This window comes from Hydrogenophaga sp., assembly GCF_018780385.1.
GTDB lineage: Bacteria > Pseudomonadota > Gammaproteobacteria > Burkholderiales > Burkholderiaceae_C > Hydrogenophaga.
Genome location: NZ_JADMJO010000085.1, coordinates 1 through 43,285 on the forward strand (window position 1 = coordinate 1; position 43,285 = coordinate 43,285).

The 43,285-nt window shown below is 66.2% G+C and carries 37 protein-coding genes and 1 pseudogene; 10 read left to right on the top strand and 28 right to left on the bottom strand.

Annotated features, from left to right (window positions below):
- The 20 genes and pseudogenes from IV113_RS20665 to IV113_RS20760 form a co-directional block, all read right to left on the bottom strand.
- A pseudogene (locus IV113_RS20665) lies at nt 1-260 on the bottom strand (cysteine methyltransferase); the annotation flags it as partial.
- A 13-nt stretch (nt 261-273) separates the two neighbouring features.
- Nucleotides 274-1,179 (bottom strand): SDR family oxidoreductase, encoded by a 906-nt coding sequence (locus IV113_RS20670; RefSeq protein ID WP_291088884.1) that lies wholly within the window; start codon nt 1,177-1,179, stop codon nt 274-276.
- Nucleotides 1,180-1,210: 31 nt separating this feature from the next.
- Nucleotides 1,211-1,672 (bottom strand): GNAT family N-acetyltransferase, encoded by a 462-nt coding sequence (locus IV113_RS20675; RefSeq protein ID WP_291088887.1) that lies wholly within the window; start codon nt 1,670-1,672, stop codon nt 1,211-1,213.
- Nucleotides 1,669-2,604, bottom strand: coding sequence for a glutathione S-transferase family protein (locus IV113_RS20680; protein ID WP_291088890.1), 936 nt, complete (start codon nt 2,602-2,604; stop codon nt 1,669-1,671). The genes IV113_RS20675 and IV113_RS20680 overlap by 4 nt, the downstream gene beginning before the upstream one ends.
- 20 nt (nt 2,605-2,624) lie before the next feature.
- On the bottom strand, nt 2,625-4,355 hold the full coding sequence (locus tag IV113_RS20685) for an acyl-CoA dehydrogenase family protein (RefSeq protein WP_291088893.1): 1,731 nt from the start codon (nt 4,353-4,355) through the stop codon (nt 2,625-2,627).
- A gap of 16 nt (nt 4,356-4,371) precedes the next feature.
- Entirely contained in the window at nt 4,372-5,388 is a 1,017-nt protein-coding gene (locus tag IV113_RS20690) for an NADP-dependent oxidoreductase (RefSeq protein WP_291088896.1), read from the bottom strand.
- 19 nt (nt 5,389-5,407) lie between these two features.
- Nucleotides 5,408-5,836 carry a PaaI family thioesterase gene (locus IV113_RS20695; protein ID WP_291088899.1) on the bottom strand — a complete coding sequence of 143 codons (429 nt, stop codon included), beginning with the start codon at nt 5,834-5,836 and terminating at the stop codon, nt 5,408-5,410.
- Nucleotides 5,837-5,935: 99 nt separating this feature from the next.
- Entirely contained in the window at nt 5,936-6,727 is a 792-nt protein-coding gene (locus tag IV113_RS20700; protein ID WP_056266133.1) for an SDR family oxidoreductase, read from the bottom strand.
- A gap of 25 nt (nt 6,728-6,752) precedes the next feature.
- Nucleotides 6,753-7,055, bottom strand: coding sequence for a Dabb family protein (locus IV113_RS20705; protein ID WP_291088904.1), 303 nt, complete (start codon nt 7,053-7,055; stop codon nt 6,753-6,755).
- On the bottom strand, nt 7,055-8,878 hold the full coding sequence (locus tag IV113_RS20710) for an acyl-CoA dehydrogenase (RefSeq protein ID WP_291088907.1): 1,824 nt from the start codon (nt 8,876-8,878) through the stop codon (nt 7,055-7,057). Before IV113_RS20710 ends, IV113_RS20705 begins: the two co-directional genes overlap by 1 nt.
- Nucleotides 8,879-8,895: 17 nt before the next feature.
- Nucleotides 8,896-9,333 carry a PaaI family thioesterase gene (locus IV113_RS20715; protein ID WP_291088910.1) on the bottom strand — a complete coding sequence of 146 codons (438 nt, stop codon included), beginning with the start codon at nt 9,331-9,333 and terminating at the stop codon, nt 8,896-8,898.
- Between the two features lie 11 nt (nt 9,334-9,344).
- Entirely contained in the window at nt 9,345-10,520 is a 1,176-nt protein-coding gene (locus tag IV113_RS20720; RefSeq protein ID WP_291088913.1) for an acetyl-CoA C-acyltransferase, read from the bottom strand.
- Nucleotides 10,521-10,550: 30 nt separating this feature from the next.
- Nucleotides 10,551-12,665: a 3-hydroxyacyl-CoA dehydrogenase NAD-binding domain-containing protein gene (locus tag IV113_RS20725; RefSeq protein ID WP_291088916.1), complete on the bottom strand. Its 2,115-nt coding sequence runs from the start codon at nt 12,663-12,665 to the stop codon at nt 10,551-10,553.
- Between the two features lie 138 nt (nt 12,666-12,803).
- Entirely contained in the window at nt 12,804-13,499 is a 696-nt protein-coding gene (locus IV113_RS20730) for an ABC transporter ATP-binding protein (protein WP_291088919.1), read from the bottom strand.
- Nucleotides 13,500-13,508: 9 nt separating this feature from the next.
- Nucleotides 13,509-14,282 carry an ABC transporter ATP-binding protein gene (locus IV113_RS20735; protein WP_291088922.1) on the bottom strand — a complete coding sequence of 258 codons (774 nt, stop codon included), beginning with the start codon at nt 14,280-14,282 and terminating at the stop codon, nt 13,509-13,511.
- Nucleotides 14,279-15,574 carry a branched-chain amino acid ABC transporter permease gene (locus IV113_RS20740; RefSeq protein ID WP_291088925.1) on the bottom strand — a complete coding sequence of 432 codons (1,296 nt, stop codon included), beginning with the start codon at nt 15,572-15,574 and terminating at the stop codon, nt 14,279-14,281. Before IV113_RS20740 ends, IV113_RS20735 begins: the two co-directional genes overlap by 4 nt.
- A gap of 15 nt (nt 15,575-15,589) precedes the next feature.
- On the bottom strand, nt 15,590-16,612 hold the full coding sequence (locus tag IV113_RS20745; protein WP_291088928.1) for a branched-chain amino acid ABC transporter permease: 1,023 nt from the start codon (nt 16,610-16,612) through the stop codon (nt 15,590-15,592).
- A 133-nt stretch (nt 16,613-16,745) separates the two neighbouring features.
- Entirely contained in the window at nt 16,746-17,978 is a 1,233-nt protein-coding gene (locus tag IV113_RS20750) for a branched-chain amino acid ABC transporter substrate-binding protein (RefSeq protein ID WP_291088931.1), read from the bottom strand.
- Between the two features lie 151 nt (nt 17,979-18,129).
- Complete coding sequence (locus IV113_RS20755) at nt 18,130-19,773, bottom strand: 3-(methylthio)propionyl-CoA ligase (protein WP_291088934.1); 1,644 nt, start codon at nt 19,771-19,773, stop codon at nt 18,130-18,132.
- A 170-nt stretch (nt 19,774-19,943) separates the two neighbouring features.
- The gene (locus IV113_RS20760) at nt 19,944-21,677 is read right to left on the bottom strand and encodes a carboxylesterase family protein (protein WP_291088937.1); all 1,734 of its coding nucleotides are present in this window, start codon (nt 21,675-21,677) and stop codon (nt 19,944-19,946) included.
- 170 nt (nt 21,678-21,847) lie between these two features.
- Here IV113_RS20760 and IV113_RS20765 point away from each other — a divergent pair, with 170 nt between their 5' ends.
- From IV113_RS20765 to IV113_RS20785, 5 genes are read left to right on the top strand one after another with little or no spacing between them, the layout of a single operon-like run.
- The gene (locus IV113_RS20765) at nt 21,848-22,879 is read left to right on the top strand and encodes an AraC family transcriptional regulator (protein ID WP_291088939.1); all 1,032 of its coding nucleotides are present in this window, start codon (nt 21,848-21,850) and stop codon (nt 22,877-22,879) included.
- Nucleotides 22,880-22,923: 44 nt separating this feature from the next.
- The gene (locus IV113_RS20770) at nt 22,924-24,411 is read left to right on the top strand and encodes a protein adenylyltransferase SelO (RefSeq protein ID WP_291088941.1); all 1,488 of its coding nucleotides are present in this window, start codon (nt 22,924-22,926) and stop codon (nt 24,409-24,411) included.
- Nucleotides 24,412-24,427: 16 nt separating this feature from the next.
- Complete coding sequence (gene msrB / locus IV113_RS20775) at nt 24,428-24,847, top strand: peptide-methionine (R)-S-oxide reductase MsrB (RefSeq protein ID WP_291088943.1); 420 nt, start codon at nt 24,428-24,430, stop codon at nt 24,845-24,847.
- Nucleotides 24,844-25,764, top strand: coding sequence for a cysteine synthase A (cysK, locus tag IV113_RS20780; protein ID WP_291088945.1), 921 nt, complete (start codon nt 24,844-24,846; stop codon nt 25,762-25,764). The genes msrB and cysK overlap by 4 nt, the downstream gene beginning before the upstream one ends.
- Nucleotides 25,765-25,778: 14 nt before the next feature.
- Nucleotides 25,779-26,810: an LLM class flavin-dependent oxidoreductase gene (locus tag IV113_RS20785; protein ID WP_291088948.1), complete on the top strand. Its 1,032-nt coding sequence runs from the start codon at nt 25,779-25,781 to the stop codon at nt 26,808-26,810.
- Here IV113_RS20785 and IV113_RS20790 read toward each other — a convergent pair.
- On the bottom strand, nt 26,785-27,750 hold the full coding sequence (locus IV113_RS20790) for a DUF533 domain-containing protein (RefSeq protein WP_291088951.1): 966 nt from the start codon (nt 27,748-27,750) through the stop codon (nt 26,785-26,787). The two genes, IV113_RS20785 and IV113_RS20790, sit on opposite strands and share 26 nt — an antisense overlap.
- A 125-nt stretch (nt 27,751-27,875) precedes the next feature.
- Between IV113_RS20790 and IV113_RS20795 the strand changes: the two genes are divergently transcribed.
- The 3 genes from IV113_RS20795 (at nt 27,876) to IV113_RS20805 (ending at nt 29,565) form a co-directional block, all read left to right on the top strand.
- Nucleotides 27,876-28,418, top strand: coding sequence for a septation protein A (locus IV113_RS20795; RefSeq protein ID WP_291088954.1), 543 nt, complete (start codon nt 27,876-27,878; stop codon nt 28,416-28,418).
- Nucleotides 28,415-28,690, top strand: a complete 276-nt coding sequence (locus IV113_RS20800; RefSeq protein ID WP_291088957.1) for a BolA family protein — start codon at nt 28,415-28,417, stop codon at nt 28,688-28,690. The genes IV113_RS20795 and IV113_RS20800 overlap by 4 nt, the downstream gene beginning before the upstream one ends.
- A 95-nt stretch (nt 28,691-28,785) precedes the next feature.
- Complete coding sequence (locus IV113_RS20805) at nt 28,786-29,565, top strand: peptidylprolyl isomerase (RefSeq protein WP_291088960.1); 780 nt, start codon at nt 28,786-28,788, stop codon at nt 29,563-29,565.
- Between the two features lie 51 nt (nt 29,566-29,616).
- Here IV113_RS20805 and IV113_RS20810 read toward each other — a convergent pair whose 3' ends face one another.
- The 7 genes from IV113_RS20810 to purL form a co-directional block, all read right to left on the bottom strand.
- The gene (locus IV113_RS20810) at nt 29,617-30,366 is read right to left on the bottom strand and encodes a heparan-alpha-glucosaminide N-acetyltransferase (RefSeq protein WP_291088963.1); all 750 of its coding nucleotides are present in this window, start codon (nt 30,364-30,366) and stop codon (nt 29,617-29,619) included.
- Between the two features lie 7 nt (nt 30,367-30,373).
- On the bottom strand, nt 30,374-31,123 hold the full coding sequence (locus IV113_RS20815; RefSeq protein WP_291088966.1) for an alpha/beta hydrolase: 750 nt from the start codon (nt 31,121-31,123) through the stop codon (nt 30,374-30,376).
- Between the two features lie 57 nt (nt 31,124-31,180).
- Complete coding sequence (locus IV113_RS20820) at nt 31,181-31,726, bottom strand: hemerythrin domain-containing protein (RefSeq protein WP_291088969.1); 546 nt, start codon at nt 31,724-31,726, stop codon at nt 31,181-31,183.
- 99 nt (nt 31,727-31,825) lie between these two features.
- On the bottom strand, nt 31,826-33,274 hold the full coding sequence (locus tag IV113_RS20825) for a toll/interleukin-1 receptor domain-containing protein (RefSeq protein ID WP_291088972.1): 1,449 nt from the start codon (nt 33,272-33,274) through the stop codon (nt 31,826-31,828).
- 141 nt (nt 33,275-33,415) lie between these two features.
- Nucleotides 33,416-34,390 (bottom strand): DUF808 domain-containing protein, encoded by a 975-nt coding sequence (locus IV113_RS20830; protein ID WP_291088975.1) that lies wholly within the window; start codon nt 34,388-34,390, stop codon nt 33,416-33,418.
- Nucleotides 34,391-34,417: 27 nt separating this feature from the next.
- Complete coding sequence (locus IV113_RS20835; RefSeq protein ID WP_291088977.1) at nt 34,418-35,236, bottom strand: phytanoyl-CoA dioxygenase family protein; 819 nt, start codon at nt 35,234-35,236, stop codon at nt 34,418-34,420.
- A gap of 157 nt (nt 35,237-35,393) precedes the next feature.
- Nucleotides 35,394-39,509 (bottom strand): phosphoribosylformylglycinamidine synthase, encoded by a 4,116-nt coding sequence (gene purL, locus IV113_RS20840; RefSeq protein WP_291088979.1) that lies wholly within the window; start codon nt 39,507-39,509, stop codon nt 35,394-35,396.
- A 122-nt stretch (nt 39,510-39,631) separates the two neighbouring features.
- On the opposite strand from purL, the gene map reads away from it, so the two are divergent.
- Together map and IV113_RS20850 are read left to right on the top strand one after the other, a co-directional pair.
- Nucleotides 39,632-40,459 (top strand): type I methionyl aminopeptidase, encoded by an 828-nt coding sequence (gene map, locus IV113_RS20845; RefSeq protein ID WP_291088982.1) that lies wholly within the window; start codon nt 39,632-39,634, stop codon nt 40,457-40,459.
- 4 nt (nt 40,460-40,463) lie between these two features.
- Nucleotides 40,464-43,175 (top strand): [protein-PII] uridylyltransferase, encoded by a 2,712-nt coding sequence (locus tag IV113_RS20850; RefSeq protein ID WP_291088985.1) that lies wholly within the window; start codon nt 40,464-40,466, stop codon nt 43,173-43,175.
- Nucleotides 43,176-43,285 lie beyond the last annotated feature (110 nt).

A 43,285-nucleotide genomic window follows, 5' to 3' on the forward strand; every position in this document is an offset into this window, starting at 1 on the left:
ACGCGCGCCATGTCCAGCGCCACCTCGCGCAGGTCGCGCGCTTCGCCGTTCAACAGCGCCTGCACGCCCTCGATGGCGGCCTGCACCGCAGCCGGCGGCTGCGCCACCTCGGGCAGCGGCGGCAGGCCTTTCAGCAGCCGCGCGCGGGTGCGGGCCGCATCGGCCTCGGGCAACTGCACCGCCAACACCCCCGCGGCGCCCCAGGCGATGCCGCAGACACCGATGGCGGTGTCGAACAGCGCGTGGCCGCCCTCGCCCATGGCCGCCCCGGTCTCACACGGCGCGCAGCGCCGCGCGCAAGGCCACACCGATTTCCGGCCGCTCGTGGAACGGGTCGGCCGGGTTGGTGATGTTCACGATGCCTTCCATGCGCGCGCGCACATTGCCCAGCGCGCGCGGGTGGCTGAAGATGTAGAAGCGGTCGGCACTGATCGCGTCGAACACCAGCTGCGCCACCTCGGCCGCCGTCACCTTGCCCGAGCTCACGGCCTTGTCGCTCTGCGCCTGGCCGATCATCTGGCTCTGCGTGGCCTTCTCGTCGGCCAGGCCGGCGGGCTTGTTGCGGTGGCTCTGGCTGATGCCGGTGGGCACGAAGTACGGGCAGAGCACGCTGGCGCTGATCTGGTCGCTCACCAGCTTCAGGTCCTGGTAGAGCGTTTCCGTGAGGCTTACCACGGCGTGTTTGCTCACGTTGTAGATGCCCATGTTGGGTGGTGTGAGCAGGCCGGCCATGCTGGCGGTGTTCACGATGTGGCCGCGCCAGGCCGGGTCCTTCTTTGCGGCGGCCAGCATCATGGGCGTGAACAGGCGCACGCCGTGCACCACGCCCCAGAGGTTCACGCCCAGCACCCACTCCCAGTCCTTCAACGAGTTTTCCCAGATCAGGCCGCCCGAGCCCACGCCCGCGTTGTTGAACACGAAATGCGGCGCACCGAAGGTCTTCTCCACATCGGCGGCCAGCGCTTCCATCTGCGCCTGGTTCGACACGTCGACCTTGCGCGAAAGCACCTTCACACCTGTGGCCTCGATCTCGGCCGTGGCCTTGTCCAGCGCATCCTGCTGCACGTCCACCAGCACGAGGTTCATGCCCAGCTTGGCGCCGATGCGCGCGCACTCGAGGCCGAAGCCCGAACCGGCGCCCGTGAGCACCGCTGTCTTGCCTTTGAAGTCCTGAATCATCCGTGTCTCCTGTTTGTAGATAAGAAAAAGCTCAAGCGGCTCTCACCATCTCGATGTGGTCGATGCCGTCTTCGATGTAGATCGGACCAATGGGCTCGAAGCCGTGCTGGCGGTAAAAGGCTTCCAGACGCGCCTGCGCGCCGATGCGGATGGGCTGCACGCCCCACAGGCCATGCAGGGCCTGCACCGCTTCGCGCATCAGCACGTGGCCCAGGCCACCACCGCGTGCCGCCGGCAGCGTGACCACACGGCCGATGCTGGCCTCGGGGAACTTCAGGCCGGCCGGCACCAGACGGGCACAGGCGACCAGGGCCTGGTCCGCCGTTTCACCCAGCAGGTGAAAGCACTGCGCATCGGCGCCGTCCATGTCCTGGAACACGCAGTTCTGCTCCATCACGAACACCTCGGTGCGCAGTTGCAGCAGGGCATAGAGCGTGCGGGCATGGAGGGCATCAAAAGGCAGGCAGCGCCAGTTCAGCGAGTTTGAATTCAAGCGCGCACTTCCCTCAGCACGAAACCGATGCGCGGGAAATGCACATGCAGCAAGCCGGCGCGTTCGTCGGTGCGCTCCAGCGTGTAGCGGGTGCGCGTGGCCGCGCGCAGGATGCCTTCAGTGGGTTCCTGGCCAAAGATCTCGGCGTGGATCGTCACGCGGTTGCCCAGCGCGATGCCGTGGTCGTCCTGGAAGGTGTCGTCGGTATGCGGCGCGGGTTGGGCGGCGGCGGCGACGGCAATCGCATCAAGGGACGTGAGTTTGGTGGAGCTGCCATGGCCGATCGCGGCCATGCGGTCCATCCATTCGAGGACGTGTGGCGTGGCGTCCAGGATGCGGGCCATGGCGGGGTTGACCACGCGGCTGAACCACAGCGGGTGGTAGGCCGCGAAGTCGGCCACGCAAGGCACGTCACCCAGCAGGAAGGGGTGCATTTCCACCATGGTCGAGAGGCGGCGCAGGTAGCTCTTGTAGGCGGAAGTCGCGTCACCCGAGCGCAGGCTGGTCATGCCACCGCGCATGGCACCGCGGTCTGCCGCAAAGGCCTGGGCCGCTTCCGGCGGCTGGCCGGCAAACATCGCTGCCGCGCCCTTGGGGCTGAGGCTGTAGCCCATGGCGGCCCAGAACAGCGTGCTGTCGGCCCACTGGGACAAGACGCGCGCCATGCCCTTGAGGTGCTCGGGGTAAAGGGTGGGCTCGGGTTGGCGGTGTTCGAGCACGTCGCAGATGAGCGCGGTGTCGCAATAGATGTCGGCGCCGATCTGCAGAAACGGTGTGCGGCGGTAGCCGCCGGTGAGTGCGATCACGTCGGGCTTGGGCATGATGCGCGGGATGTGCACGCTCTGCCACGCCAGCTTCTTGTGGCCCAGGATCAGGCGCACCTTTTCCGAGAACGGGGATGTGGGGTAGTGGTGCAGGATGAGGTCGGACATGGTGTCTCCGGGGTCGTTGTTCAGGTGGGCATCGCGCGCTGAAGTATGGCGTCGAAGTCGACACCGGCGCCCAGCGAGCCGAAGCTGTGGCCCCACTCACCACCGATGCGGGAATCGCAAAATGCGCTGAACACGGCGGCGGGTGCCGTCTGGGCCAGCAGCGCGGCCTGCACCGCCAGTGCCACGTCTTGCGCCAGGCGGCGGGCTTCCATTTCGGTGGCCATCTCTTCCACGCGGATGGGCAGTTGCGCCGCCAGCCGGTCCAGCGCAGGGTGCATGCCTCGGGCGGGTGCGAGCTCGTGCGCCAGTGCGGCGACCGCGTCGACCTGTTTCATCGCCGGGCCGCCCCAAGATGAAACAGCCCCCTCAGGGGGCAGCGACCCGCGCAGCGGTGGAGCGTGGGGGGCTCTTTTCAGTGCGCGCAGCAGGTCGATGGCCATGATGTTGCCCGCGCCTTCCCAGATGGAGTTGAGCGGCATCTCGCGGTAGATGCGTGCCATCACGCCCTCGCCGCCCTCCTCCACGTAGCCGTTGCCGCCCAGGCATTCCATGGCTTCCTGCGCGAAGTGGCTGCCGCGCTTGCAGATCCAGAATTTCGCCACGGGCGTGAGCAGGCGGTTCATCACCTGTTCGTGCGGGTCGCCAGCACGGTCAAAGCTGCGCGCCAGGCGCAGTGCGAGCGCGGTCGCGGCCTCGGACTCAAGCGCCAGGTCGGCCAGCACGTTCTTCATCAGCGGCTGGTCGATCAGCGTTTTGCCGAAGGCCTTGCGTTGTGCCGTGTGGTTGAGCGCAATGCTCAGTGCCTGGCGCATCAGGCCGCTGGTGCCCAGGGCGCAGTCCAGCCGCGTCATGGTGCCCATGGCCAGGATCTGCGGGATGCCACGGCCCTCCTCCCCCACCAGCCAGGCGCTTGCCGCCACGAACTCGACCTCGGAACTCGCGTTGGCCTTGTTGCCCAGCTTGTCTTTCAGGCGCTGGATGAAGACCTGGTTCATCGAACCGTCTGGCAGCACGCGCGGCAGAAAGAGGCAACTCAGGCCGCTGGCCGTTTGCGCGAGGATCAGGAAGGCGTCGCACATGGGGGCGGAGAAGAACCACTTGTGACCGGTGACGCTGAAGCGCTGGCCCCAGGCGTCGCTGCCGGCCGGCTCGGCGCGCGTGGTGTTCGCGCGCACGTCGGAGCCGCCCTGCTTTTCCGTCATGCCCATGCCCATGGTCAGGCCCGGCTTGTCGCGCCACACCTTGAGTGCCGGGTCGTAGGCGCGGCTGGTGAGGCCCGCTTCCCAGTCCTGGTAGATGGCCGGGTTGTCCTTGAGCGCGGGCGCCACCGCGTAGCTCATGGAGATGGGGCACAGGATGGAGGGTTCGAGCTCGGTGAAGAGCATGAAGCCGGCGGCGCGCAACTGGTGGGCATGGCCGGTGGCCTGCTGCTCCGCGGAAAACGCCGTGCCGTGCAGGCCTGCAGCCGTGGCTGCGGTCATCAGCGCGTGGTAACTCGGGTGGAACTCCACCTGATCCACCCGCTGACCCCATCGGTTGTGCGTCTTGAGCTGCGGCGTGTGCACATTGGCCAGCCGCGCATGCGTCTGCATTTCGCCGCTGCCCACCAAAGCGCCGAGCGCATGCAACGGCGCCGTGTCCAGCGCGGGCGCGTTGAACTTCAGCGCGGCCTGCATGGCGCGGTTGGCGCTGAACAGGTTGGTATCGACCAGCGGCGCAGGCTGGTTGAACACTTCGTGGGTGGTCACCATGCCGGCCTCCTGGCGGTCAGATCAGTTTGACCAGTTGTTTGCCGAAGTTCTTGCCTTTGAGCAGGCCCATGAAGGCCTCGGGTGCAGCGGACAGGCCTTGCGCAACAGTCTCGCGCGGGCGCAGTTTGCCGGTGGCCACCAGGGTGCCCAGTTCGGTCAGGGCTTCGGGCCAGACTTCCATGTGTTCGCTGACGATGAAGCCTTCGATCTTCAGGCGGTTCACCAGGATCAACGCGGGGTTGGTCAGCGGCAGGGGCTGGCCATCGTAGCCGGCGATCATCCCGCACACCGCGATGCGGCCGAAGGCGTTCATGCGCAACAGCACCGCGTCGAGCACCATGCCGCCCACGTTTTCAAAGTAGCCGTCGATGCCCTTGGGGCAGACTTCCTTGAGTGCCTTGGCCAGTGACCAGGCGTCCTTGTGCAGCTTGTAGTCGATGCAGGCGTCGAAGCCCAGCTCTTCCACCGCGTACTTGCATTTGTCAGGCCCACCCGCAATGCCCACCGCGCGGCAGCCGCGCGCCTTGGCCAGCGCGCCGAAGGCACTGCCCACCGCGCCCGTGGCCGCGCTCACCACCACGGTGTCGCCGGCCTTGGGGTTGATGAGCTTCACCAGACCGTACCAGGCGGTCACGCCCGGCATGCCGACCGCACCCAGGTAATACGACAGCGGCACGTGGGTTGTGTCCACCTTGCGCAAGGCACCCACCTGGTTGGCGTCGACCACGCTGAACTCCTGCCAGCCGCCCATGCCCACGACCTGGTCACCGGCCTTGAACTTGGGGTGCATGGACTCGACCACCTCGCCCACGGTGCCACCGATCATGACCTCGCCCAGGGCCTGCGAAGCTGCGTAGCTCTTGCTGTCGTTCATGCGCCCGCGCATGTACGGATCCAGGCTCAGGAAGTGGTGGCGCACCAGCACCTGGCCGTCCTTGAGGGCGGCGGTGTCGGTGGTGACAAGCTTGAAGTTGTCGACGGTGGCTTCGCCTTGGGGGCGGTTGTCGAGCACGATCTGGTGGTTGGTGGGCATGGTGTGTCTCCTGTGGAAATCAGTCTGTTGAAATGCGGTTGAAGGGCTTGGCGCTGCCGGGTCCGGTGGCCAGGCGAGGCACCAGCTTGAAGGTGCCGGTGGCGTGTGCACACAGCTGGTCGGCCGCGTTGAAGATGCTGCCTTCGGTGAAGACCATGGTGGCCGTTCGGTGCAGGATGCGGCCCTTGGCGTGCAACGGTCCCTGCGCCGCGCGCATGAAGCTGGTCTTCATCTCGATGGTGACGCAGCCCATGTCGGGCTCGACCGAGCGCGCCGCGTGCGCCATCACCACGTCGAGCAAAGTCATGCTGGCGCCGCCGTGCACCACGTCGAAAGAATTCAAGTGGTCCGGCAGGGGATTGAAAACGATCTCCGCCTCACCGCCTTCGAACTTGTGCAGTTCGAAGCCGAGCAGTTCGACAAAGGGAATGCGGACGGAAAATTTCATGTGATTCCTACAGTATCCGTTCGCCCTGAGCCTGTCGAAGGGCTCGCCAGGGTGTGGGCGAGGGCTTCGACAAGCTCAGCCCGAACGGTATGGGTGTGGTCAGCCACCTGTGATGATGGACACACCTCCATCGACCGCCAACCACTGACCCGTGATGTGCTTGCCGGCGTCGCTCGCGTACAGCAGTGTGAGGCCTTTCAAATCTTCGTCGTCGCCCAGACGGCCCAGGGGTGCGTGCGCGGCCAGGCGCTCTTCACCCATGGCCTTGAGCGTGCCCATGGTCATCTTGCTGGGGAAGAAGCCGGGGCAGATCGCGTTGACGCGGATGCCGTGTGCGCCCCATTCGGCGGCGAGCGCGCGGGTGAAGTTGATCACCGCACCCTTGGAGGTGTTGTAGGCGATGGTCTTCATGTCGCGCGGGTTGCCGCCCAGGCCGGCGATGGAAGCGGTGTTGATGATGCTGCCGGTTCTGCGCGCGATCATGCTGCGCTTGGCCACGATCTGGCTCAGGATGAAGTAGCTGCGCACGTTGAGGTTCATCACCTTGTCCCACGCGTCCACCGGGTGGTCTTCGGCGGGGGCGCCCCAGGCGGCGCCGGCGTTGTTGATCAGGATGTCGATGTCGCCCAGGCGCTGCAGACTCTCGTCGGCCAGGCGCTGGATGTCTTCTTCCTTCGAGCAGTCGGCAGCGATCCAGCGCGCATCGATGTTGGCGGCCTGCAGCTCGGCCGTGGCCGCTTCGAGGTCTTCGGTCTTGCGCGAGCTGATCACCACGCGGGCACCGGCCTCACCCAGCGCGTGGGCCATCTGCAGGCCCAGGCCGCGCGAGCCACCGGTGATGAGGGCGGTCTTGCCCTTGAGGTCGAAGAGTTGGTGGATGGTTCGGGTCATGTTGGTCTCCGTGTTGTGGTGTTGCTTAAATTTCGTAGTCCATGCATTGGCGTTCGAGCACGACCTTTCGCATGAACGGCTTCAACGCCACATGCGAGGGATGCGTCTGGTACGCCGCGAGCGCTGCGCGATCGGTGAAGCTGCTGTTGAGCACCAGATCGTAGGTGCCCTCCAGATCGGGCCGGGCTGTGGCGACCTCGAAGCGTTCGATGCCGGGCACCAGCTGCGCGCAGGCATCGAGCAAGGCCTTGGCCTTCGCGATGTTGGTGGCCTTGTCGCCCTCGGCGCCCAGGTCCTTGATCTTCCACATGACGATGTGCTGCAGCATCAGAACGCCTCCTCGGGCAGGGCCGCGCAGGTCAGGTCGCGGCTGCTCACCACCTGCAGCCAGGCGCCGATTTTCGGCAGCTCGTAGTGGAAGAAGAAACGCATGGCGGCCAGGCGGCCGGTGCGTGCGCTCGATTCGGGCGCCGCGTGCGCGGCCAGCGCCACGTCGAGCCAGACCCACGCCAGCACCGTGTGTCCAAACGCCTGCAGGTAGGGCACGGCGTTGGCCAGCGCATCGGTCGGCTCACCGGTGGACCATGCGGCCTTGGTGGCGGCACCCACCTGCGCGAGCGCCTGGCCCAGTGCATTGGCATGGGCCGCGAATTCGGGGATGTGGATCGCGCGCTGGATGGTGTCGTTGATGCGCCCGGCCAACAGGCTCAGACCCTTGCCGCCCTCCATCAGCACCTTGCGGCCCAGCAGGTCCATGGCCTGGATGCCGTGCGTGCCTTCGTGGATCATGTTCAAGCGGTTGTCGCGCCAGTACTGTTCCACCGGGAAATCGCGTGTGTAGCCGTAGCCACCGTGGATCTGGATTGCCAGGCTGTTCGCTTCCAGGCACCACTCGCTGGGCCAGCTCTTTGCGATGGGTGTGAGCACTTCGAGCAGCAGGCGGGCGTCGTCGGCCGCGGCGGTTTCTGCCGTGTGCTGCTCGTCGACGAGCCGGGCGCAATAGAGTTCGAGCGCGAGCGCGCCTTCGCAATACGATTTTTGCGCCAGAAGCATGCGCTTCACGTCGGCGTGTTCGATGATGCGCACCGGCGCCTGCGCCGGGTCTTTGCCAGCCGGACCCATGGGCCGGCCCTGTGGGCGGTTCTTCGCGTAGTCCAGGCTCGCGAGGTAACCCGCCATGCCCAGCATGGTGGCGGCCATGCCCACGCCGATGCGGGCCTCGTTCATCATGTGGAACATGCAGTGCAGGCCCTTGCCGGCCTGGCCGACGAGGTAGCCCACGGCACCCGCCTCTCCGCCAACGGGATACTTGCCCTCACCGAAATTGAGCAGCGTGTTGGTGGTGCCACGCCAGCCGCACTTGTGGTTCAGGCCGGCCAGCGCGACGTCGTTGCGCTCGCCGGTCAACTCACCCGCGGCGTTCACCATCTTCTTGGGCACGATGAACAGCGAGATGCCGCGCGTGCCGGGCACGAGCTTGCCGTGTTCATCGGGAATCTTGGCCAGCACCAGGTGGATGATGTTGTCGGTCAGTTCGTGCTCGCCCGCCGAGATCCACATCTTGTTGCCCTTGAGGCGGTAGCGCGGGCCGAGCGGGTCGTCGGCGAAATCAGCACCATCGGGCACGGCACGCGTGGACACGTCGCTCAAGCTGGATCCGGCTTGCGGTTCGGACAGGCACATGGTCCCCGAGAAGCGGCCGCTGAATTCATTGAGCGCAAACACCTGTTTCTGCGCCTCCGTGCCATGCACCATGAGCAGGTTGGCGTTGCCGGTGGTGAGCATGCCCGAGCCAATGCTCACCGAAGCCATGGCGAAAAAGGCATTGGCTGCCGCCTCCACCGTGTAGGGCAGCTGCATGCCGCCAACCTCGTAGTCTTGCGCGGCGCTCAGCATGCCCGAGCCGGCGTAGGCCTTCTGCGCATCGTGTGTGGCCTGCGGCAGGATCACGCGCTCGCCGTCGAAGTGCGGCTCCTGCGTGTCCACGAGGCGGTTGAACGGTGCGTACTTCTCGCGCGCGATGCGTTCGCAGGTGTCGAGCACCGCATCAAACGTTTCCCGACCATGGTCGGAGAAGCGTTCACGTTGACTCAACGAGGGCGCATCGAGCCAGTCATACAGCAGGAAATCGACGGTGGGGCGCAGGCTCATGGTGTCTCTTCTTCTCGTCAGTTCTTGGGCGGCAAGGCGGCGATGGTGCCCTGCGCCACCGCGCAGAGCTTTTCCACCCCGTCCTTCAGCACGAACACATCGCAGCGGCAGACCGATTGCGTCTTGCCGGTGTGCACCGCTTCGGCGCGCGCGATCAGGCGCTCACCTATCGCCGGCCGCAGGTAGTTGATCTTGAACTCCGCTGTGACCACGGGCAAGCCCAGCGCGCTGCCGCCGGCGTAGGTGAGCGCGTTGTCGGCCGCGTAGCTCAGCACGCCACCGTGCACGAAGCCGTGCTGCTGCTTGACCGACTCGCCGATGGGCACGTGCAGCTCGCAGCGCCCCCGGGAGAACGCAGCGAGTTCGGCACCGATCAGGCGCGAGAACGGCTGGGCCGCCAGCACCTCGCGCCCCATGGCGAGAAACACCTCGGGGCTGACGCTGGCCTCGGCCATGGCGCTATTCCTCAGAGGACTTCGAACACGCCCGCGGCACCCATGCCGCCGCCAATGCACATGGTCACGCAGACGCGCTTGGCGCCGCGGCGCTTGCCTTCGATCAGCGCATGGCCGGTCAGGCGCTGGCCCGACACGCCGTAGGGGTGGCCCACCGCAATCGCGCCGCCGTTGACGTTGAGCTTGTCGCCCGGGATGCCCAGCTTGTCGCGGCAGTAGATCACCTGCACCGCGAAGGCTTCGTTGAGTTCCCACAGGTCGATGTCGCTCACCTTCAGGCCCAGGCGCGCGAGCACCTTGGGGATGGCGAACACCGGGCCGATGCCCATCTCGTCGGGCTCGCAACCGGCCACCGCGAAGCCGAGGAACCGGCCCAGGGGCGTCAGGCCACGTTTCTCGGCCATGGTTTCATTCATGAGCACGCAGGCGCCACCGCCGTCGCTGAACTGGCTGGCGTTGCCGGCCGAGACCAGGCCACCTGGCAGGGCCGAGCGCAGGCCGTGGATACCTTCAAACGTGGTCCCGGCGCGGATGCCTTCGTCGTTCTCCACCGTCACCTGCTTGGTGGTGAGGCCCATGACCTTGTCGGCCACGCCGGCGGTCACGGTGATGGGAGCGATCTCGGCCTTGAACAGGCCGGCTTCGAGTGCTGCCGTGGCCCGCTGCTGGCTGGCAGCGCCGTACTCGTCCATGGCGTCGCGCCCGATGTTGTAGCGCTTGGCCACCTGTTCGGCGGTCTGCAGCATGTTCCAGTAGATCTCGGGCTTGTTTTTCGCCAGCCATGGGTCGGCCAGCATGTGGGTGTTCATCTCCTGCTGCACGCAGGAGATGCTCTCCACGCCGCCGGCCACATACACGTCGCCCTCGCCGGCAATGATGCGCTGCGCGGCCATGGCGATGGTTTGAAGGCCGGACGAGCAGAAGCGGTTGACCGTCATGCCCGAGGTGGTGATGGGCAGGCCGGCGCGCAGCGCGATCTGGCGCGCGATGTTGGCGCCGGTGGCGCCTTCGGGGTTGGCGCAGCCCATGATGACGTCGTCCACTTCGGCGGCTTCGATGCCGGCGCGCTGCACGGCGTGCTGCACCGCGTGGCCGCCGAGGGTGGCTCCGTGGGTCATGTTGAAGGCGCCCTTCCAGCTCTTGGCCAGGGGGGTGCGGGCGGTGGAAACGATGACGGCGTTGGTCATGAAATGTTCTCCTTGTGTGGGTTCTTGGGCTCAGGCGTTGAAGGTTTTGCCTTCGGCCACCAGGCTCGCCAGCAGCGGGGCCGGCTCCCAGAATTTCGCGTCGTCCAGCGGGTTCTTGGCAAAGCGCTTCATGCTCTGCACCACGTTGAACAGGCCCACGGTGTCGGCGTAGATCATCGGGCCGCCGCGGTGCGCGGGGAAGCCGTAGCCGAAGATGTAGACCACGTCGATGTCGCTGGCCTTGTTGGCGATGCCCTCTTCCAGGATGTGCGCGGCCTCGTTGACCAGCGAATACACCAGGCGCTGCACGATCTCTTCATCGGAAATCTTGCGCGGCGTGATGCCCAGGCTCTTGCGGTGGTCCTCGATCATCTTCACCACTTCGGCGTTCGGGATCGCGTCGCGCTTGCCCGGCACGTAGTCGTACCAGCCGGCACCGGTCTTCTGGCCGTAGCGGCCCTTCTCGCACAGCAGGTCGGCCGTCTTGCTGTACTTCATGTCCGGCTTTTCCTGGTAGCGGCGCTTGCGGATCGCCCAGCCGATGTCGTTGCCGGCCAGGTCGCCCATGCGGAACGGGCCCATGGCCATGCCGAACTTCTCCATCGCCTTGTCGACCTGCTCGGGCGTGCAGCCTTCGTCGAGCAGGAAGCCGCCCTGGCGGCCGTACTGCTCGATCATGCGGTTGCCGATGAAGCCGTCGCACACGCCGGAGACCACCGCGGTCTTCTTGATCTTCTTGGCCACGGTCATCACGGTGGCCATCACGTCCTTGGCGGTCTTCTCGCCGCGCACCACTTCCAGCAGCTTCATCACGTTGGCCGGGCTGAAGAAGTGCAGGCCCACCACGTCCTGCGGGCGCTTGGTGAAGGAGGCGATCTTGTTGACGTCCAGCGTGGAGGTGTTGGAAGCCAGGATCGCGCCGGGCTTCATCACGCGGTCGAGTTCCTTGAACACGGCTTCCTTCACGCCGATTTCTTCAAACACGGCCTCGATCACGAGGTCGGCGGCACTCAGGTCGTCGTAGCTCAGCGTGGTGGTGAGCAGGGCCATGCGCTGGTCGTACTTGTCCTGCTTGAGCTTGCCCTTTTTCATCTGGGCTTCGTAGTTCTTGCGGATCGTCGCCAGACCCCGGTCCAGCGCTTCCTGCTTCATCTCCAGCATCTTCACCGGGATGCCGGCGTTGAGGAAGTTCATGGCGATGCCGCCGCCCATGGTGCCGGCACCGATGACGGCCACCGAGGCGATTTCGCGCTTGGGCGTGTCTTCCGGCACGTCAGGAATCTTGCTCGCTGCGCGCTCTGCGGTGAACAGGTGGCGCAGCGCGCGGCACTCGGGCGTCCACATCAGGTTGATGAAGATCTCGCGCTCGAAGGCCATGCCGTCGTCGAATTTCTTCTTGGTGGCAGCCTCCACCGCGTCCACGCATTTGGCGGGCGCGGGGAAGTTCTTGGACATGCCCTTGACCATGTTGCGGGCAAAAGCGAAGTACGCATCGCCCAGCGGGTGCTTGCACGGCAGGTTGCGCACCTTCGGTAGCGCGCTGCCGTCGGCGTGTTTGGCGGCCATCTCGCGCGCCAGGGCCAGGGCTTCTTCGGCCAGGCTTTCGGGCGAAGCAGCCATCTTGTCGAACAATTTCTGGCCCGGCAGCATGGCGAGCATTTCGCTCTTCACTGGCTCACCGCTCACGATCATGTTGAGCGCCGGCTCCACGCCCAGGGCACGCGGCAGGCGCTGCGTGCCACCGGCGCCAGGGATCAGGCCCAGCTTCACCTCGGGCAGCGCCACGCTGGTGCCGGGCGCGGCAATGCGGTAGTGGCAGCCCAGGGCCAGTTCCAGGCCACCGCCCATGGCGACGCTGTGCATGGCAGCCACGACCGGCTTGGAAGCGTTTTCAACCGCCAGGATCACCGAGAGCAGGTTGGGTTCGGCCAGCGCCTTGGGCGAGCCGAATTCACGGATGTCGGCACCGCCCGAAAACGCCTTGCCAGCGCCGGTGAGCACGATGGACTTGACGGCCGGATCGGCTTCCGCCTTCTCCAGGCCAGCGGCGATGCCCTGGCGGGTGGAGAGACCCAGGCCGTTGACCGGCGGGTTGTTCATGGTGATGACGGCAACATCGCCGTGGACCTGGTACTCAGCGGTCATGGAATCTCCTTCGTTGTTGGCGGAAACGGGTGCCCCGGGGGCATGGACTGTGATGTTCTTCCCAGAAAAGAACGATCGTTCGATTCTAGGAACTTGCTGCGCTGCCGCAAGGGCCTCTTGTCGCCAGTGAGTCAGGCGTCAGACTTCCAGCCATTCCTTGCGTACTTGGGAATCGGCGCGAAGCGTTTCCGGCGTGCCTTGGAACACGATGCTGCCGTGCCCCATGACCAGCACCCGGTCGGAGATGCTCAGGGCGATGGTGAGCTTCTGCTCGATCAGCAGCACCGACACGCCGCGGGCCTTGAGCGTCTGGAGGTACTCGGCCACCAGCTCCACGATCTTGGGTGCGAGGCCCTCGGTGGGCTCGTCGATGATGATCAGGTCGGGGTCGCCCATGAGGGTGCGGCACAGCGTGAGCATCTGCTGCTCGCCGCCCGAGAGCACGCCGGCTTCGGTGTGCTCCCGCTCTTTCAGGCGCGGGAACATGGCGTACATGTCGTCGAAGCTCCATCGGGCTCCGATGCCCTTGCCCTTCTGGCCGAGCAGCAGGTTCTGGTGCACGGTGAGCTTGGGGAAGATGTCGCGGTTCTCCGGCACATGGCCGATGCCCAGGTGCGCAATTTCAAACGGCTTTTTGCCCAGGATGGGCTTGCCTTGCCAGTTGACGCTGCCGGTGCTCTCCACCAGGCCCATGATGGCCTTGGCGGTGGTCGAGCGGCCGGAGCCGTTGCGCCCCAGCAGCGCCACGATCTCGCCCTTGCCGACCGAAAAATGTACCCCGTGCAACACGTGGCTCTTGCCGTAGTAGGCGTGAAGGTCTTGTATCTCAAGCATGGTGTGTCCTCAGTGGCCTGCCGCCTGTTGATCCGCCAGCACCGAGCCCAGGTAGGCCTCCTGCACGCGTGGGTTGGCGCGCACGGCTTCGGGTGTGTCGAAGGCGATCACCTCGCCATACACCACCACGGCGATGCGGTCGGCCAAGCCGAACACCACGCCCATGTCGTGCTCCACTGTCAGCAGCGTCTTGCCCACCGTCACCTCGCGGATCAGCTCGATGAAGCGGCTGGTTTCGCTCTTGCTCATGCCGGCCGTGGGTTCGTCCAGCAGGATCACCTGCGCGCCGCCGGCGATGGTGATGCCGATCTCCAGCGCGCGCTGCTCGGCGTAGGTCAGGTTCATGGCCAGCGTGTCGTGCTTGCGCTCCAGACGAATCATGCGCATGAGCTCTTCGGCGCGGTCGTTGGCGTCCTTGAGGTTGGCGAGGAATTTCAGGAAGGTGTACTTGTAGCCCAGGCTCCAGAGCACGCCGCAGCGCAGGTTCTCGAACACGCTGAGCTTGGGAAAGATGTTGGTGATCTGGAAGCTGCGCGAGAGGCCAAGCCGGTTGATCTCGAACGGCTTCAGGCCGTTGATGCGGTGGCCACCCAGCATCACGTCGCCACTGCTGGGCTCGAAGCGGCCCGAGATCAGGTTGAACAGCGTGGACTTGCCCGCGCCGTTGGGGCCGATGATGGCCACGCGCTCACCCGGATTCACCACCAGGTTGACGCCGCGAATGATGTCGGTCTTGCCGAAGCTCTTGCGCAGATCGCGCAATTCGAGGGCGGGTGTCGTCATATTGCCTCCCGCTGTTGTGTGTGTTGTTCAATCGTCACCTGGATGTCGTGCCACTGGAGCATGAAGCGACGGCGCACCAGCTCGAACAGGCCCAGGCCCACCAGCATCACGACCAACGCGCCCACCCAGCTCGTCACGCCGCGGGCGTCCAGGTTCACGCCCAGGAAGCGCAAGGCCGTGTCCTGCCCCGCATTGAGCTGCAGGTGGTACATCATTTCGATCATGGCGCCGGCACCGGCCAGCATGATCAGGCCCATGATGGCCAGCAACGCATAGCTGCCCAGCACGCGCTTGAGCAGACCGTAAGCCGCCACGCGCACGTTCATCATGATCAGGCTGGCCACGCCACCGGGCGCGTACATCACCATGAACAGGAAGATCAGGCCCAGGTAGAGCAACCAGGCCTTGGTCAGCTCCGACAGCAGCACCGAGGCCAGCACCATGAGGATGCCGCCGATGATCGGCCCGAAGAAGATGGTGGCGCCGCCCAGGAAAGTGAACAGCAGGTAGGCGCCCGAGCGCCCGGCGCCGACCACCTCGGCCGTGACGATTTCGAAGTTGAGAGCGCCCAGGCCGCCCGCGATGCCGGCGAAGAAGCCGGCGATCATGAACGACAGGTAGCGCACCTTCTGCGTGTTGTAGCCGATGAACTCCACGCGCTCCGGGTTGTCACGCACGGCGTTGAGAATGCGGCCCAGCGGCGTGCGCGTGAACGCGAACATGAGCCCGACGCAGATGAAGGTGTAGACCGCGATCAGGTAGTACACCTGCCGCGGCGGGCCGTAGGTGATCCCCATGAAGGCCTCCCCGATCACCCGGTTGCCCGACACGCCCGCTTCGCCCCCGAAGAACTCGGAGAACATCAGCGACATGGCAAACACCAGCTCGGCCATGCCCAGCGTGATCATGGCGAAGGTGGTGCCGGCCTTCTTGGTGGTGACGTAGCCGAACAGGATGGCGAAGAACAGGCCCGCCACGCCACCGACCAGCGGCAGCAGCGTCACGGGAATGGGCAACTGCCCACCCGCCGCCGCGTTGAGCGCGTGCATGGCCACATAGGAGCCCAGCCCGGTGTAGACCGCGTGGCCGAAGCTCAGCATGCCGCCCTGCCCCAGCAGGATGTTGTAGGACAGGCAGGCAATGATGGCGATGCCCATCTGCGAGAGCATGGTCACCGCGAGGTTGCTGCTGAACACGAAAGGTGCCACCAGCAGGACCGCAGCGAAGAGGGACCAGACGGTCCAGCGGCCCTTGTTGAAGCCGATGGCAGGGCGGACGATGGAGTTGTTCATGTTGCTCATGTCGGGTCAGCCCTCTCGCGTGCCGAGCAGGCCCTTGGGGCGGAAGATCAGGATCAGCACCAGGAACAGGTAGGGCAGGATCGGCGCCACCTGCGACAGCGTGAGCTTGACCACCGAGTTCTCCTTGGTGGCGGCCGAGAGTTCGATGCCGAGCTGTTGCGCCAGGCTGATGAAGGAGTAATCGAAGGCGACCGCAAAGGTCTGGATCACGCCGATGAGCAGGGAGGCGAGAAAGGCACCCGAGAGCGATCCCATGCCGCCGACCACCACCACGACGAAGATCACCGAGCCCACCGTGGCGGCCATGGCCGGCTCGGTGACGAAGGTGCTGCCGCCGATGACCCCGGCGAGGCCGGCCAGACCGGTGCCAGCGCCAAACACCAGCATGAACACACGCGGCACGTTGTGCCCCAGACTCTCCACCGTTTCAGGGTGGGTGAGCGCGGCCTGGATCACCAGACCGATGCGGGTGCGCGTGAGCAGCAGCCACAGCGAGAGCAGCATGAGCAGAGCCACGAGCATCATGAAACCGCGTGTGGCCGGAAACGGCGAGCAGATCGCGCCGGCGGCGGAACACATCTCGCTCGTCGCCGCGCCCCAGACCATTTGCAGGGAATCGTCTGCGAGGTGCACCAGCGTGAAGGCCGGGCCGCGCAATGCCTCGGGCGGAGCGAAGTCCAGCGCCGTGCGGCCCCAGACCAGTTGCACCACCTCGAGCAGGATGTAGGAAAAACCGAAGGTCACCAGCAGCTCGGGCACGTGGCCGAACTTGTGCACCTTGCGCAATGTGAGGCGCTCGAACAGCGCACCCATGGCACCCACCAGCAGCGGCGCCACGATCAGGGCGGGCCAGAAGCCGATCCAGTTGGACAGCGTGTAGCCCATGTAGGCGCCGACCATGTAGAAACTGGCGTGCGCGAAATTGAGGACGCCCATCATGCTGAAGATGAGGGTGAGCCCCGAGCTCAACATGAACAGCAACAGGCCGTAGCTGACTCCATTGAGCATGGAGATGATGAAGAACTCCATGAAGTTCGCCTTTCGTGGCTGGTGTGTCAGCCGTCGGAGCACGGTGAAAACAAACCAGCGCCTGAAACGGCGCTGGTTCTACCCAAGAGGACCCATCCGCACGAAACCGGATTCGTGCGCTGGGTCCTGTCGATCAGCCCGGGCGCTTCATCTCGCAGCTGGTGGGCGTGCTGGAGACATAGGACGGGTATTCCTTGACCGGAGCCAGCGTCATGCCGGTGTTTTCCGGGCTGTAAGGGAACTTGCCCCCGGCTTTCTGCCACACCGCGACAAACAGCGGCTGCTGCAACTGGTGGTCCAGCTTGCGCACTTCAACTTCGCCGTTGAAGCCCTTGAATTTCAGGCCTTCCAGAGCGGCTGCCACCTTCACCGGGTCGGTCGACTTGGCCTTGGCCATGGCTTCAGACACGGCGGAGTAGGCCAGCGGAATCGCGCCGGTGTACATGTCGTCTTTGTACTTGGCCTTGAACTCGTCGGCCCACTTGCCCATCTGGCCGCCCATGTTGTAGTGCTGGTAGGCCACCTGGTACACGCGGCCTTCGCCGCCGGTGCCCAGCGCGGTGGGGGTGCCCGTCACGCCGGTGTAGTAGGTGTAGAACTTGCCGGTGTAGCCGCCTTCGTTGGCGGCCTTCACCAGCAGCGCGAGGTCGGAACCCCAGTTGCCGGTGATCACGGTGTCGGCGCCCGAGGCCTTGATCTTGGCCACGTAGGGCGCGAAGTCACGCACCTGCGCCAGCGGGTGCAGGTCTTCGCCCACGATCTTCACGTCGGGGCGCTTGCGCGAGAGGTTTTCCTTGGCAAAACGCGCGACCTGCTGGCCGTGCGAGTAATTCTGGTTGAGCAGGTAGACGTTCTTGACGTCGGGCTGGTCCTTCATGAAGGTGGTCATGGCCTCCATCTTCATGGACGTGTCTGCGTCGAAACGGAAGTGCCAGTAGTTGCACTTGCTGTTGGTGAAATCGGGGTCGACCGCGGCGTAGTTCAGGAAGATCACTTCCTTGCCGGGGTTGCGTTCGTTGTGCTTGCTGACCGCGTCGATCAGCGCGCCGGCCACCGAGGAGCCGTTGCCCTGGGCGATGTAGCGCACACCCTGGTCGAGTGCGGCCTTGAAGTTGTTCAGGCTCTCGGCGGGGCTGAGCTTGTTGTCAAAGCCGACCACCTCGAATTTCACGCCGGCCGGATTGGCGGCGCTGAACTTCTCGGCGAAGAACTGCCAGCTCTTGAGCTGGTTGTTGCCCACGGGGCCCATGAGGCCGGTCTGTGGGTCGATCAGGGCGATCTTGACGGTCTCGCCCTTCTGCGCGTTTGCGGCGAAAGCGCAGGCGAGCAGCGATGCTGCGGTGAGGCTCTTGATGGCGAAATGCATGTTTGTCTCCGGTGGTTTTGGAATCCGCTTTGCAGCTTACAAGCCTGCTGCGGTGCAGCACTCAGGGATAGCCCCTAGGGGCTATCGCGCTGGCGACTGTGGGGGGACGACGGTGGCGGTCCGGGCGACTCCACCTGTCGGAAATGTGTCCTCAGATCCCGGGGAGCACGTAGTCCTTGAGCTGTTGACGCAGCGTCATCTTCTGCATCTTGCCGGTGGCGCCCAGCGGAATCGCGTCGACGAACACCACGTCGTCCGGGATCTGCCATTTGGCGGTCTTGCCCTCGTAGAAGGCCAGCAGTTCCTCGCGCGTGACCTCGGTGCCGGGCTTCTTCACGACCACCACGATGGGCCGTTCGTCCCACTTCGGGTGTCGCATGCCCACGCAGGCCGCCATGGCAATGGCCGGGTGGGCCATCGCAATGTTCTCCACGTCGATCGAGCTGATCCACTCGCCGCCGGACTTGATCACGTCCTTGCTGCGGTCGGTGATCTGCATGAAGCCGTCGGCGTCAATGGTGGCGACGTCGCCGGTCGGGAACCAGCCCTGACCCTGCGCGTCGTACTGCAGCGGGTCGCCGCCCTCGCCCTTGAAGTAGCTCGCAATGATCCAGGGCCCGCGCACCAGCAGGTCGCCGTAGCTCTTGCCGTCCCAAGGCAGCTCTTCGCCGGCATCGTCGACGATCTTCATGTCCACGCCGTACACCGCGCGGCCCTGCTTGAGCAGCACCTTGTGCTGCTCTTCCGCTGGCAGCGCCATCTGCGCGTTTTTCAGCGAGCACACCGTGCCCAGTGGCGACATTTCCGTCATGCCCCAGGCATGGATCACGGCCACGCCGTACTGGTCGTTGAAGGCCTTCATCATCGCGGGCGGGCAGGCAGAACCACCGATCACGGTGCTCTTGAGCGTGCTGAACTTCAGGCCACCGGCCTGCAGGTGGCCCAGCAGCATCTGCCACACCGTGGGCACGCCCGCGGCCATGGTCACCTTCTCGGACTCCAGCAGTTCGTAGATCGACTTGCCGTCCATCGCCGGGCCGGGGAACACCAGTTTGCAGCCAGTGGCCGCCGCTGAATACGGCAGGCCCCAGGCATTGACGTGGAACATGGGCACGACCGGCAACACACTGTCGCGCGCGCTCAGGCTCAGCGCATCGGGCAGTGCAGCGGTGAACGCGTGCAGGATGGTGGAGCGGTGCGAGTAGAGCGCGGCCTTGGGGTTGCCGGTGGTGCCGCTCGTGTAGCACATGCTGGAGGCCGAGTTCTCGTCAAACGTGGGCCAGTGGTAGGTGTCGGGCTGCTTGCCGATCCACGCCTCGTAGCTCTGCAGACCCGGCAGGCCGCTATCAGCGGGCAGCTTGTCGGCGTCGCACAGCGCGATCCAGTGCTTGACCGTGGGGCACTTGGCCGCCACCGCCTTCACCAGCGGCAGAAAGGTCATGTCGAAGCAGATCGCCTTGTCTTCGGCGTGGTTCACGATCCAGGTGAGCTGGTCGGGGTGCAGGCGCGGGTTGAGCGTGTGCAGCACATGGCCGGTGCCGCTGACGCCGAAATACAGCTCCAGGTGGCGGTAGCCGTTCCAGGCCAGAGTGGCCACGCGGTCACCAAAGGCCAGATCGAGGGCGTTCAGTGCGTTGGCCACCTTGCGGGAGCGCACGGCGATCTGGCCCCAGTTGCTGCGGTGGATGTCGCCCTCGACACGGCGGGACACGATCTCGCCGCTGGCGTGGTGCCGCTCGGCGTGCACGATCAGTGTGGAAATCAAAAGGGGTTGGTTCTGCATTTGTCCCAGCATGGGGAGTCTCCTGTCGATGAAGTTTTTTGGAATCGGCTTCATCGTAGCGGTTTGATCTGCACGGTCACCGAGGGCTTCCACGGGAGGAAGGCCCTCGGTGTCCATTCCGGGACATGAACTGTCGGTCGGCCTCCATGCAGCATTGCGGCAAACGAAGGGAATGGAACCATTCAGGGCACCGCGGTGATCTGCGCGTCGGTGAGTGACGCATCGAAGTGCAACTGGCCAGGCCACGGTTGCCAGGTGGCGCCGAGCGTGGCGTGGTTGGGGTTGCCGGTGCGCGCGAAGCTGCCCAGCGTGGCCATCATGCGGGCCGAGAGGGCCAGCCGGCCGGGCTGGTTGGCGGTGCTGTTGGTGGCGTTGGAGAACACCGAGGGTCCGAAGTTGCCGAAGAGAAACGGCAGGTCGAACGCATGGGCGGCCCCATACACCGTGTTCCAGGGCGCGGGCTCCTTCGCCCAGTCAAACTTGTAGTACCAGAGGTCTGCCTGATGCGCCTTGAGGGTGTCGAGCACATTGTCCCGGCTGGGCGCCATGAAGGCGGCGGCCAACTGCGCGGTGCGGGCGGACCAGCCGGTCAGCGGGGTGTTCGAGGGCACGTAGTCGGCCGTGATGATGTCGCCCTCGGTCAACAGCGTGGGCGCGTCGGGGTTGAAGGCGGCCATCAGGTTGAAGCGGTCGGCATCGTTGATCTTGAAGCCCGGCGGGCCACCGAACAGGGTGAGGAAGGGCGCGAACAGCTTGCCCTCCTCGCCCGTGTTGCCGGCGAGCACGGGCACCCTGTTGTAGTGGCCGGCCGCCATGGCGGCGATCGGGTCGGTGGGCAACACGGTGCCGTCGGGGATGGGGCCCGAGCCGGTGAGGCCGTTCGCCAGCACGGTGGTGAGGATGGTTCCGCCGGCCTTGCCGCGCAGGTAGTCCGCGATCTGGGTTGACGTCTGCGAGGCGATCCAGGCCTGTGCAGCGAGGAGGTCGATCGCCAAGCCATCGGCGATCACCAGGCGCGCCAGCAAGTTGTTGCCCTGCGCCAGGTAGGTGCTGGCCGGGTTCAGCGTGGGAATGCTGCCCGGCGGCAGGTTGCTTGCCAGCGAGATGCCACCCGACAGCGGCACGGCTTTGTGAAAGAGGCCTGCGCCCAGCGGCGAGGCCATCAGCGCCCAGACATTGATCGCGCCGGCCGACTGCCCCATCAGTGTCACGTTGCCAGCGTTGCCACCAAAAACCGACGCGTTCTGCTGCACGAACTTCAGCGCCTGCACGATGTCGAGCAACGCGAAGTTGCCCGAGTCCTCGGCGCTGTCCAGGCCGGTTTTGAGCTGCGGCAGGTTCATGAAGCCCAGCACGCCCACGCGGTAGTTCAGAGTCACCACCACCGCGTTCGCCGTGCGGGCCAGGGCGGCGCCGTCGTACACCGGGTCCGCGGTGTAGCCAGAGATGTTGCTGCCCCCGTAGACGAACACGATCACCGGCAGACCGGTGGTGTCGCTGGCGGGGCGCCACACGTTGAGCGTGAGGCAATCTTCGTTGCCCACCGGGGTGTTGAGCGTGGATGCGATGGTGGCGTCGTAGGTGTTGTTCGTGCCCGGGCCGTAGATGCGGCCGTTCTGCAGGCAGGCATGTCCGAATCTTGTGGTCTGGCGTGTGCCGGTCCAGGCGACCGGCGCCACCGGCGCCTTCCAGCGCAACGCCCCCACCGGCGGCTGGGCATACGGGATGCCCTTCCAGGCGTAGGTGCCGGTGGTGCTGGCCTGGTTGCTGCCCTGCACCGTGCCGTAAACAAGCTGGCGAACCTCGGGTTGAGGAACTTCGGGTGGCGGGGCCTCCGAGCCACCGCCACACGCGGCGAGCAACAAGCAGGCGGCGCCCGCACCCCAACCCACCCACGTCGGTGTCTTCTTGATCATGTCTTGTCTCCTGTTTTCGGGGGTAAACAACAGCTTGCGCGGCGCGTCGAAATCCCGTTGAATCCGGTCCTCGGCGGCGGCACAAACCGCTCGGGAAATTCTAGGAACGCATGGCCCGAACGCCGCTATCGCAACATGGCCAATCGACTGACTTCAGGACACCACCCCCCATGAAAAGGACCAGCTCCGTCACCTGGGTCAAGGGCATCGCCGAGATGTTCGCGTCTCAGGGCCTGGACGTGACGCGCCTGTTCGAGTCGGCCGGCCTCGACATTGCGCAACTGAACAAGCCTGACGCCCGCCTGGACGTCGAGGACATCAGCCACCTGTGGGAGCTCGCGGTGGCGTGGTCGGGCAATCCGGCGCTGGGGATGGACAGCGAACTTGCGAGCCGCCACGTCAACTTCGGCATGGTCGGCTACATCATGCTGGCCAGCCCGACGCTCAAGGCCGGCCTGCAGAACTTCGCGCGCTACCTGGCGGTGATCTCCGATGCGGCCACTTTTGAACTGGAACCGCAGGGGGCGCAGCAATGCTGGCTGGTGCTGGGCCACATCGGCAACACGCGCCCGGTGCCGCGCCAGCGCCAGGAATACGGCCTGCTCGCCTTGGCCACGCTGTGCCGCTGGATCACGCGGCGCGACGTGCAGCCGCGGGCCGCCGAATTCATCTTCCCCGAGCCGGTGGACACCGGCCCCTACCTGCGCGCCTTCGGCTGCCCGGTGCGCTTCAACCAGCCCGCCACCCGCTTGCTGCTCGACAACACGGACCTGGACAGGAGCCTGCCCTCCAGCGACCCGGTGCTGTTCGACATGCACCAGCGCGTGATCGAGGCGCGCATGGTGCAACTGGGCAACGCCAGCACCGGCCACCGCGTGACCGAGGAAGTCATTCGCCGCCTGCACCTGGGCGAACCGCGCCGCGAAGACATCGCCATCAGCCTGGCCATGGCCGACCGCACCCTGCAGCGCCGCCTGCACGAAGAGCACACCAGCTTCCAGCAGTTGCTCGACGACGCGCGGCGCGACCTGGCCCAGAAGTACCTGGCCGAAGCGCGCTACACGCTGGGCCAGGTGGCCGACCTGCTGGGCTTTGCCGACCAGAGCAACTTCTTCCGGGCCAACAAGCGTTGGTTCGGCGTGTCGCCGGGCCAGTACCGTGCGCGCCTGCTCGTCACCGAGCCGCTGACCGAGCCGGATTGACCCTGCACCACGCCATGTCGGGCGCTATGGGGACAATGGCGGGCATGAACCGACCCGTCGACATGGCCGCCAGCCTGGATATCGGCCTGGCCTGGCACAACCGATTCGCCAGCCTGGGCGAAGCCTTCCACACCCTGCTCTCCCCCACCCCCCTGCCCGCGCCCCACTGGGTGGGCACCAGCCCGGCGGTGGCCGACCTGCTGGGCCTGGACCGGGCATGGCTCGCGTCCCCGGCCGCACTCGATGCCTTCACCGGCAACCTTGCCATAGCTGGCACGCAGCCCCTGGCCAGCGTGTACAGCGGCCACCAGTTCGGCCACTGGGCCGGCCAGCTGGGCGACGGCCGCGCCATCCTGCTCGGCGAGGTGGACACCGCCTCGGGCCCACAGGAAGTGCAACTGAAGGGCGCGGGCCTCACGCCCTACTCGCGCATGGGCGATGGCCGCGCCGTTTTGCGCAGTTCCATCCGCGAATTCCTCTGCAGCGAGGCCATGCACGCGCTGGGCATTCCCACCAGCCGCGCGCTGTGCGTGACGGGCTCGCCCGCGCCGGTACGCCGCGAAGAGATCGAGACCGCAGCGGTGGTCACGCGCGTGGCGCCCAGCTTCATCCGTTTCGGCCACTTCGAACACTTCTCGCACAGCGGCCAGCACGCCCAGCTGCGCACCCTGGCCGACTTCGTCATCGACCACTTCTATCCGGCTTGCCGCGATGCGCCGGGCAACCCGTACGCCGCCTTGCTGGAAGCCGTGAGCGCGCGCACCGCCGAGATGGTGGCGCAGTGGCAGGCCGTGGGCTTCTGCCACGGCGTGATGAACACCGACAACATGAGCATCCTGGGCCTGACCATCGACTACGGCCCGTTCCAGTTCCTCGACGCCTTCAACCCGGCCCACGTCTGCAACCACTCGGACACCGGCGGGCGCTACGCCTACAACCGCCAGCCCAACATCGCCTACTGGAACCTGTTTGCCCTGGGCCAGGCGCTTCTGCCGCTCATGGACGACCAGCAGCAGGCGCTGGACGCACTGGAGCCCTACAAGGCCCACATGCCGGCTGCGCTGCAGCGCCGCATGAACGCCAAGCTGGGCCTGGACCGCGTGGAAGACGGCGACGCCGAGCTGACCGAGACGCTGATGAAGCTCATGGCCGCCGACGCGGTGGACTTCACCATCTTCTGGCGCCGTTTGAGCCACGCGGTGGTGGGCACCTTGGAGTCGGTGCGCGACCTGTTCCTGCAACGCGAGGCTTTCGACGCCTGGGCCACGCGCTGGCGCGAACGCCTGCAGGCACAGCCAGACTTCGACGCCTCTGCCACGCAAGCGCGGATGCTGCACACCAACCCGCAGGTGGTGCTGCGCAATCACTTGGGCGAGGTCGCCATACAACGCGCGAAGCAAGGCGACTTCAGCGAGCTCGCGCGGTTGCAAAACGCGCTGGAGCGCCCATTTGAAGAAGCCCCCGGCCAAGAAGACCTCGCCGCCTTTCCACCCGATTGGGCCAGCGGGATCGAAATCAGCTGTTCGTCATGAGCAACCAGGAGAACACATGAACTTCCCCATCCAGAAAACCGAAGCCGAATGGCGCGAAGCGCTTGCCGCCAAAGGCGCGGAACCGCGTGCCTTCGACGTGACCCGCCACGCGCACACCGAGCGTCCCTACACCGGCAAGTACGAACAGGTATGGGCCGATGGCAGCTACCACTGCATCTGCTGCGGCAACATGCTCTTTGACGCCAAGACCAAGTTCGACGCCGGTTGTGGCTGGCCCAGCTTCTCGCAAGCCGTGCCCGGTGCCATCACCGAAATCACCGACAGCACCCACGGCATGGTGCGGGTGGAGACCGTGTGCAGCCAGTGTGGCGCCCACCTGGGCCATGTGTTCGACGACGGCCCCACCGACACGGGCTTGCGCTACTGCATGAACTCGGCTTCACTGGAGCACTCGCCCACCAAGGACACGCCATGAAAGCTGACAGCATCCTCCAGACCATCGGCAACACGCCGCACGTGCGCATGCAACGCCTGTTTGGCGAGGCCACGCAGCAGGTGTGGATCAAGTCCGAGCGCAGCAACCCGGGCGGCTCCATCAAGGACCGCATCGCCCTGGCCATGGTGGACGCGGCCGAGAAAAGCGGCGCGCTCCAGCCCGGCGGCACCATCGTCGAGCCCACCTCAGGCAACACCGGCATCGGCTTGGCCATGGTGGCCGCGGTCAAGGGCTACAAGCTCATTCTGGTGATGCCCGACAGCATGTCGGTCGAGCGCCGCCGGCTGATGCTGGCCTACGGCGCGAGCTTCGACCTCACGCCGCGCGAGAAGGGCATGAAAGGCTCGATCGCGCGGGCTGAAGAGATCGTGGCCAGCACGCCCGGCGCGTGGATGCCGCAGCAGTTCAACAACCCGGCCAACGTGGCGGTGCACATGCAAACCACAGCCGAAGAGATCGCGGCCGATTTCCCCGACGGCATCGACGTGCTCATCACGGGCGTGGGCACCGGCGGGCACATCACCGGCTGCGCACGCGTGCTCAAGGCGCGCTGGCCCAAGCTCCAGGTGTTTGCCGTGGAGCCGGCGGCCTCGCCCGTCATCTCCGGCGGCCAGCCGTCGCCCCACCCCATCCAGGGCATCGGCGCGGGCTTCATTCCCGACAACCTCGACACCAGCGTGCTTGACGGCGTGATCCAGGTCGAAGCCGAGCCCGCGCGCGAGATGGCGCGCCGCTGCGCGCGCGAAGAAGGCATGCTGGTCGGCATCTCCTCGGGCGCCACCCTGGCCGCCATCGCGCAAAAACTGCCCGATCTGCCGGCCAACGCCGTGGTGCTGGGCTTCAACTACGACACCGGGGAGCGATACCTCTCCATCGAGGGCTTCCTGCCCGCCTGACTGAACAAGATCACATGAAGAACCTGAAAGACATCCGCCTGTCCATGCTCGACCTGGTCGCCGTGCGCGAAGGTGGCACAGTGGCCGACGCCCTCGCGGTGGCATTGCGCACCGCGCAGCACGCCGAGTCGCTGGGCTTCACCCGCTACTGGCTCGCCGAGCACCACAACATGAGCGGCATCGCCTGCTCGGCCACGGCCGTGCTGGTGGGCCACATCGCCGGCGGCACGAAACACATGCGCGTGGGCTCGGGCGGCGTGATGCTGCCCAACCACGCGCCGCTGGTGGTGGCCGAGGCCTTCGGCACGCTGGCCGAGCTCTACCCCGGCCGCATCGACCTGGGCCTGGGCCGCGCGCCCGGCACCGACCCGCACACCATGCGCGCGCTGCGCCGCGATCGCGTGGAGACCGAGGCCGACTTCCCACGCGACGTGGCCGAACTGCAGCACCTGCTGGGCCCCGCCACGCCCGGCCAGCGCTTGATCGCCAACCCGGGTGCCGGCACCAACGTGCCGATCTGGCTGCTGGGATCGAGCCTGTTTTCGGCGCAACTGGCGGCCGAGCGCGGCCTGCCGTATGCGTTTGCCTCGCACTTCGCACCCCGCATGCTGCTGCAGGCGCTGGACATGTACCGCAGTCACTTCAAGCCCTCCGCCCAACTGGCCAAGCCCTACGTGGTCATCGGGGTGCCGCTGATCGCCACGCCAACCGACGAGGAAGCCGAGTTTCTCGCCAGCAGCACTTACCAGCGCGTGCTGGGCATCCTCACCGGCAAACGCGGCCAGTTGCCGCCACCGGTGCATGGCTTCATGAAAAACCTGCACCCGCAGGAACAGGCCGGTATCGCCGACTTCCTGGCTGCAGCCGTGATTGGCGGCCCCGACACGGTGCGCGAGGGCCTTCAGTCATTGGCCGACGTGACGCAGGCCGACGAGTTCATGATCGTGAGCGACCTGTTCGACCCGGCGCTGCGACTGCGCTCGCTGGACATCGCCGCCGAAGCCATGGTGTCGCAGGAAGTCAGCCTCCCCGCACAAGTTTCATGATCTGCCCGGCGTCCAGCGTCGCGGCCTTCTGCCGGATTTGCGGCAGATACTCCGTCTGCATCTGCTTGGCCGGGCCGAGCAGGCTCTGAAAGGTTTCCTGCAGCAGCGCGGTGCTCATGACCCGCCCACCTGCGTAGTAGCGCTTGGCCACCTGGCCCAGCGCGTAGGTCGTGGCAAATGAAAACGCCACACCGGTGGCCGCGCCGCCCATGCCACCGATGGCGCGACCCGCGACCTTGCCGAGCAAACCGCCCAGCAGCTTGCGCCCGAACTGCTCCAGGTACTGCGAGGTCAGGCCCACGCCCACCGCCGCGATGAACTCGCGGATGTGGCCCTGGTCCAGTTCCACGCCGTGCGCCTTGCCGATGGCATAGACCATCTTCACCTGCAACGGAATGATGGCCATCGACGCCCAGGACTGCGGCAGCAGCTCCAGCGCGCCGTTGAGCATCGCGTAGTTCAAGATGGATTTGTCCAGATCGACCCCGGGCGCCACGGTGGCCGCCACCACCGGGGCCGCCGCAGCGGCTGCGGGCATTGCGACCGGCACGGCCTTTTCCGCCGCATCCACGATGGCGTCGGCCTCGCGCTCGAACGCCGCCGCCTCCACCGGATCAAGCTTCAGGCGTGTCTTCAGATCCGCCAGAAACGTCCGCTCGGCGTCGCTCTGCCGACCATCGGCATCGCAGACACACACCGCCATTTCATAGGCCAGCTGGCGTTGCCCGGCGTCTTCCAGACCCGACACCGCGTCGCCCAGCGACACGCGCTTGAGCAACACATCCTGATACAGCCTCGGCAGGCCGGCGCCGGCGTCTTCCTGCCCCAGCGACTCCGCCATGCGCCGGATCGCCTCGCGCTCTGTGTCAGCTTTGTGACCATCGGCAAAGCCTGCGAGCAAGGCGATGGTGAGGATGGATTGTTGTTCTTGAGGGGACATGTCGGTGGTGCTCCTTGAAACCAAAAGTGGATGCGCGATTCGTATGGAGCCACCGGATGCGCTGTGAGTTCCGGGAGCTTGACCCCGCCGGGCAAAGGCCGTGGAGCAAAGGGGATAATCCTGCGATGCGTTTCCTCATCGACTTCTTTCCCATCGCCCTGTTCGTGGCGGCCTACAAGTTGGCCGACATCTACACCGCCACCGCCGTCCTCATGGTTGCCACGCTGGTGCAGACCGGGATCATCTACACCATCGACCGCAAGCTGCAGACGCTGCAAAAGGTCACGCTGGTGCTCATTCTGGTGTTTGGCGCCCTCACCCTCTTCCTGCAGGACGAGCGCTTCATCAAGTGGAAGCCCACCGTGCTGTACGCGAGCATGGCCATCGTGCTGGCGGCAGCCCTCTGGATCTGGAAGAAAAACTTCCTGAAGCTCCTGCTGGCCAGCCAGCTGAGCCTGCCCGATGGCGTGTGGGCCAGACTCACCGTGGCATGGGTCGGCTACTTCCTGTTCATGGCGGCCATCAACGCCTATGTGGCGGCCTATTACTCCACCGAAGACTGGGTCAACTTCAAGCTGTGGGGCTACATCTTCCCGGTGGTCTTCATCGTCGGTCAGGGTGTGTACATCTCGCGCTTCCTGAAAGACGACCCGGTGGAAAAGTCATGAGCGAGGTTGCAACGCCCACCGCGGCCGCGATCGAAGCGCAATTGCGCGCCGTGCTGGCCCCAACCGACCTGGAAGTGCTGGACGAAAGCGCCGCCCACGCGGGGCATTCGGGATCCAACGGCCTGGGCTTCGGTACCCACTTCCGAGTGCGGATTGCAGCCCCTGGTTTCGCTGGTCTGAGCCGGGTCGCCAAGCACCGCCTTGTGTATGATGCGCTGCAAAAATTCACCGACGCGGGACTGCATGCGTTGGCCATTGAAATCAAGGCCTGAAGCGGCTTGCCAGCCCGTCGCTACGTTCTGATACGAGTCTGCTGAACCCACCCGGTCGTCGCGGCTCCAAACCCTTTTACACCCCGAGGAACACCATGAAATTTTCCCTCTCGGCCCTGACCGCGGCCGTGCTCATCGCCACCGCGTTCAGTGCATCCGCCCAGAACGTCGCCATCGTCAACGGCAAGGCCGTGCCGACCGAGCGTCTCGAGGTGCTGGCCAAGCAGATCGCCGCCACCGGCCGCCCGGTGGACGACACCGTGCGCGCCCAACTCAAGGAAGAAGTGGTCCTGCGCGAGATCTTCATGCAGGAAGCCCAGAAGCGCGGCATCGGCGCCACGGACGAGTTCAAGAACCAGCTCGAACTCGCCCGCCAGACCATCATGATCCGCTCGCTGTTCACCGACTTCCAGGCCAAGAACCCGGTGACGGACGCCGACATCAAAGCCGAGTACGACAAGTTCGTCGCGGCCAACGGTGGCAAGGAATACCGCGCCCGCCACATCCTGGTGGAGAAGGAAGACGAAGCCAAGGCCATCATTGCTTCGCTCAAGGGCAAGGGCAAGTTCGAAGACATCGCCAAGAAGCAGTCCAAGGACCCAGGCTCCGGCGCCAACGGGGGCGACCTCGACTGGGCCGCCGCCGCCAGCTACGTGCCCGAATTCTCCGAAGCCATGGTCAAGCTCGAGAAGGGCCAGACCACCCCGGTGCCGGTGAAAACCCAGTTCGGCTGGCACATCATCCGCGTGGACGACATCCGCCAGGCCGAACTGCCGAAGATGGAAGACATCAAGCCGCAGATCGCCCAGCAGATGCAGCAGCAAAAACTCACCGAGTTCCAGAAATCATTGCGCGAGAAGGCAAAGATCGAATAACACAGCCTTGCGGCTTGAAAAAAAGCGCGGAACCCCCGCGCTTTTTTTGTTTCAGGTGAGCTGCATACCCAGCCAGATCAAGCCCATGAGCAAAGGCTGATGCAGCAGGTAATAGGTCAGGCTCCAACGGCCCATCAGGATCGGGAGGCGGCGCAACCCTGCGGCCGGCTTGCCGGCGCCCAGCCACTGCAGGTGGCTCCGCAACGCCCAGCGCCCCGCCGCCACACCCCACCACATCACCCCCAGCCACGGCAACAAGGGCACATAGTCTTCGGTCACGGGCTTTCGGCTGATGAAGCCCAGCCAGTTCAGCCACGGCGTGTTGAACACCTCCAGCGCGGGCCAGGCCACGATGATCGATGGGGCAGCCCACTTCAGACCGACGGCCAGCGCCCCGAGCAGCCACAGCCAGGCGCCCCACCCGGCCGTCAGGCGAACGACGATGAGCATGACCGCGATGCTGTGCAGCACGCCGAAGTAAATGAAGCTGCCTGGGAACACCAACAGCGAACCGGCGGTGACCAGCAAGGCGGCACCCGCCACCTGCAGCCAGCGCCGCCAGAAGCGCGCCCAGGTCTGCCCCTGGTGCACCGCCACGGCCTGAGAGAGGCCGGCGGTGAACAGGAACAGGCTCACGATGGCGGTGCGCTGCCACGTCCAGAACGGGTCGCGGTAGAAGTCTTCGCGGATCAGGCGGAAGAAGTTCAGGTCGAAGCAGAAGTGGTAGGCCGTCATCCACAGCATGGCGGCGGCGCGCAGCAGGTCGATGTGCTCCAGGCGCTGCGCCGTCGGTTGCGCCATGGCGATCTCAGGCGCTGGCGTGGATGTTCCGCAGGATCTGGCTGAGCGCCGCGGGTTCGCTGACCATGGGATCATGGCCGGTGGCCATCTCCACCACGTTCCAGCCGGGCTCGCTGCGCACCCGCACGCGCGACGGGGCGATGGTGGCCAGCGCAGGCTGGATGCAGTCGATGAAGGTGCGGGGCAGCGCGTCCACCCGCGCGGCATTGAAGGCCAGCGGCTGCAGGTACAGGCGGAAGGGCTGCGGTGTCTGGCGCCGGTTGACCCAATCCCGGTCGGCGCCGCTCAGGCCAAACACGGCGGCATCGGGCGGCGGAAAGCTCAGACCGCCGCTGGGTTTCGACGCCTCGGTGCGCGTTTGCTTCGTCTCGGCTGAGTGGTGGCTGCTCCAGCTGTCGCCCGGGTATGGCAGCGCGGCATCGAGATACACCAGGTGTGCCAGCAGGCCGGGGCGCTCGCGCTGCAGGCGGTCGGCCACACCGGTGATCACCATGCCCGCGTAGCTGTGCCCGACCAGCACCACGCGCTGCAGCTCTTCGGCTTCGATCAACCCGATCACGTCCTGGATGTGGGTGTGCAGATCGATGCCGGGCGACATCAAATGGGCGCGTTCACCCACGCCGGTGAGCGTGACGGCGTGGCTGTCCACACCTGCACTGCGCAGCAGGGGCAGCACCCGGCTCCAGCACCAGGCGCCATGCCAGGCGCCGTGCACGAGCACGATGGAGGTGGTCGCGGGGTCGGTGGCTGAGGTCAAGGGCAATCTCCAGTGGTTGGGAATTCCACCGGATTCTGCCCTGCGCGCGCCGGCGTGTCAGATGTAGGCGGTCGGTTGCCGCACGTGCTTCATGTGCAGCGAGAGGCCGAGCGCTGCCATGTGGTTGCTGTTGCGGCCGAGGATGGTCTCCGACAAAGGCAGGAACTCCGTTTCCTCGTAGCCCGCGTGGGCGGCATAGGCGGCCACGAGCTGGTGCAACTCGTCGACATCCAGGTCGGCATCCTGGCCCTTGCCCACGCGCTTGAGCGCTTTCTCCAGACCCTTCCAGAGCGATTCAATGGCGCGATGCTCACGCGTGAGGCGTTCGGTCATGTGCTGCACATGGTCGCGCTCGGCGCCCGCCTGGGCACTGGCCAGCACGGCTGGAAACAGGTCGCGTTCCTCGTCGAGGTGGTGCTCGAAGATCGCTTCGCGAAAGAACGCCAGCGAGTCCGCGGCGATCTGGCGCGCCTGGGCAGCGGGCTTCAGCAGGGCCGGCAGGCCGTCGAGCGCCTTGAGGCGTTTGAGGATGCCGACATGGCAGTCGGTGAAGGTGCTCAGCGGCGCATTCTCGCCATGCGTGGGGTGGGCTGGGGTGGCCATGGTGTCTCCTTGGCGGAGCACCGGGCGAGTCCCCGGCGCATGGAGCCAGTCTAGGCAGACCACCGCCCGGCGCATTGACGCAGGTCAAGCGGTGGCGGTTCAGCGGTGCGCCACCAGTTCGAACAGATCTTTCTCGATTTCACGGTTGGCCGCGCTGATCACGCGCCGCTGCATCTTCACGTAGCGCTTGACCTGAGGCGCGTACCAGACGAGGTAGTGGATGCGCACCGGCTCGATCGCCGCCTGGGTGGCGCCACCGGTGGCACTGCGGCTGCTCCAAACCTCGACCTTGAAGGCCTCGAAGGTGCCTCCCGGCACGTTCACTGTCTCGCGCCCCAGCACCTTGGCCTGCGAGTGCCACTGGCCCCAGGTGTCCACGTCCGGGGTCGCGAAATCACTCAGGGCGCCCAGGGTGCTCAGGTCACGGAAGGCGCCGAGATAGGGGCTGTACTCCAGACCAAGCTGATCCCACTTGAGAAATCCGGGGCGGCCGCCCATGGCGCGGCGCGAGTCACCGACGACGCGCGCTTCGGCATCGGCACGCAGCGCGTCCGTCACGAGGCCATCGCGCATCGATTGCACCGAAATCACGATGTCGCGGCGGGGGCTGGTGGGCCATTTGCCACTGGTGCGGTAGGTCCAGCTTTCGCCCGGTCGCGGTAACGCAACGTTGACCGGGCTCGCGACGTCCGGGCTGCGTGCAGGGGCTGCGGCCACCAGGGCTGGCGCGGACTCTGAAGGACTCTCTCGCGCCGCTGCCACCTGCGCGGTGGGCCGCGACGCCGCCAACGCAGGTGACCTCACTGGCGCCGCTGCGACCACCACCGGTGCTTCGGGTGGTGGGGTGGTCGCTGCGGTCAGCATGGGTGTAGAGGACAACTGGCGCGCAGGCTGGTCCTCGCCCCGCAGCCCCACCCACACGGACGCCCCCAGCACAACGGCTCCCGCACCCGCCCCCAACAGCCACCCACCGCGCCTGGCTGACGAACTCGCAGACGAAGCCGGCAAAGGCATGCTGGCAAGGGCCAGGGGTTCACGCTGCACCTCGGGCAGGTCGCCCGGCACGGTGATCCCTGTGTCCGCCCGCTGCCCGAGCATGATGTTGAGTGCCCGTATCAGTTCGCGCGTGGACGCATCCCACTGCTTGTGGCTGATCTCGATGGCTTGCCGCCGCGCCAGCGATTTGAGTTCTTCGGGCAGTTCGTCTGCGCGCGGCATGAGTGCGCCGCCCACCAGCACCGGCACCACGCGGATCTCGCGCTCCAGCGCCACGCGGGTTTCCAGGCGCACAAAATCGTGGGGGTCGTCGAGTCGCCGGCGCCCGGTGGGGTCGGTGGTGCTCAACCATTCGTCACCGATGACGACCATGAGAACCTTGCAGGAGCCCACCGCCTTCTCGATGGCAGTGACGAAGTCGGTGCCGAGTTCGATGCCCTCGACATCCATGAACACCCGCTCGGCACCGAAGTGCGCGGACAACCGGTCATAGAGGCGCCCGGCATAGCCAGCCGAATCGTCCCTGCGGTAGCTGATGAAGATCCCGTCCATGTGGCGAAGACCCCAGGTGTCACCGCCAGGCGGTGCGGTGTCCGGTGTCTGGTCCAGCGAGCGCCAAGGCGCCCGGACCGACCGGATCATTCTAGGACGCTACCCCGGCGCTTGCCATCCCCAGCCGGGGGGACATCGGGCTCAAGCCGCCTTGGGCTTGCTGCCGCGCAAACGGCCGATGAGGCCCACCACGAGCAACACCACAGCGCCGGCCACCACGCCGACCAGCGCCCCGGCCAGGTTGGTCACCACGGGCGCGACCCAGCCCAGGCCCGCGGCGAAGTCCTCGATGCCATGGCCCACCGCCGGCACACCGTGCACCAGGATGCCGCCGCCCACCAGAAACATCGCGGCGGTGCCCACCACCGAGAGCGTCTTCATGAGCCAGGGTGCCGCGGCCAGAATGCCGCGCCCGATCGCCTGCTTCCAGCCCTGGATCTGCTGGTTGAGGTACAGACCCAGGTCGTCGAGCTTGACGATGCCGGCCACCAGGCCGTACACGCCCACGGTCATGAGCAGCGAGATGCCCACCAGCACGGCCACGCGCTGGCCCATGCTGGCAGCCGCCACGGTGCCCAGGCTGATCACGATGATCTCGGCCGAGAGGATGAAATCGGTGCGCACCGCGCCCTTGATCTTCTCCTTCTCGAAGGCCACCAGATCCACGTTTTCGTCGGCGACGGCCTCCAGCAGCTTGGCGTGCTCGGCCTCGTCTTCAGCCTTGTGGGCGCCGAAGGCATGCACGAGCTTTTCCACCCCCTCGTAGCACAGGAACAATCCGCCGATCATGAGCAGCGGCGTGATCGCCCAGGGCGCCACCACGCTGATGAGCAGTGCTGCCGGCACCAGGATCGCCTTGTTGATCATCGAACCCTTGGCCACCGCCCAGACCACCGGCAGCTCCCGGTCAGCCTTCACGCCGGTGACCTGCTGCGCGTTGAGCGCGAGGTCGTCGCCGAGCACGCCTGCCGTCTTCTGGGCGGCCAGCTTGGTCATCACGGCGACGTCATCGGCCGCGGCCATGCCCTGGCGGGCCGCGACCTTGGTCATCACCGCCACATCGTCGAGGATGGTGGCGATGTCGTCGATCAACAAAAGCAAGCTGCTTCCGGCCATGGGTCGTTTCCTTGGGAATGGGTGGTGTCAGGGCACAGGCCAGACGGGTGGGAAAAGCGGATCGTCAAGAAAGGCGCCATCGGCCATGCGCTCGGTCAGGCCGGGAAACGGGGGAGAGGTGCGCCAAGGCCGAGGGGCGTGACGCGCATCGTCGCCCAGGTAGCGTGCAGAAAACACCCGCCGCCGCTGCCCCGGCCCGACCCCGCTGGAGGCGTGCAGGCTGAGCATGTGGAAGGCCACGCAGTCGCCGGGCTCCAGCGCCCATGCCAACTGGCGGAAGCGCTCGGGCTCGGCGTCGATCGCGGGCAGCTCGGCCAGCGTGCCTTCGGGGAACCACCGGGCCTGCTGGTCGCGGAAGGTGCGCGGCATGTACCAGGTGCCCGCGTGCGAACCGGCCACGAAACGCAGCGTGCTCGCCAATGGCACCGGGTCCACGGGAATCCAGAAGCTCACGTTCTGGCGGCCGCTCACGTTGTAGTAGGGCTGGTCCTGGTGCCAGGGCGTGGGCTGGCGCGTGCCCGGTTCTTTCACCAGCAGGTGGTCGTGGTAGAGCCGCGCGCTGCGGCTTTGCATCAGTTGTGTCGCGATGTGCGGCAGGGCCGAACCGCTGAGGATCTGCTGGTAGGCCGGGTTGTCCTGCCAGGTGCAGAAGTCCTCGACGAAACGGCCCGGGTCGTCGGGCTCGCTGGCCACCAGGGCAAGCGGGCTCAGGTGCGCGAGGTTGTGCTCTATGCCGCGTTCGAGCAGGGCCAGCTCAGGGGCGTTGAAGACGCCGCGCAGCACCACGGCGCCGTCGCGGGCGTAGTCGTGGACCGCGTCGCCATCCAGTTCGAGCGTGCGTGGCATGGGTTGCTCCTGTCAGCCAGCGAGACCCGCCACGAGCGAAGCAACGCCGCACCCAGGGACACCGAGGGTCCGGCTTCGCCGGCCCCAGGTGTCGCCCCCCTCCCGCCGAAGGCGAGAGAGGGGGGAGGCGCCGAAGGCGGCGCGGGGGGTGTTCATCTCACCCCACCCACTTGCGCGCGTTGCGCCAGAGACGCATCCAGGCGCTGTGGGCTGCCGGGTCCTGGTCGGTCCAGCTCATCTGGATGTTGCGGAACACGCGCTCGGGGTGCGGCATCATGGCCGTGAATCGACCGTCGGCCGTGGTCACGGCCGTGAGGCCGCCCGGGCTGCCGTTGGGGTTGAACGGGTAGGCCTCGGTGGCCGCGCCGGTGTTGTCGGTGAAGCGCATCGCGGCAATCGCTTTGGCTGCGTCGCCGCGGTGGTGGAAATTGGCATAGCCCTCGCCGTGGGCCACCGCGATCGGCAGGCGGCTGCCGGCCATGCCGGCCAGGAACAGGCTGGGCGAGTTGAGCACTTCCACCATCGACAGGCGCGCTTCGAAGCGCTCGCTCTGGTTGGTGGTGAAGCGCGGCCAGGCCTCAGCGCCGGGAATGATGTCGGCCAGCTCGGCAAACATCTGGCAGCCGTTGCACACACCCAGACCAAACGTATCGGTGCGGGCGAAGAAGGCCTTGAACTGGTCGGACAGCGCCGGGTTGAAGGTGATGCTGCGCGCCCAGCCAATGCCCGCGCCCAGCGTGTCGCCGTAGCTGAAGCCGCCGCAGGCCACCACACCTTTGAAATCGGCGAGCTTCGCGCGACCGGTCTGCAGGTCGGTCATGTGCACGTCGTAGGCCTCGAAGCCGGCCTGCGTGAAGGCGTAGGCCATCTCGACGTGCGAGTTCACGCCCTGTTCGCGCAGGATCGCGACCCGCGGCCGCGTGAGGTTGAGGAACGGCGCGGCCACGTTGTCGGTGAGGTCGAAGCTCAGTGTCGTGTGCAGCCCCGGGTCTTCGGGCCGGCCTGCCGCCCCGTGCTCTGCATCAGCGCAGACTGGGTTGTCGCGCTGCTGGTTGATCTTCCAGCTCACGCTGTCCCAGACCTGGTACAGGTCGAACAGGTCGGCAGAGAACACGGCCTTGGTGTCGCGCCAGATTTGCAGTTGACCTTTGCCCGCGTCCATGGCCGAGCTGGCCGGGCGCGTCTTGCCGATGAAGTGGCTGTGTTTGGACAGGCCGTGCTCGCGCAGGGTCTGCATCACGGCGTTGCGGTCTTCGGTCTTCACCTGCAGCAGCACGCCCAGCTCTTCGCTGAACAGGGCCTTGAGCGTGAGTTCCTCGCGCCGCGCGCTGACCTGGCCGGCCCAGTTCTTGGCGTCGCCCATCTCGGCGCGGCTGTCGCTGATGCCGTCGCCCTCGGTGACCAGCAGGTCCACGTTGAGCGCCACGCCCACGTGGCCGGCAAAGGCCATCTCGGCCGCGGCGGCCAGCAGTCCACCATCGCTGCGGTCGTGGTAGGCCAGGATCTGGCCTTGCGTGCGCAGCGCGTTGACCGCGTTCACCAGGCTGATGAGGTCTTGCGCATCATCAAGATCAGGCGCTTCACCACCGCCCTGCCCCAGCACCTGGGCCAGCACGCTGCCGCCCATGCGGTGGTGGCCTTTGCCGAGGTCGATCAGCACCAGCGTGGTGTCTTCGAGGGCGTTGTTGAGCTGCGGCGTGAGCGTGCCACGCACGTCGGCCAGCGTGGCGAAAGCGCTCACGATCAGGCTGACCGGCGAGGTCACCTTCCTGGTCTCGTCGCCCTCTTGCCACTGCGTGCGCATGGACAGGCTGTCCTTGCCCACAGGGATGGAAATACCCAGCGCCGGGCAGAGTTCCATGCCGACGGCTTTCACCGTTTCGTACAGCGCGGCGTCTTCGCCCGGTTCACCGCAGGCGGCCATCCAGTTGGCGGAGAGCTTCACGCGCGGCAGTTCGATGGGCGCGGCCAGCAGGTTGGTGATGGCCTCGGCCACCGCCATGCGGCCCGAGGCGGCCGCGTCGAGCGCGGCCAGCGGCGTGCGCTCGCCCATGCTCATGGCTTCGCCCGCGAAGCCTTTGAAGTCGGCCAGGGTCACGGCGCAGTCGGCCACCGGCACCTGCCAGGGGCCGACCATCTGGTCGCGGTGCGACAGGCCGCCCACGGTGCGGTCGCCGATGGTGATGAGGAAACGCTTGGAGGCCACGGTGGGGTGGCTCAGCACGTCGATCACGGCCTTCCGCAGGTCCACACCGGTGAGGTCCAGGGGCGCCGGCGCGCGGGCCAAGGTCTTGACGTCGCGGTGCATCTTGGGCGGTTTGCCCAGCAGCACGTTCATGGGCATGTCGACCGCCATCCCCGTTCGGGCTGAGCCAACTTCCGTTCGGGCTGAGCCTGTCGAAGCCCCTCCATCGGTGTTGGCGAGCCCTTCGACAGGCTCAGGGCGAACGGGGGTGTCGTCAGGGAAAACGGGAATGTCGGCCAGCACCAGTTGGCGTTCTTCGGTGGCGACGCCGATCACGGAAAACGGGCAGCGCTCGCGCTCGCAGAAGGCCTTGAAGACCTCCAGCGATTCGGGTGCGATCGCCAGCACGTAACGCTCCTGGCTTTCGTTGCACCAGATTTCCTTGGGCGCCAGGCCGCTTTCTTCCAGCGGCACGGCGCGCAAATCGAAGCGCGCCCCGCGTCCCGCGTCGTTGGTCAGTTCGGGGAATGCGTTCGACAGACCGCCCGCGCCCACGTCGTGGATCGCCAGAATGGGGTTGTTGGCGCCTTGCTGCCAGCAGTGGTTGATGACCTCCTGCGCGCGGCGTTCGATCTCGGGGTTGCCGCGCTGCACGGAATCGAAATCGAGCGAGGCGGCGTTGGTGCCGGTGGCCATGGAGCTGGCCGCGCTGCCGCCCATGCCGATCTTCATGCCCGGGCCGCCGAGCTGGATCAGCAGCGAGCCGGCCGGGAACTCGATCTTTTTCGTCTGCGTCGCGTCGATCACGCCGACACCACCGGCAATCATGATGGGCTTGTGATACCCGCGCTGCACGCCGTCCACAGCGAGCTCGTACTCGCGGAAGTAGCCCAGCAGGCTCGGCCGGCCGAACTCGTTGTTGAAGGCCGCGCCGCCCAGCGGGCCCTCGGTCATGATCTGCAGCGGGCTGGCGATGTGCTCGGGCTTGCCGCCCGGCTGGTCGGTCAAACCGCCCCAGAGTTTGGAGACGGTGAAGCCGGTCAGGCCGGCCTTGGGCTTGGAGCCGCGGCCGGTCGCGCCCTCGTCGCGGATCTCGCCGCCCGCGCCGGTGGATGCACCGGGGAACGGGGAGATCGCGGTCGGGTGGTTGTGGGTTTCCACCTTCATCAGCACGTGGTGCGTGGCTGTTTCTGCCGCATAGGCGGGCGAGGCCTCACCGCCCGCGCGCGCCACGAAACGTTCGACCACGCTGCCTTCCATGATGGAGGCGTTGTCCGAATACGCCACCACCGTGTGCTGGGGCGCGAGCAGGTGGGTGTGGCGGATCATGCCGAACAGGCTCTTGTCCTGCGCCACGCCGTCGATGGTGAACTGCGCGTTGAAGATCTTGTGGCGGCAGTGCTCGCTGTTGGCCTGCGCGAACATCATCAGTTCGACGTCGGTCGGGTTGCGCTTGAGGCCGGTGAACGCGGTCACCAGGTAGTCGATCTCATCAATGGCCAGGGCCAGACCCCAGTCGGTGTTGGCGCGCTCCAGCGCCGAGCGGCCACCGCCCAGCACATCCACCTGCTCCATGCTTGATGCGTGCAGCTCGGTGAACAGGGCCTGGGCCTGGCTGCGGTCGAGCGAGACGTTTTCCGTCATGCGGTCGTGCAGCAGGTCGGCCACAGCGCGCAGCTGCTCGGGCGAGAGGCTGGCTTTGCCCAGCAGGCCGCTCTTGAGCTGCAGGCGGAATTCCACCAGCCGCTCCACCCGGTGCAGCGCCAGCCCGCAGTTGTGCGCAATGTCGGTGGCCTTGGAAGCCCAGGGAGAGACCGTGCCCAGGCGCGGCATCACCAGCAGGGCCGGTGCGCCGGCGGCTTCGAGCTTGCCGTGCGCCTGGGTGGCGGGTTCACCGTAGGTCAGAAGTTCACCCACACGGGCCACCAGGGCCGCATCGGGCTCGCCGTCGAAGGCGGCCAGGTGCACGAAGCGGGCCGAGAGGCCGGTGATTTTGTCGGAGAGGGCTGCCAGACGGGGCAGGAGTTGCTGGACTTTGAAGTCGCTGATGGCATTGCCGCCATCAAAAGTGCGCAGGTGCAGGGACACGTTGGGAGCCTGAGGTGCGTAGACCCGGGGGTTGGGCGGAGCGCCGATTTTACCCGCGTGGCCCGCCCAGTCATCGCCGCCGATACCCTGCGCCGCATGGCCCGGTGGGATAATCTGCGTCCATGAGCATCACCTACAAAGACGAAGCGGGCATCGAAGGCATGCGGGTGGCTTGCCGCCTGGCCTCCGAAGTGCTGGACTACCTCACGCCGCTGATCCAGCCGGGCGTGACCACCCTCGAGATCGACCGCCTCGCGGCCGAGTTCATGAAGCAGCAGGGCACGGTCTCGGCCACCATCGGCTACCAGCCCAGCGGTTACCCGCCCTACCCGGGCCACCTCTGCACCTCCATCAACCACGTGGTCTGCCACGGCATCCCCAACGAGAAACCGCTGAAAAAAGGCGACATCCTCAATGTGGACGTCACCGTCATCAAGGACGGCTGGTTCGGCGACAACAGCCGCATGTACCTGATCGGTGGCGAAGCGGCCTGTTCGGTGCAAGCACGCCGGCTGACCCAAGTGACTTATGAAGCCATGTGGAAAGGCATCGTGATGGTCAAGCCGGGCATCCGCCTGGGCGACATCGGTCATGCCATTCAAACCTTTGCCGAAGGCAATGGCTTCTCGGTGGTGCGTGAGTTCTGCGGACACGGCATCGGCCAGAAGTTCCACGAAGACCCCCAGGTGCTGCACTACGGCCGCCCGGGCACGCTCGAAGAACTCAAACCCGGCATGACCTTCACCATCGAGCCCATGATCAATGCCGGCAAGCGCGACATCAAGGAAGCGGGCGACGGCTGGACCATCGTCACGCGCGACCGCTCGCTCTCGGCCCAGTGGGAACACACCGTGCTGGTCACCGAAACCGGCTACGAGGTGCTCACCTTGTCGGCCGGCAGTCTGCCACCGCCGGCCTTCGTGAAGCCAGCGGCCGCCGTGGCCGCCTGAGCCCATGGACGCCCCTCTGGCGCCGGCGGGCGACATCGGCGCGCTGCGCCTGCGTTACCGCGGCGACAAGACCGCCCTGTTTGCGCTGTTGCGTGATCAGGGCGCGTCCACCCGTGGCGTGCGCCAGGCGCTGCAGCAGCTTTCGCGGCTGACAGACCAGACCCTGCGCGAACTCTGGGGCCGGGCCGGTTTCGGCACCGGGTTCTCCTTGATCGCAGTGGGAGGCTATGGCCGCGGCGAGTTGTTCCCCTTTTCCGACGTGGACGTGCTGGTGTTGCTGCCCGATGGTGCGCAGCCCGACGAAGATGCCGAGCTCAAGAGGCGGCTTGAAGGTTTCATTGGCGCTTGCTGGGACCTCGGCCTGGAGATCGGGTCGAGCGTTCGCTCGGTGAGCGACTGCGTGGATGAAGCGGCCAAGGATGTGACGGTACAGACCTCGATGCTCGAGAGCCGCCTCATCTGTGGCAGCAAAAACGCCTTCAACCGCCTGGTGACGCACCTCGGCGAGACCATGGACCCCAAGGCCTTCTTCGTGGCCAAGACGCTGGAGATGCGCCAGCGCCACACCAAGTACGAAAACACCCCCTATTCGCTGGAACCCAACTGCAAGGAGTCGCCGGGTGGTCTGCGCGACCTGCAGATCATTTTGTGGGTGTCCAAGGCTGCCGGCCTGGGCCGCAGCTGGGACGAGTTGGCCCGCAAAGGCCTGGCCACGCCGCTGGAAGCGCGCCAGATCAAGGCCAACGAGGCCCTGCTCAGCCTGATCCGGGCGCGACTGCATCTGCTGGCCAACCGACGCGAAGACCGCCTGGTGTTCGACCTGCAGACCGCGGTGGCCGAATCGTTCGGTTTCAAGGCGCAGATCCCCGCCGTCATCACCGCCGGCCCCTCGGGCCAGCCCCACACGGCCCCCATGGCCAGGGGCATACGCCGCGCGAGCGAGGCGCTCATGAAGCGCTACTACTGGGCCGCCAAGGCCGTGACCCAGCTCAACCAGATCCTGCTGCTCAACATCCAGGAGCGCCTGCAGGACGACATGGCCGGCGTGGATCGCCTGCGGCCACTGAACGCGCGCTTCTACGACAAGGGCGGCATGCTCGAAGTGGTCAGCGACGACCTGTACGTGCAGCAGCCGCACGCGATCCTGGAGACCTTCCACATCTACCAGACCACGGTGGGGATCAAGGGGTTTTCCGCGCGCACGTTGCGCGCGCTCTACAACGCCCGGCCGGTCATGAACGCGCGCTTTCGCGCCGACCCGGTCAACCGCAAGCAGTTCCTGCAGATCCTCCAGGAGCCCGAGGGCATCACCCATGCTCTGCGCATGATGAACCAGACCTCGGTGCTGGGCCGCTACCTCTGGGTGTTCCGCCACATCGTCGGCCAGATGCAGCACGACCTGTTCCACGTCTACACGGTCGACCAGCATATCCTGATGGTGTTGCGCAACATGCGCCGCTTCTTCATTGCCGAACATTCACACGAATACCCGTTCTGCTCGCAGCTGGCCGCCGGCTGGGACAAGCCCTGGATCCTCTACATCGCAGCGCTGTTCCACGACATCGCCAAGGGCCGCGGTGGTGACCATTCGGACCTGGGCGCGCGCGACGTGCGCACCTTCTGCCACCAGCACGGCATCGACCGCGAAGACATGAAGCTGATCCAGTTCCTTGTCGCCGAACACCTCACCATGAGCCGCATGGCGCAGAAGGAAGACCTGAGCGACCCGGACGTGATCAGCGCATTCGCCCAGCGCGTGGGCAACGAGCGTTACCTCACGGCGCTGTACCTGCTCACCGTGGCCGACATCCGCGGCACCAGCCCGAAGGTCTGGAACGCCTGGAAAGGCAAGCTGCTCGAAGACCTGTACCGCTACACATTGCGAGCGCTTGGCGGCCGTGCGCCCGACCCCGGTGCCGTGATCGAAGGCCGCAAGCGCGAGGCGCTCTCGATGCTGGCGCTGCATGCTTTGCCGCACATGGCGCACAAGGCGCTGTGGGACACGCTGGACGTGAGCTACTTCATGCGCCACCAGGCCGACGAAATTGCCTGGCACACGCGCGTGTTGACCCGGCAGATCGCACACACCGCCACCAAGGCGGCCGGCAAACCGGTGCCCGAAGGCGACATCCCGGACCGTGCCATCGTGCGCGCCCGCCTCTCGCCCGAGGGCGAAGGCCTGCAAGTGCTGGTGTATGCACCCGACCAGCACGACCTGTTTGCGCGCATCTGCGGTTATTTCGACAGCTCGAACTTCAGCATCCTCGATGCGCGCGTTCACACCACGCTCACCGGCCATGCGCTCGACACCTTCCAGGTGGTGGCGCCCACGCTCTCCGATCACTACCGCGAACTCATCGCCATGGTGGAGAACAACCTGGCGCAAACCATCGACGAGTGCGGACCATTGCCCGCGCCCATGAAGGGCCGGCTCTCGCGCCGGGTCAAGAGTTTCCCCGTCACGCCGCGTGTGGATCTGCGACCCGACGAGAAGGCCCAGCGCTGGCTGCTGTCGGTCTCGGCGAGTGACCGTGCTGGTCTGCTCTACGGCATTTCACGTGTGCTGGCGCGCTACGACATCAACGTGCAACTGGCCAAGATCACCACCCTGGGCGAGCGGGTGGAAGACACGTTCCTCATCAGCGGCGCGCAGTTGCAGATGAACAAGCGGCAGATCGAGATCGAGACGGAACTGCTGGAGACGCTGGAGGGCTGAGATATTTCTCTGGCTGTTCCGGTTCGTTCCGGCTGCTCCGGTCATCGGCGGCCATGGGGCACGGCTCCGCGAATGTCCCCCGGTGGCCTGCGGCCACCTCCTCCTTGATT

Excerpts from the sequence above, each read along its gene's own strand:
- IV113_RS20850 (WP_291088985.1), top strand. The coding sequence starts at position 40,464 with ATGGACGCCCCTCTGGCGCCGGCGGGCGACATCGGCGCGCTGCGCCTG.
- IV113_RS20755 (WP_291088934.1), bottom strand. The coding sequence starts at position 19,773 with ATGCTGGGACAAATGCAGAACCAACCCCTTTTGATTTCCACACTGATC.
- IV113_RS20770 (WP_291088941.1), top strand. The coding sequence starts at position 22,924 with ATGAACCGACCCGTCGACATGGCCGCCAGCCTGGATATCGGCCTGGCC.
- IV113_RS20710 (WP_291088907.1), bottom strand. The coding sequence starts at position 8,878 with ATGAGCCTGCGCCCCACCGTCGATTTCCTGCTGTATGACTGGCTCGAT.
- IV113_RS20730 (WP_291088919.1), bottom strand. The coding sequence starts at position 13,499 with ATGCTTGAGATACAAGACCTTCACGCCTACTACGGCAAGAGCCACGTG.
- IV113_RS20740 (WP_291088925.1), bottom strand. The coding sequence starts at position 15,574 with ATGAACAACTCCATCGTCCGCCCTGCCATCGGCTTCAACAAGGGCCGC.
- IV113_RS20810 (WP_291088963.1), bottom strand. The coding sequence starts at position 30,366 with ATGGCGCAACCGACGGCGCAGCGCCTGGAGCACATCGACCTGCTGCGC.
- IV113_RS20745 (WP_291088928.1), bottom strand. The coding sequence starts at position 16,612 with ATGGAGTTCTTCATCATCTCCATGCTCAATGGAGTCAGCTACGGCCTG.
- map (WP_291088982.1), top strand. The coding sequence starts at position 39,632 with ATGAGCATCACCTACAAAGACGAAGCGGGCATCGAAGGCATGCGGGTG.
- IV113_RS20690 (WP_291088896.1), bottom strand. The coding sequence starts at position 5,388 with ATGCCCACCAACCACCAGATCGTGCTCGACAACCGCCCCCAAGGCGAA.
- IV113_RS20800 (WP_291088957.1), top strand. The coding sequence starts at position 28,415 with ATGAGCGAGGTTGCAACGCCCACCGCGGCCGCGATCGAAGCGCAATTG.
- IV113_RS20720 (WP_291088913.1), bottom strand. The coding sequence starts at position 10,520 with ATGACCAACGCCGTCATCGTTTCCACCGCCCGCACCCCCCTGGCCAAG.
- IV113_RS20830 (WP_291088975.1), bottom strand. The coding sequence starts at position 34,390 with ATGGCCGGAAGCAGCTTGCTTTTGTTGATCGACGACATCGCCACCATC.
- IV113_RS20705 (WP_291088904.1), bottom strand. The coding sequence starts at position 7,055 with ATGCTGCAGCACATCGTCATGTGGAAGATCAAGGACCTGGGCGCCGAG.
- IV113_RS20785 (WP_291088948.1), top strand. The coding sequence starts at position 25,779 with ATGAAGAACCTGAAAGACATCCGCCTGTCCATGCTCGACCTGGTCGCC.
- IV113_RS20825 (WP_291088972.1), bottom strand. The coding sequence starts at position 33,274 with ATGGACGGGATCTTCATCAGCTACCGCAGGGACGATTCGGCTGGCTAT.
- IV113_RS20790 (WP_291088951.1), bottom strand. The coding sequence starts at position 27,750 with ATGTCCCCTCAAGAACAACAATCCATCCTCACCATCGCCTTGCTCGCA.
- IV113_RS20765 (WP_291088939.1), top strand. The coding sequence starts at position 21,848 with ATGAAAAGGACCAGCTCCGTCACCTGGGTCAAGGGCATCGCCGAGATG.
- IV113_RS20820 (WP_291088969.1), bottom strand. The coding sequence starts at position 31,726 with ATGGCCACCCCAGCCCACCCCACGCATGGCGAGAATGCGCCGCTGAGC.
- IV113_RS20680 (WP_291088890.1), bottom strand. The coding sequence starts at position 2,604 with ATGTCCGACCTCATCCTGCACCACTACCCCACATCCCCGTTCTCGGAA.
- IV113_RS20795 (WP_291088954.1), top strand. The coding sequence starts at position 27,876 with ATGCGTTTCCTCATCGACTTCTTTCCCATCGCCCTGTTCGTGGCGGCC.
- IV113_RS20835 (WP_291088977.1), bottom strand. The coding sequence starts at position 35,236 with ATGCCACGCACGCTCGAACTGGATGGCGACGCGGTCCACGACTACGCC.
- IV113_RS20695 (WP_291088899.1), bottom strand. The coding sequence starts at position 5,836 with ATGAAATTTTCCGTCCGCATTCCCTTTGTCGAACTGCTCGGCTTCGAA.
- msrB (WP_291088943.1), top strand. The coding sequence starts at position 24,428 with ATGAACTTCCCCATCCAGAAAACCGAAGCCGAATGGCGCGAAGCGCTT.
- IV113_RS20735 (WP_291088922.1), bottom strand. The coding sequence starts at position 14,282 with ATGACGACACCCGCCCTCGAATTGCGCGATCTGCGCAAGAGCTTCGGC.
- IV113_RS20670 (WP_291088884.1), bottom strand. The coding sequence starts at position 1,179 with ATGATTCAGGACTTCAAAGGCAAGACAGCGGTGCTCACGGGCGCCGGT.
- IV113_RS20760 (WP_291088937.1), bottom strand. The coding sequence starts at position 21,677 with ATGATCAAGAAGACACCGACGTGGGTGGGTTGGGGTGCGGGCGCCGCC.
- cysK (WP_291088945.1), top strand. The coding sequence starts at position 24,844 with ATGAAAGCTGACAGCATCCTCCAGACCATCGGCAACACGCCGCACGTG.
- IV113_RS20685 (WP_291088893.1), bottom strand. The coding sequence starts at position 4,355 with ATGGTGACCACCCACGAAGTGTTCAACCAGCCTGCGCCGCTGGTCGAT.
- IV113_RS20805 (WP_291088960.1), top strand. The coding sequence starts at position 28,786 with ATGAAATTTTCCCTCTCGGCCCTGACCGCGGCCGTGCTCATCGCCACC.
- IV113_RS20750 (WP_291088931.1), bottom strand. The coding sequence starts at position 17,978 with ATGCATTTCGCCATCAAGAGCCTCACCGCAGCATCGCTGCTCGCCTGC.
- IV113_RS20725 (WP_291088916.1), bottom strand. The coding sequence starts at position 12,665 with ATGACCGCTGAGTACCAGGTCCACGGCGATGTTGCCGTCATCACCATG.
- IV113_RS20700 (WP_056266133.1), bottom strand. The coding sequence starts at position 6,727 with ATGACCCGAACCATCCACCAACTCTTCGACCTCAAGGGCAAGACCGCC.
- IV113_RS20715 (WP_291088910.1), bottom strand. The coding sequence starts at position 9,333 with ATGGCCGAGGCCAGCGTCAGCCCCGAGGTGTTTCTCGCCATGGGGCGC.